This window comes from Nafulsella turpanensis ZLM-10 (assembly GCF_000346615.1).
Lineage (GTDB): Bacteria > Bacteroidota > Bacteroidia > Cytophagales > Cyclobacteriaceae > Nafulsella > Nafulsella turpanensis.
This window is the reverse complement of the sequence record NZ_ANNU01000045.1, coordinates 1-57,671: the sequence shown is the minus strand read 5'-3', so window position 1 is coordinate 57,671 and position 57,671 is coordinate 1. Positions and strand designations below refer to the sequence as shown.

The 57,671-nt window shown below is 45.1% G+C and carries 41 protein-coding genes and 1 tRNA gene (1 of these 42 running past the window's edge); 28 read left to right on the top strand and 14 right to left on the bottom strand.

From position 1 onward, the window contains the following. Both pfkA and F752_RS0117140 read left to right on the top strand, forming a co-directional pair. Positions 1-423, top strand: the final stretch of a protein-coding gene (gene pfkA, locus F752_RS0117145; protein WP_026135812.1) for a 6-phosphofructokinase. The gene continues 549 nt to the left of window position 1, outside the view; only the last 423 of its 972 coding nucleotides appear in the window; the start codon falls outside the window, past its left edge; the stop codon is at positions 421-423. 15 nt (positions 424-438) lie between these two features. Next, complete coding sequence (locus tag F752_RS0117140; protein ID WP_017732980.1) at positions 439-927, top strand: hypothetical protein; 489 nt, start codon at positions 439-441, stop codon at positions 925-927. On the opposite strand, the gene miaA is transcribed toward F752_RS0117140, so the two are convergent. Continuing rightward, on the bottom strand, positions 924-1,844 hold the full coding sequence (gene miaA / locus F752_RS0117135; protein WP_040664812.1) for a tRNA (adenosine(37)-N6)-dimethylallyltransferase MiaA: 921 nt from the start codon (positions 1,842-1,844) through the stop codon (positions 924-926). The genes F752_RS0117140 and miaA overlap by 4 nt on opposite strands. Before the next feature lie 146 nt (positions 1,845-1,990). Here miaA and F752_RS0117130 point away from each other — a divergent pair, with 146 nt between their 5' ends. From F752_RS0117130 to F752_RS0117110, 5 genes are all read left to right on the top strand, one after another. Next, positions 1,991-5,254: a PAS domain S-box protein gene (locus tag F752_RS0117130; protein WP_017732978.1), complete on the top strand. Its 3,264-nt coding sequence runs from the start codon at positions 1,991-1,993 to the stop codon at positions 5,252-5,254. Continuing rightward, the gene (locus F752_RS0117125; protein ID WP_017732977.1) at positions 5,251-5,619 is read left to right on the top strand and encodes a response regulator; all 369 of its coding nucleotides are present in this window, start codon (positions 5,251-5,253) and stop codon (positions 5,617-5,619) included. The genes F752_RS0117130 and F752_RS0117125 overlap by 4 nt, the downstream gene beginning before the upstream one ends. Beyond that, positions 5,619-5,885, top strand: coding sequence for a hypothetical protein (locus F752_RS0117120; protein ID WP_017732976.1), 267 nt, complete (start codon positions 5,619-5,621; stop codon positions 5,883-5,885). Before F752_RS0117125 ends, F752_RS0117120 begins: the two co-directional genes overlap by 1 nt. Positions 5,886-5,949: 64 nt before the next feature. Then, on the top strand, positions 5,950-6,711 hold the full coding sequence (locus F752_RS0117115) for an MBL fold metallo-hydrolase (RefSeq protein ID WP_017732975.1): 762 nt from the start codon (positions 5,950-5,952) through the stop codon (positions 6,709-6,711). Continuing rightward, positions 6,711-8,267, top strand: a complete 1,557-nt coding sequence (locus tag F752_RS0117110) for an NFACT RNA binding domain-containing protein (RefSeq protein WP_017732974.1) — start codon at positions 6,711-6,713, stop codon at positions 8,265-8,267. The genes F752_RS0117115 and F752_RS0117110 overlap by 1 nt, the downstream gene beginning before the upstream one ends. A 63-nt stretch (positions 8,268-8,330) precedes the next feature. Here the strand turns inward: F752_RS0117110 and pyk are convergent, their stop codons facing one another. Together pyk and F752_RS0117100 are read right to left on the bottom strand one after the other, a co-directional pair. Next, the gene (pyk, locus tag F752_RS0117105; RefSeq protein WP_017732973.1) at positions 8,331-9,767 is read right to left on the bottom strand and encodes a pyruvate kinase; all 1,437 of its coding nucleotides are present in this window, start codon (positions 9,765-9,767) and stop codon (positions 8,331-8,333) included. A 7-nt stretch (positions 9,768-9,774) separates the two neighbouring features. Continuing rightward, entirely contained in the window at positions 9,775-10,197 is a 423-nt protein-coding gene (locus tag F752_RS0117100; RefSeq protein ID WP_017732972.1) for an IPExxxVDY family protein, read from the bottom strand. A 252-nt stretch (positions 10,198-10,449) separates the two neighbouring features. Here F752_RS0117100 and F752_RS0117090 point away from each other — a divergent pair, with 252 nt between their 5' ends. The 7 genes from F752_RS0117090 to F752_RS0117060 all read left to right on the top strand — a co-directional run bounded on the left by F752_RS0117090 (position 10,450) and on the right by F752_RS0117060 (position 19,777). Then, positions 10,450-10,689 carry an acyl carrier protein gene (locus F752_RS0117090; RefSeq protein ID WP_017732970.1) on the top strand — a complete coding sequence of 80 codons (240 nt, stop codon included), beginning with the start codon at positions 10,450-10,452 and terminating at the stop codon, positions 10,687-10,689. A gap of 25 nt (positions 10,690-10,714) precedes the next feature. Then, the gene (gene fabF, locus F752_RS0117085; RefSeq protein WP_017732969.1) at positions 10,715-11,968 is read left to right on the top strand and encodes a beta-ketoacyl-ACP synthase II; all 1,254 of its coding nucleotides are present in this window, start codon (positions 10,715-10,717) and stop codon (positions 11,966-11,968) included. Continuing rightward, positions 11,968-12,726 (top strand): ribonuclease III, encoded by a 759-nt coding sequence (gene rnc, locus F752_RS0117080; protein WP_017732968.1) that lies wholly within the window; start codon positions 11,968-11,970, stop codon positions 12,724-12,726. The genes fabF and rnc overlap by 1 nt, the downstream gene beginning before the upstream one ends. A gap of 45 nt (positions 12,727-12,771) precedes the next feature. Further along, complete coding sequence (nadE, locus tag F752_RS0117075; protein WP_017732967.1) at positions 12,772-14,658, top strand: NAD(+) synthase; 1,887 nt, start codon at positions 12,772-12,774, stop codon at positions 14,656-14,658. Positions 14,659-14,708: 50 nt separating this feature from the next. Continuing rightward, positions 14,709-15,893 (top strand): prolipoprotein diacylglyceryl transferase, encoded by a 1,185-nt coding sequence (locus F752_RS0117070; protein WP_017732966.1) that lies wholly within the window; start codon positions 14,709-14,711, stop codon positions 15,891-15,893. A 197-nt stretch (positions 15,894-16,090) separates the two neighbouring features. Continuing rightward, entirely contained in the window at positions 16,091-17,479 is a 1,389-nt protein-coding gene (locus tag F752_RS0117065; RefSeq protein ID WP_017732965.1) for a BamA/TamA family outer membrane protein, read from the top strand. Between the two features lie 96 nt (positions 17,480-17,575). Then, the gene (locus F752_RS0117060; RefSeq protein WP_017732964.1) at positions 17,576-19,777 is read left to right on the top strand and encodes a S46 family peptidase; all 2,202 of its coding nucleotides are present in this window, start codon (positions 17,576-17,578) and stop codon (positions 19,775-19,777) included. Between the two features lie 96 nt (positions 19,778-19,873). On the opposite strand, the gene F752_RS0117055 is transcribed toward F752_RS0117060, so the two are convergent. Both F752_RS0117055 and F752_RS0117050 read right to left on the bottom strand, forming a co-directional pair. After that, complete coding sequence (locus F752_RS0117055; RefSeq protein ID WP_236614024.1) at positions 19,874-22,471, bottom strand: DUF5686 and carboxypeptidase regulatory-like domain-containing protein; 2,598 nt, start codon at positions 22,469-22,471, stop codon at positions 19,874-19,876. 207 nt (positions 22,472-22,678) lie between these two features. Next, on the bottom strand, positions 22,679-23,299 hold the full coding sequence (locus F752_RS0117050) for a toxin-antitoxin system YwqK family antitoxin (RefSeq protein WP_152425179.1): 621 nt from the start codon (positions 23,297-23,299) through the stop codon (positions 22,679-22,681). A 64-nt stretch (positions 23,300-23,363) separates the two neighbouring features. On the opposite strand from F752_RS0117050, the gene F752_RS0117045 reads away from it, so the two are divergent. From F752_RS0117045 to F752_RS0117030, 4 genes are all read left to right on the top strand, one after another. Beyond that, complete coding sequence (locus F752_RS0117045) at positions 23,364-24,119, top strand: PorV/PorQ family protein (RefSeq protein WP_017732961.1); 756 nt, start codon at positions 23,364-23,366, stop codon at positions 24,117-24,119. A 71-nt stretch (positions 24,120-24,190) separates the two neighbouring features. Beyond that, entirely contained in the window at positions 24,191-26,257 is a 2,067-nt protein-coding gene (locus F752_RS0117040; RefSeq protein ID WP_017732960.1) for a ComEA family DNA-binding protein, read from the top strand. Between the two features lie 118 nt (positions 26,258-26,375). Continuing rightward, positions 26,376-27,131: a guanitoxin biosynthesis heme-dependent pre-guanitoxin N-hydroxylase GntA gene (gene gntA, locus F752_RS0117035; RefSeq protein ID WP_017732959.1), complete on the top strand. Its 756-nt coding sequence runs from the start codon at positions 26,376-26,378 to the stop codon at positions 27,129-27,131. Between the two features lie 14 nt (positions 27,132-27,145). Continuing rightward, on the top strand, positions 27,146-27,751 hold the full coding sequence (locus tag F752_RS0117030; RefSeq protein WP_017732958.1) for a DUF1989 domain-containing protein: 606 nt from the start codon (positions 27,146-27,148) through the stop codon (positions 27,749-27,751). A gap of 82 nt (positions 27,752-27,833) precedes the next feature. On the opposite strand, the gene F752_RS24450 is transcribed toward F752_RS0117030, so the two are convergent. The 6 genes from F752_RS24450 to F752_RS0117000 form a co-directional block, all read right to left on the bottom strand. Then, a complete protein-coding gene (locus F752_RS24450; protein ID WP_017732957.1) occupies positions 27,834-30,959 on the bottom strand; it encodes a DUF4961 domain-containing protein in 3,126 nt (1,041 codons plus the stop codon). A 156-nt stretch (positions 30,960-31,115) separates the two neighbouring features. After that, positions 31,116-32,399 carry a metallophosphoesterase gene (locus F752_RS0117020; protein WP_017732956.1) on the bottom strand — a complete coding sequence of 428 codons (1,284 nt, stop codon included), beginning with the start codon at positions 32,397-32,399 and terminating at the stop codon, positions 31,116-31,118. Positions 32,400-32,469: 70 nt separating this feature from the next. Continuing rightward, positions 32,470-35,865, bottom strand: a complete 3,396-nt coding sequence (locus F752_RS0117015; protein WP_017732955.1) for an efflux RND transporter permease subunit — start codon at positions 35,863-35,865, stop codon at positions 32,470-32,472. Between the two features lie 24 nt (positions 35,866-35,889). Continuing rightward, positions 35,890-37,050 carry an efflux RND transporter periplasmic adaptor subunit gene (locus F752_RS0117010; RefSeq protein WP_026135810.1) on the bottom strand — a complete coding sequence of 387 codons (1,161 nt, stop codon included), beginning with the start codon at positions 37,048-37,050 and terminating at the stop codon, positions 35,890-35,892. 21 nt (positions 37,051-37,071) lie between these two features. Further along, positions 37,072-38,460: a TolC family protein gene (locus F752_RS0117005; protein ID WP_040664806.1), complete on the bottom strand. Its 1,389-nt coding sequence runs from the start codon at positions 38,458-38,460 to the stop codon at positions 37,072-37,074. A 10-nt stretch (positions 38,461-38,470) separates the two neighbouring features. Next, positions 38,471-39,100 carry a TetR/AcrR family transcriptional regulator gene (locus F752_RS0117000; protein WP_017732952.1) on the bottom strand — a complete coding sequence of 210 codons (630 nt, stop codon included), beginning with the start codon at positions 39,098-39,100 and terminating at the stop codon, positions 38,471-38,473. Between the two features lie 147 nt (positions 39,101-39,247). Between F752_RS0117000 and F752_RS0116995 the strand changes: the two genes are divergently transcribed. Both F752_RS0116995 and F752_RS0116990 read left to right on the top strand, forming a co-directional pair. After that, the gene (locus F752_RS0116995; RefSeq protein ID WP_017732951.1) at positions 39,248-40,051 is read left to right on the top strand and encodes an alpha/beta fold hydrolase; all 804 of its coding nucleotides are present in this window, start codon (positions 39,248-39,250) and stop codon (positions 40,049-40,051) included. 4 nt (positions 40,052-40,055) lie between these two features. After that, positions 40,056-41,183 (top strand): glycerate kinase family protein, encoded by a 1,128-nt coding sequence (locus tag F752_RS0116990; protein ID WP_017732950.1) that lies wholly within the window; start codon positions 40,056-40,058, stop codon positions 41,181-41,183. A 49-nt stretch (positions 41,184-41,232) separates the two neighbouring features. Here F752_RS0116990 and F752_RS26685 read toward each other — a convergent pair whose 3' ends face one another. After that, complete coding sequence (locus tag F752_RS26685; protein ID WP_236614023.1) at positions 41,233-41,877, bottom strand: YqaE/Pmp3 family membrane protein; 645 nt, start codon at positions 41,875-41,877, stop codon at positions 41,233-41,235. 178 nt (positions 41,878-42,055) lie between these two features. On the opposite strand from F752_RS26685, the gene purL reads away from it, so the two are divergent. The 6 genes from purL to F752_RS0116955 all read left to right on the top strand — a co-directional run bounded on the left by purL (position 42,056) and on the right by F752_RS0116955 (position 48,090). Next, positions 42,056-44,275, top strand: coding sequence for a phosphoribosylformylglycinamidine synthase subunit PurL (gene purL, locus F752_RS0116980; RefSeq protein ID WP_017732948.1), 2,220 nt, complete (start codon positions 42,056-42,058; stop codon positions 44,273-44,275). Between the two features lie 1,002 nt (positions 44,276-45,277). Continuing rightward, positions 45,278-45,350, top strand: a tRNA-Gln gene (locus F752_RS0116975). A 69-nt stretch (positions 45,351-45,419) separates the two neighbouring features. Further along, the gene (locus F752_RS0116970) at positions 45,420-46,346 is read left to right on the top strand and encodes a ribose-phosphate pyrophosphokinase (protein WP_017732947.1); all 927 of its coding nucleotides are present in this window, start codon (positions 45,420-45,422) and stop codon (positions 46,344-46,346) included. Between the two features lie 30 nt (positions 46,347-46,376). Continuing rightward, on the top strand, positions 46,377-46,952 hold the full coding sequence (locus F752_RS0116965; protein WP_026135808.1) for a 50S ribosomal protein L25/general stress protein Ctc: 576 nt from the start codon (positions 46,377-46,379) through the stop codon (positions 46,950-46,952). A gap of 80 nt (positions 46,953-47,032) precedes the next feature. Next, a complete protein-coding gene (gene pth, locus F752_RS0116960; RefSeq protein ID WP_017732945.1) occupies positions 47,033-47,593 on the top strand; it encodes an aminoacyl-tRNA hydrolase in 561 nt (186 codons plus the stop codon). Positions 47,594-47,760: 167 nt separating this feature from the next. Continuing rightward, positions 47,761-48,090: a PadR family transcriptional regulator gene (locus F752_RS0116955; protein ID WP_026135807.1), complete on the top strand. Its 330-nt coding sequence runs from the start codon at positions 47,761-47,763 to the stop codon at positions 48,088-48,090. Positions 48,091-48,456: 366 nt separating this feature from the next. On the opposite strand, the gene metG is transcribed toward F752_RS0116955, so the two are convergent. Continuing rightward, positions 48,457-50,505 carry a methionine--tRNA ligase gene (metG, locus tag F752_RS0116950; RefSeq protein ID WP_026135806.1) on the bottom strand — a complete coding sequence of 683 codons (2,049 nt, stop codon included), beginning with the start codon at positions 50,503-50,505 and terminating at the stop codon, positions 48,457-48,459. A gap of 100 nt (positions 50,506-50,605) precedes the next feature. Continuing rightward, positions 50,606-53,152, bottom strand: coding sequence for a tetratricopeptide repeat protein (locus F752_RS0116945; protein ID WP_017732942.1), 2,547 nt, complete (start codon positions 53,150-53,152; stop codon positions 50,606-50,608). Between the two features lie 259 nt (positions 53,153-53,411). On the opposite strand from F752_RS0116945, the gene typA reads away from it, so the two are divergent. Both typA and F752_RS24445 read left to right on the top strand, forming a co-directional pair. Beyond that, entirely contained in the window at positions 53,412-55,223 is a 1,812-nt protein-coding gene (typA, locus tag F752_RS0116940) for a translational GTPase TypA (RefSeq protein WP_017732941.1), read from the top strand. Between the two features lie 229 nt (positions 55,224-55,452). Then, complete coding sequence (locus tag F752_RS24445) at positions 55,453-57,528, top strand: site-specific recombinase (RefSeq protein ID WP_160164127.1); 2,076 nt, start codon at positions 55,453-55,455, stop codon at positions 57,526-57,528. Positions 57,529-57,671: the final 143 nt, after the last annotated feature.

Below are 57,671 nucleotides of genomic sequence, written 5' to 3'. Positions count from 1 at the left end.
GGCGGCGGCGCTGAAATTGTTATGGTGCCCGAAACCCTCACCTCTATCGACGATGTCATCGGTACTCTTAAACAAGGCTGGGACCGTGACAAAACCTCCTCCATTGTGGTAATTGCTGAAGGGGATGAAGAAGGTACGGCTCTGGAAGTAGCGGCTACTGTAAAAGAACAACTGAAAGGGAAGGACATTCGTGTTACCACCCTTGGCCATATTCAAAGGGGAGGACGACCTTCGGCAGCAGACCGAATCCTTGCCAGCAGGCTTGGTTTAGGAGCAGTAGAAGGATTAATTAACGGCCAGAAAAATGTTGCCGTGGGTATCGTTAACGATCAGTTGGTTTACACCCATTTCCGCGAAGCTATCTCTAAGGAAAAACCACTTAACCCGGACCTGATAAGGATGGTCAACATTTTAAGTATTTAATTACAAAGCACTTTTATGGGATGGTTGCCGATTGCCCTGGCAGTTTTAGGGTTTGCTTTTTTCATTGCCATTGTTAATTATAATAGCATACAGGCACGTAAAGAAGCAATTATGCTTGCCTTCTTTAACCTTTGCCAGACCGCCAGGGCGCGGAATACCCTCCTGAAGTCCCTTTCTGAAGAAGAATTACTAAACAACGATACTTTAGGCTGTGAGCAGGATATTATGTCCGATAATTTTACACTCAAACATTTCAGCAATTATGCCCAGTATATACGGCAGGAAAAAAAATCTATCGAAAATAGTCAGCTGCTGTTCAGGGCAAACAAGCCTGCCGACCGGGAAACCAGAAAGAAAATAAAATCATTGCAGGTACTCAACCACCGACAGCACATTCACCTGAAAGTCCTTGGCCGAAAAGTACGGGAGTATAACCAGTTAGTAACCTCTTTACCTACCAAAGTTGTAGCACAGTTGTTTGGGTATAAACCATTGCAATTCTAAAGCGCCTCTTTTATTTTTCTCTCAATGTAGTCAATGGCTTTTGGCAGCTCGCCAGGGTGTAGCCATAAAAATTCCGGATCCTTCCTAAACCAGGTCAACTGTCTCTTCGCATACCTTCTGGAGTTCCGCTTGAGCAGCCTTACGGCCTCTTCCCTGTCATAGAAGCCATCCATATAATCAAAAATCTCTCTATAGCCCACTGTTTGTAAGGCATTTAGGCTTTTCTTCGGATACAGGGAAGCAGCTTCCTCGAAAAGACCTTCCGCAATCATAGCATCCATCCGGGCACCAATCCGCTGGTATAGCTCCTCTCTTGGCCTTTCCAGTCCAATTTTTATAATTTTAAAAGGTCTTTTGGCTGTTTTTTGCTGCCTGAAAGAAGAAAAAGGCTGGCCGGTGTGGAGACAAATTTCCAGCGCCCTTACCACTCTTTGCGGATTTTGCCGGTCGACCTCCTCATAATAAAGAGGATCCAGCGCCTTCAGCTCAGCTACTAAGCCGGCTAAGCCTTCTTTTTCCAGTTTTTCATTCAGCTGATTCCGCAGGACCGTAGGCACCTCAGGCATCTGGTCAATCCCATTGCACAATGCCTGCACATACATTCCTGAACCTCCGGCTACTACAACTGCCTGGTGTTTCTTAAATAATTCATCGAGCAGCGCCAATGCATCTCGTTCAAAATGCCCGGCATTATAATCCTTTTCCGGAGGTAGAATATCAATAAAATGATGAGGTACAGCCGCCCGCTCTTCTTCAGTGGGTTTTGCTGTTCCAATAGTCATTTTCTGATACAGCTGCCGGCTGTCGGCCGAAATAATTTCGGTTCCAAAGTACTGCGCCAATTGAATGCTAAAGGCTGTTTTGCCCACAGCAGTAGGTCCGGCTACTACGACTAGAAACTTTTTTTCTTCTTTCAATTTTTCGATAATTGAAGCCTGTTGCAAAAATACAAATAAATAAAAGATTGGAGCGTTTATTAGGATAGCCTCTCTTTTTGTACCTTACAGTTACAATTTTACAGGCAGACCCAAAAAGACCAAAATAGTCTAAGTCCGGCAGCGGCATGAAAGAGTTAAAGCAATTATCCAGGGAAGCATTAATTCAATACATTGAAGATTTCAGGGAGAAGAACCTGATTATGACGGACCTATTTGATAAGTCAAGTGCTTTGATAATGGCTTTTTCTGCCGATGGAAAGATCATATGGACCAACAAAGCATGGCAGGATAAGCTAGGCTATTCCCCATCCGACTTATCTGGCATTCGATACAAAAACATTCTCCACTCAGAGGAGGTCGCCACCTTCCAAAAGAAACTCCGCCAGCTCAGTTCTTTACCAGAGATTTCCTTTGAGACTGTTTTTCAGGATAAGCGAGGCAATAAGATATTTGTTTCCGGCAGTATTAGCCGGGGAACCAGCGAAAAAAAAGGCTTCGACTACAGTGCCATTTTTTACGATATATCAGAGAAGGTAAAAGTAGAAAAAGCCCAAAACCTGTATAACAGTATATCGGGGCTAATGCTTAACAGCAACAGCTTAGAGAACCTGTACAGCAACATTCACCTGGAGCTGTCGAAAGTAATGGAGGCAAGCAACTTTTACATCGCCTTACACGAAGAAGACCGGAGCCTCATTAGGTTTTCTATTTTAATTGATGAACACTACCCCCATCCGGTTTACGATGCTACCCGAAAAGCTGGGCGCGGCATTACAGAATATTCGCTCCGGCAAAAAAAAGCCTTACTCTTACATAAAGAGGATATTCTCGGTCTGCTGAGCACCAGTACTATCGACATCATGGGCAATATACCGGAAGCCTGGCTGGCAGTCCCTTTTCAGCTCGACCAGCAGACTACCGGTCTCATTGCCGTTCAGTGTTACCACAACCGGCATGCTTATTCTGAAAAGGATCTTGAACTTCTCAGCTTTATTTCAGGTCAGGTGGCCCTTGCCATTAAAGGGAAAATTAATGAGGAAAAAATCAACCACCAGGCTGCCCGCCTGCAGGCTATTTTTCACAGCAGCACCCACCTCATCTGGACTATCAACAAGCAATACGAGCTATCCATTTTCAATAATCAGCACGAAAAAGCTATTCGTGAACATTTTAGCGTGCGTTTAAAAGATCGAACTTCACAGGGCACTCCTTTTGCCAATGATAACCGCTTAAGAGAAGACAATAAATTTTGGCTCGAGAAGTACAAGCATGCCTTCTCTGGAAGGTCTATGCACTTTGAAGTGCTGCTGAAAGACAAAAAAAATCGGGATATCTGGAAAGAGGTTTTTATTAATCCCATCTATGACCGGGACGGGAGAATCAATGAAATATCGGGCATTGCCACCGACATTACGAGCAAAAAGCAATCGGAACTCGATCTGCTGGAAAGTGAAGAAATGTTTCGGAACATTTTTAATTCCTTCCAGGATATTTACTTCCGCTGTAATGTTCAGGGTTTCCTTACAATGATTAGCCCATCAGTTTACGAACTCCTCGGGTATGAGCCTGAAAAAGTTCTGGATAAAGATATTACCGACTATTACCTCTACAACACCCGCATCAAAGACCTTATCCGGCAACTGGTAAAGCATAAAAGCGTCCGCAACTTTGAGGCTTCTGTCATTAAAGAGAATGGTCAGCTGCTGCAGTGTATCTGCAACATCCGCCTTATTTACGGTAAAGATGGCCGGCCAATGGAAATAGAAGGGGTGGCCCGCGATATCACTGAGTTGAAACGTACAAACCTGGAGCTACTACAGGCTAAAGAGGTGGCTGAAAAAAGCCTTAAAGTAAAAGAAAGATTCCTGGCTAATATGAGCCATGAAATCCGCACTCCTATGAATGGGGTAATAGGCATGGTTGACCTCTTAAGCAGTACCCAGCTGGATGATGAGCAGCAGCATTATGTGGAGATAATCAGTAAATCGAGCCGCACCCTGCTGAATATCCTGAACGACATACTCGACCTGAGTAAAATTGAGGCCGGAAAGATGGAATTGCGTAAAGCCCCTGTTAAGCTGCATTCCGTTGTCGATAAGCTCTATGCCCTTTTTTCTCAGCAGGCCATCAGTCATCGGATTAATTTCAATTACAACATAGACCAAAAGTTACCCGATTATATATTAGCCGATGAAACCCGTTTGTTACAAATCCTTTCCAACTTAACCTCCAATGCCTTAAAATTCACCGAGGAAGGAGGCAGTGTGGATGTTGAACTGAGCGGTGCAGAGTTCAGGAATGGCAAACAGTTAATTCTGGTGAAGGTAATCGACACCGGAATAGGCATAGAAGAAACCCAACTGGAAAAGCTTTTTAGTAGCTTCAGCCAGGTAGATAATTCACCGACCAAAGCCTATGGCGGCACAGGACTGGGCCTTGTCATCAGCAAAGAGCTTTGCCGACTCATGAATGGCGATATCGGAGTAGAAACGGAAGCAGGCGCTGGTAGTACCTTCTGGTTTACTTTTGAAGCAGAACCTGTGGAGGCCGGCTCCTTTATGAGCCAGGACAGGGAAGAGAGTTACCTGGCCGAAGGTGTGTATTTTCCTGATGAGCAGCCCAGCATACTGCTTGTGGACGACAATGAAATAAACCGGCAGGTGGCAATCACCATTCTGCTGAAGGCAGGTTGCCAGGTAGAGCTTGCAAAAGATGGTTTTGAGGCAATAGAAAAAGTAAAAAACAGAAGCTATCAGCTGGTTTTCATGGATATTCAAATGCCTGAAATGGATGGCATAACCGCTACCAAAAAAATTAAAAAGCTGCCACTAAAAAATATGCCTGTTATTATAGCGATGACCGCCTATAGCATGCAGGACGAAAAGAAAAACATTCTGGATGCAGGACTGGATGATTACCTGGCCAAGCCAATAAAGGCAAATCAGTTAATTAATAAGGTTCAGCAGTATATAAAGCCAAAGCGATCATTTATAAAAAAAGCATCCCAGGGCAGTCAGGCAAAACAGCAGGCAAGCAATGGCGTTATCATTGAGGAAGAAGCCATCGGGCAATTATTAAAATGGGGAGGCGAGGAATTGATGTATAGCGCCTTTTCTGAGTTTAATGAAGAAGCGCAGGGCCAATTGCAGGAATCGCTGGAGGCTTACCAGCAGCAACAGTTTTCTCTACTGGAGGCTCACCTGCATAGCCTTAAAGGAAGTGCCGGTACTCTTGGTGTAAAAAAAGTTGCCGCTACTGCAGCAGAACTTGAAAAGCAGATTAAAGAAAAAGATTATACCTTTGTAAAAGAAAAACTTTACAAACTCCTGAGAGAGTTTAATGAGTTTCAGGAATTTTTTCAGAAAAACTACAACCAACTTAACACATGAACAAAAAGGTACTAATTGCCGAAGATAGTTCAGTAATTCAGAATCTGGCTAAAAAGATTCTGCAGTTCCAGAACTACGAAATTACTGCTGTAAAAAATGGCAAACAGGTAATCGAAAAACTGGAGAAGGAAACTTTCGATGTAATAGTGATGGATATTAACATGCCGGTAATGGATGGTATGCAGTGCGCAGAGCAGATTCGCCAGAGAACGGATGAAAAGGCCAAAACTCCTATTATTGCTATTTCAGGGAATGCCAAAAACTATACCCGCGAGGATTTTGACCGCGTAGGTATAAACGAATACCTGCAAAAGCCATTAAATTTTGATGAGCTGGTCGATAAAGTAAACCATTACACCCGTTAATGGAGGTTAAGTATACCAAGCACTTTCTCAACAAACTGGAAGATGTATTTAGCGAGTCTGAATACATCTTACGGTATGAGAAAGGAAATTTCAAATCGGGCTATTGTATCCTTCAAAACAACAAGGTGGCGGTAGTAAATAAATATTACCCAACCGAAGGTAAAATTAACTGCCTCATTGAAATTCTGAAAAATATCCAGCCGGACCTTACTCAACTCAGCGAAAAAAATCAGAAGTTTTTAGCAGAGCTGCTGGTGTCCGCATAACCCGGCTTCGGCGGAATTGCTACCAAGCTTTCGTAGCCCCGCATGGCCTCTGAAAATAAAAACCGTGACAGTAACATTTTTAGGAACAGGTACCTCCCAGGGCGTACCTGTTATCGGCTGCCCATGCAAAGTATGTCATTCTCTTGATTTTCGCGATAAAAGGCTCCGTACTGCAGCACACATTGCTATAGAAGGTAAAAGCTTTGTAATCGATACAGGGCCGGATTTTCGTCAGCAAATGCTGCGGGAAAAAATCAGCACCCTGGATGCCATTCTTTTTACCCACGAACACAAAGACCACACTGCCGGACTCGACGATATCCGCCCCTTTAATTTCAGGCAGCGGCGCGATATGCCTGTCTATGGACGACGGCAGGTAATTGAGCAGTTAAAAACTGAATTTGCCTATGCTTTTAGTGAAAAGAAATACCCCGGCACCCCCGAAATTAAGACCCAAGTAATAGAAAATGCCCCCTTTGCTATCGATGGAATTACCATCCACCCCGTGGAGGTCCATCATTACAAGCTACCGGTCTTTGGCTATCGTATAAACGGCTTCTCCTATATTACCGATGCCAGCTCCATCAGCCCGGCTGAAAAAGAAAAAATTAAGCACAGTAAGGTATTGGTGTTAAATGCCCTGCAGAAAGAGGAGCATATCTCCCACTTTACCCTTTCAGAAGCACTGGCACTCATAGAAGAGCTCGAGCCTGAGCAGGCTTACCTTACCCATATCAGCCATCGCTTAGGCCTGCACGAAGAAATTCAGCAGGAGCTACCTGAAAGTGTTGCTTTAGCGTACGACGGACTTAAAATCACTCTTTAGTGCATAACAATTATTACTTTTTACGGCAGCTTACCACTCAAATAGGGTACCTCCTCCCGGGCCTTTCCTTTACCCACTGCTATTCTCAAAGTAAGAATGAGCTAAGCCTGCAGTTTTCTTCCGAAGAAAAATCCTTCAGCATTAAAGCTCACCTGCAGCCGGATTTTAGCTGCCTCTTTTTCCCGGATGATTTAAGCCGGGCCCGCCGGAATAGTGTAGATCTTTTCAATGAGGCCATAGGACAAAAGGTAATGGAAGTAATCCAATACCAGAACGAACGGAGCTTTCTTATAACCCTGGAACAGGAATGGAGCCTGTTGTTTAAAATGCACGGCAACAGGAGCAACATTCTCCTCCTGAAGAACAGCGAGCCTTTCGCCCTGTTTAAAAATAAGCTGGCAAAAGACTGGAATTTAAAACCTGCAGAGTTAAATCGTGCACTTCCTGTTAATGAGGAAGCTTTTACAAAGCTTGGCGGCAATTATAAAAAGCTACTCCCCACACTAGGGAAACTACCTGCAGCTTACCTCCAAGCACAAAATTATCCGGAGCAGCCACTCGAAAAGCAGTGGATACTTTTTAGCCAAATGCTCCACCTCCTGGAGAAGCCGGAAGGTTTTTACCTTATCGAACTGGATGGACTGCCTGCCCTCTCCCTCCTTCCCTTTGGCACCATCCTCCAGCAATTTAATGAACCGATAGAAGCCATTAACAGGTTTTTTATTGCCTATACAAAAGAATACACGCTGGAGTTAGAGAAGGGAGCCGCCTTACAGCGACTGAACAAGGAAATTAAAAGCAGCCAGAATTATCTGGAGAAGACCACAGCCAAGCTCGAAGAAATTATGGGCAGCAGCAAAAACCGGGAGATGGCAGATATTCTGATGGCCAACCTGCATGCTGTTCGGCCTGGAAGTACAGAAGTAGAGCTATACGATTTTTACCACGATCGCCCGGTTACCATCCCACTCAAAAAAGATCTTAGCCCTCAAAAAAATGCCGAAAACTTTTACAGAAAGGCAAAAAACCAGCAGGTGGAAGAAAAGTACCTTTTGGAAAATATCGAAAGCAAGGAAGAACGCCTTAAAACACTACAGGAGCAGGCAGGCAAAGTAGAAGAAACAAATGACCTGAAAGATCTCAGAAATTACCTGAAGAGCATTAGTCTGCCTGAGAATGCGGCTACTACCGAAACACTGCCCTATCGTTCTTTTACCTTTAAAGACTTTCAAATTTGGGTAGGCAAGGGCGCTATCCAAAATGATGATTTAATTCGCTACCACGCCCACAAAGATGATTTATGGCTGCATGCAAAAGATGTTAGCGGATCGCACGTCATTTTAAAAAGATGGCCGGGCAAAAATTTTCCTGTAGAGGTAAAGGAAAAGGCAGCCCAGCTTGCCGCCTGGTACTCGAAAAGAAAACAGGACAGCCTCTGCCCGGTAATTTGCACCCCCCGAAAGTGGGTCCGAAAGCAAAAGGGAGCAGCAGCCGGAGCGGTAATTGTGGAAAAAGAAGAGGAGGTACTTCTGGTACCTCCTGCTCCATTCAAATAGGAAAGGCCCCGGTGGGGCCTTTCCTTTACTCCAAAATCATCACCGGTAAAATGGTGGTTAAGTTTATTTAACCACCTGCAGTTTAATCGTGTTGGTTCTGTGTTTCTGCTGAATAGGCATACTCGCTGTATTGATGGTAACATCTCCTTCATGCAGAAAACCTTTATCTTTTAAGAATTCAGTAACATCCTCAAAGGTCTGGTCGGTAGAAACCATTTTATCGTAGAAAAAGGTGCGGACGCCCCACAGCAAATTCATGGTGGTAAGCATTGGTTTGTTATCGGTAAAGATAAAAACCTGTGCTTTTGGCCTGTGGCTCGAGATACGATAAGCCGTATATCCGGACTTTGTCATACCAATGACCGCATCGGCTTTCACCTTTTTAGCAAGGCGGCAGGCCTGCAGTACAATGCTATCGTTTAAAAAAGTGCGGGAGCTCTGCGATACGTTTTCATGCTTAAAGTAAATATGATCCATTTTTTCCTCCACAGAAATTATGGTTCGCACCATGCTTTTTATCACCTGCACAGGATATTCTCCGGCAGCTGTTTCGGCCGATAACATGAGGGCATCAGCACCATCCATAACAGCATTGGCCACATCGTTGGTTTCGGCACGGGTTGGCCGGGGGCTTGTAATCATGCTCTCCATCATTTGGGTAGCAATAATTACCGGCTTACCTATTTCATTACACTTCCTTACAATCATTTTCTGGGCCAGGGGCACTTCTTCCATCACAATTTCAACCCCCAGGTCGCCACGAGCCACCATAATACCATCGGATGCGGCAATAATTTCGTCGATATTCCGGAGCGCCTCGGGCTTCTCTATTTTAGCAATTACCTTACAGTTCCGGCAGGCTTTTTTAATTTTCTCTTTAAGAGAAAGGATATCTTCGGCCCTTCTTACAAAGGAAAGCGCAATCCATTCCACATCATTCTGCAGACCAAATTCCAGGTCACGCTCATCTTTTTCTGTAAGCGAAGGAGCCGAAACATTGGACATGGGAAGGTTTATGCCCTTCCTCGACTTTACTACTCCTCCGTAAATTACCTTTGTTTTTACCTCTCCAAGGTTGGTATCCTCTACCCTCAATTCAATTTTCCCGTCATCGATCAAAATCATATCGCCTACCTTAACATCGGCGGGTAACTCTTTATAACTGGTGCTGATACGCCGGGAATTGCCAATAAAGTCTTCAGTAGAAATAATTAATTCCTGGCCGGCCACAATTTCCACCCCGTTATTTTCCACCTCATTGGTCCTGATTTTCGGGCCCTGCAGGTCCTGCAATAAGCAAACGGTAGAACCCATTTCTTCATTGAGCTCCCGCACATACTGGATAACCTTCTGATGGTCCTGGTGAGATCCGTGAGAAAAATTAAGTCGGAATACATCTACCCCTGCTCTCATGAGCTCTGCCAGCTTTTCTTTGGTGTTACAGGCAGGCCCTACAGTGGCTACAATTTTGGTCTTATTGAAAACAACTTTGTTCTCCATCTTTCAATTAAAATATTAAATTTTCTTTCGATTTCAACTGGTTAATATCAATGTGGCTGAGGTATTGAATGGCCGGAATGGCTTTCAAAGCACTTTCTATATCAACGCCTTCAAAAAAATCGCCTGTTCCCTGGAGCATGGCCAGGTAATCGAAGCGGCTAAGTTCCGGAATCAGGAACGTATTACTTCCCTCCTGCACCGATTTATTCTTTAAAAGTCTAAAGGTAGTATGTTCAGTGGCAAATTTATAGTTTGAAACAATTAAATTTTGCTGATTCACAAAATCAAAACAAATATCCTGTGCCTTTACAAGCCGAATATGGAGTGCCTGGTTAATTTGCCATGCCAGCTTGTATTCTCTTGCATCTGATAAAATAGCAAACAGGCTAAAGTCATATTCGTAATCAATCAGGAGTTTGTTTTTCTTCATTATTTATTTTCGCAAAAAATCCTTCCGACCGGTCTACTTTGTTTATTTTCCCTTACCCCGAATAGCCAAAAGGTACAAATACTCTGTTTTGAAGCCAAACTTGTTACGCACCTTTCCGTAAAAAAAGTCACTTTTAACGCTCTTTTCCATCAATTAAAAGGGATTCTGATTAAGAATATCCAAATAGTTTGATTTTAATGGAAAAACTGTATTTATTTGCAGCGTTATTTATAAAACTTAAACCTATCAAAAATGTCTGAAATAGCACAAAAAGTAAAAGAAATCATTATTGATAAGTTAGGTGTTGAGGAATCAGAAGTAACTCCTGAGGCCAGCTTCACTAACGACCTTGGCGCAGATTCACTCGACACTGTTGAGCTTATCATGGAATTCGAAAAAGAATTTAATATTTCTATTCCAGACGACCAGGCTGAAAACATTTCAACTGTAGGTCAGGCTATTTCCTATTTGGAAAAGAACGTGAATAAATAAAAGCTTTTTTCACAAAAATCCTTTTATGAATTTAAGGAGAGTTGTAATTACCGGCTTAGGTGCTCTTACACCTTTAGGCAACAATGTTCAGGAATACTGGGAAGGCTTGTCTAAAGGTGTAAGCGGTGCTGCGCCTATTACAAAGTTCGATGCAGAAAAATTTAAAACTAAGTTTGCCTGCGAAGTAAAAAATTTCGATTCATCTGAATACATTGACCGTAAAGAGGCCCGTAAAATGGACCTTTTCACACAATATGGTATGGTGGTAGCCCAACAGGCTGTGGAGGATTCGGGCATGGACATGGAGAGGATAAACCCCGACCGTGTTGGGGTTATCTGGGGCTCAGGAATTGGCGGCTTAACCACTTTTCAGCATGAGGTAAGGGACTTTACCAAAGGCGATGGTACTCCTCGCTTTAATCCCTTCTTTATCCCTAAAATGATTGCCGATATCTGTCCGGGGCTTATTTCAATGAAATATAACCTGCGCGGACCTAATTTCACCACTGTTTCAGCCTGCGCCTCTTCTACCAATGCGCTTATCGACGCCTTTAACTATATCCGGCTTGGAAAAGCCGATATTATTGTTTCCGGCGGATCCGAGGCTGCGGTAACAGAAGCCGGAGTTGGCGGATTTAACGCCATGAAGGCTCTTTCTGAAAGAAATGAGAGCCCCGAAACGGCTTCTCGGCCATTCGACAAAAGCCGCGACGGCTTTGTTTTAGGTGAAGGCGCCGGGGCGCTCATACTTGAGGAGTATGAACATGCAAAAGCCAGAGGTGCTAAAATATATGCCGAAATAATTGGCGGAGGCATGACGGCCGATGCCTACCATATGACAGCACCGCACCCTGAAGGCACCGGCATTGTTAAGGTAATGGACATTGCCATTAAAGAAGCCGGTATTGCAAAAGAAGAAGTGGACTATATTAATGTTCACGGAACCTCTACCCCTTTAGGCGATGTAGGTGAGTCGCGTGCCATACAACAGGTATTTGGTGAGCATGCTTACAAGCTCAACATCAGCTCTACGAAAAGTATGACCGGCCACCTTTTAGGAGCTGCAGGTGCTGTAGAGGCGATTGCCTCCATTATGGCCATCCAGCATAGCCTGATTCCGCCGACTATTAACCATGAGTTTGCTGATGAAGACATAGATTCCCGTCTGAACCTGACGCTGAATAAAGCACAGGAGCGCGAGGTAAAGGTAGCTATCAGTAACACATTCGGCTTTGGCGGACACAATTGCTCAGTAATTTTCCGAAAACTGGAAGAGTAGTGCGTAGGCTGTATTGGGGAGTACGGAATTCTTTAAGAAAAAATACAGAAAAAGATAAAAGGCTTACCCTTGCAATTAAATTAATTGTAGGGAGTAAGCCTTTTAATTTGCATCTGTACCGCCTTGCCATGCAGCACAGTTCTGTAGCAAAGACAGGAGAGGCGGGCTTTAAAGAATCGAACGAGCGGCTGGAGTACCTGGGCGATGCCATTCTGGGGGCTGTGGTGGCGGATTACCTCTTCAAAAAATACCCTTTCAAAAATGAAGGCTTCCTTACCGAAATCCGTAGCCGAATGGTGAACAGGGAATCACTTAACCAGTTGGGCCGGAACCTGGGGCTCGACAAGCTGGTGGAGTTCGACAAAAGCCTGAGAAAAGAATCCTATCGTACCATTTATGGCAATGCACTGGAGGCATTAATTGGGGCCGTGTACCTGGACAAAGGCTTCGACTTCTGTAAAAAATTTATTGAAAAGCGACTACTCTCCCCCTATTTTCACCTGGATACCCTCATCCATAAGGTGCATAACCATAAGAGCCTGCTCATCGAGTGGGCCCAGAAGGAAAACCGGGTTCTAAATTTTGTTATTTTAGATACCGAAGAGCAGCAGAATAACAAAGAGTTTACGGCCGCTGTTACACTTGAGGGTGATATACTCAGCACCGGTAAAGGCAGTAGTAAAAAGAAAGCCGAAAAAGATGCTGCCCGCAAAGCCTGTATAAAGCTTCGGCTGGAAGAAGAACAGGAACATCAGTAGACATCATTTTTTTCCTCCTGCTGGTTCCCTAAACTTTTTTGATTGATGACAAAACTAAAAATCGGGGCAGCGGCCCTTAACCAGACTCCCCTCGACTGGGAAGGTAATCTCCGGAACATAAAAACTGCCATAGAACAGGCCCGTGCACAGGGAGTGGACATTCTGTGCCTGCCTGAAATGTGCGTAACCGGCTATGGCTGCGAAGATCTTTTTTTAAGCGAATGGCTTCCTACCAAGGCGCTGCAATTATTAGGCGAAATAAAGGAGTGGTGCAGTGATATCTCAGTAGCCGTTGGGGTTCCTTTCCGCTGTAAGGGAGATCTCTACAATACAGCCTGCCTCATCCACAACACCAAAATTGTAGGCATTACTGCCAAACAGTGGCTGGCAAATGACGGGGTCCATTACGAACCTCGCTGGTTTAATTCCTGGCCTGCCGGCAAAGTAGAGGAAGCAAGCCTTCATGGCGATACTTTCCCGCTTGGCGATGTGTTGTACAAGGTCCATGGCATCAATATGGCTTTTGAAATTTGCGAAGATGCCTGGCGCTCCACCAGCCGCCCGGCCATTCGCCACCACGAAAAGAACGTAGATCTGATTCTGAACCCCAGCGCAAGCCATTTCTCAATGGGTAAATCTAAACTACGCGAAGAATTGGTTTGCACCTCCTCTACCCTTTATGAATGCACTTATGTGTATGCAAACATGCTTGGAAATGAAGCGGGCAGGATGATATATGACGGAGAATTGCTCATTACCCACCACGGGAAAATGGTGCAGCGAAATCGCCGCCTTTCATTTAAAGATGTTAATCTAATTACCGCAGAAATCGATTTTGCCAACCGTACTTTCGAACCGCAGGAGGTAAACCAGGATCCTCAGGATAAAGAAACCGAGTTTGTGCAGGCCACTTCTCTTGCTCTTTTCGATTATATGCGCAAAAGCCATAGCAACGGTTTTGTACTGTCGCTGAGTGGAGGGGCAGATTCGAGTGCCTGTGCCGTTTTAGTGGCCGAGCTCATCCGCAGGGGCTGCAAAGAGTTGGGAGTAAAAGCTTTTTTAGAAAAGGCTGGTTACACGCAGCTGTACCAGGAGCTTAAAGCCTTTGAAAATGCCGAAAGCAGGGTATATAAAAAAATTGCGAGTCATCTTTTAGTATGTGCTTACCAGGGGACAAAAAATTCATCTGAAGCCACCTTTAATTCCGCTCGCCAGCTTGCCGAAGATGTGGGTGCAGTATTTTATCACTGGCTTATTGATGAGGAGGTAGAGAGTTATACGAATAAAATTGAAAAAGCCATCGGCCAGGAGCTAAGCTGGGAAACAGACGATATAACCCTGCAGAATATTCAGGCACGTGCTCGCTCTCCTATTATTTGGATGCTGGCCAACAAGCGTAACGGACTCCTGCTTACCACATCTAACCGAAGCGAAGGCGATGTAGGCTATGCCACCATGGATGGAGACACCAGTGGAGGCCTTGCTCCTATTGCCGGTATAGACAAACATTTTCTATTAAAATGGCTCCGCTGGGCCGAGGCTGAGCTGGGTTACAGCGGATTGCAGTACGTAAACAGGTTAAAACCAAGTGCAGAACTTAGACCAGGCGAAGAAGGACAAACCGATGAAGATGACCTGATGCCCTATTCTGTTATTGTCGCTATCGAACGCCTGGCTATTCGTGAGCGTTTTTCGCCGGTGCAGGTATTTTATATCTTAAGAAAAGAAGAAGTCGCTCCAGCGGCACACTTAAAGCAGTATCTTCTTAAATTCTACCGCCTGTGGTCCAGGAATCAATGGAAGCGCGAACGTTTAGCACCTGGCTTTCATCTCGATGATTTTAATATTGATCCCCGCAGCTGGTTCAGGTTTCCTATACTTTCTGGTGGTTTTGCACAGGAATTAGAAGAACTAAGGAAAATTGAGGTGTAAGCATTGCTTTTTTTGTATAATTGTGGTTTAGAACAGTTATACAACCGCATATGCTTTATCTGAATTATATCGTGTGGGATCCACAGCCCGAAATCTTCAACCTTGGTGGCTGGGAAATGCGCTGGTACGGCCTTTTATTTGCCCTCGGCTTTTTAATTAGCCAGCAAATTATGTTTTACATCTACCGGAAGGAAGGCAAACCTGAAAGAGATGTAGAAGCCCTTACCTTTTTTATGGTAATAGCCACCATATTAGGGGCCCGGCTGGGTCATGTACTGTTCTATGAACCTGATAAATACCTCTCCCGACCGCTGGAAATTCTAAAGATATGGGAAGGTGGCCTGGCCAGCCATGGCGCGGCAATCGGTATACTCCTTGCCATTTACCTGTATGTAAACTACCTGATTCGTATCGACTTTGGCACTTTTGAGGTAAAAAAAAGAAAGCGGCCAGGCCAGAATTACATGTGGGTAGTCGATCGCCTGGTAATTGTTGTCGCATTTACAGGTGCACTCATCCGGCTTGGTAATTTCATTAATTCCGAAATTGTGGGAGAAGAAACCAGTGCGGATTATGGGGTAGTATTTGCCCGCGATGCCGAAGCTGTTTTACAAATCTATGGACAGGGTGCCGTGGAAGATGTGGAAGCAAGAAAGATACCCGAGGCAGAGGGTTTGGACTACCCGATGGAACTGGAAGTTCAGTTCGCCAGGGGAATTTCAGAGGAAGTCGCCACTAAAATTATAGAAGAGAGCTTTGCCACTGCTTTCCTCCAAAGTGAAAGGTTACAGGCAGATGTTAGGCTTCCTGCTACTGCAGCTACCGGGGCACCGGAGGCCCCCTCTGCCTTAACCATACCGGAATACCGGCTCGAACAGGAAAGAGGAATTGTAACTGCCACTATTCTTGCAGAGGGTATTCCACGCCACCCGGCCCAGCTTTATGAGTCTATTAGCTCTTTTCTAATCTTCCTGCTCCTTTTCTTTATCTGGAACAGAAAAAAAGCCCAGACTCCACCGGGTCTCATCTTCGGCATTTTCCTGATTGTCCTTTTTGGTCTTCGCTTTGTATATGAGTTCTTTAAAGAAAACCAGGTAGCTTTTGAAGATCAGCTTCCGCTTAACATGGGCCAAATATTAAGTATTCCGCTGGTACTAGCCGGTATAATTATTCTCTTCCGCAGCTTTAAACAGAAAAAGGAGAAAGAAGAGCCTCTTACCACCAGTAAACCATAGTGCTGCCATTAGGAATTGCCTCCAAAATAAGTCCTGAAAAAGTATGCTGTAAAAAGTATTTTGCCCGTTAATCATCCGAACTCCATCGCCGAAACAGTACTAAATTGAGATTTCTCGTTTTGCTTCTTTCATTTCCCACACGATCGACAGTAATTGGATGTCTGGCTTTCCTGTTTCTAATCTTTTGCAATTTCCAGTTGGAAGCCCAGGTAGTAGTGGTGCCCTTTGGTGAGTCTTATGCGGAAGACACCCTTGTAAAACACCTGGTAAAAATTGATAAGATTCACATTAAAGGGAATAAAAAGACAAAGGACTTTATCATTACGAGGGAGCTAAGCCTTTCAGAAGGGGAATTTGTTGCCATAGAGGATCTCTATGATGTAATGATGCGTGACAGGCGAAAAATAATTAATACCCGCCTCTTTACAAAGGTGGAAATGACCGCTATTCCTTCTTCTGAACGTCTCTATGATGTACTCGTTGAAGTACAGGAAAGATGGTATATAGTGGCAGCTCCTATTTTTCAATTAGCAGATCGCAATTTCAACGACTGGTGGGTAAACCAGGAAAGAGATTTGAGCAGGGTTAATATAGGCGGAAAGTTTGTTCACTACAACTTCAGAGGAAGGAGTGAGAAGCTCTCCCTCATTGCACAATTTGGATATTCCCGCGACATTAGGCTAGGCTACTATGTTCCTTATATCGACCAAACCAGAAAAAATGGAATGGGAGTAAGTTTTGCTTATTCCGAAAATAGCAATGTACCCATCGAGACGGAGGGTCATAAAAGATTATTTTTTGGGCAGGATGAGCCCATTCGGGAAATTTATGCAGCAGGAGTAAATTTTGTAAGGCGGGCTTCCTTTTATAACACCCATACTGCTTTTCTTTCTTTTTATTCCAACAACCTTGCCGATACGGTATTGGAACTTAATCCCGATTATTTACTCACCGGGAAGAATACGATGCGCTACTTCGTGCTCAGCTATCTTTTCAGGCGCGATCTGCGTGATATCCGTAGCTATCCCCTCAGAGGATTTATGATTCAGGCAGAACTAAGCAAGAGAGGAATAGGCCTGTTTAACGACATCAATTCTTTTTCAATGGAGGCCAGTTACCACCATCACTTTCCCCTTGGCCATAAGTTCTTTTTTTCCAACAGTATAACCGGCCGCTTAACTGCCCCCGAAAAACTACCTTACAGCCTATTATCAGGTTTAGGATATGGGGGCAACTATATCAGGGGCTTTGAGTTGTACGTAATCGAAGGGCAGCATTTTGCCATCAATAAAAGCGAACTTAGGTTCCAGCTGGTAAAGGAAGAAATAAACCTTGGGAAGCTAATGCCCCTCGAACAGTTTCGCTATTTTCCGATTGCTGTATATCCTAAAATGTATTTTGATGTTGGATCCATACATATGCCCTTTTCTTACCCAAAAAATGAAGCCTTCTCCAATAAGTTAATTTGGGGAGCAGGCTTAGGGCTAGATATCGTTAGTTTTTACGACTTCGTTTTCAGAACGGAGTATACTTTTACGAGCGAAGGGGAAAGAGGCTTTTTCCTGAACTTTGCTTCAGGAATATAAGCCAGTCTTCAAGGCTAAACATTTGGGTTGGTTTAGTGGTCTGATTTTTAATATTTTTAAGCTGAAACTTTTATTATACCAAATAATATATTTCCTATGTTTAAAAAGATAACTGCCACTTTTTTGATGATGGCCCTGTCTCTGGGGGCATTTGCAGATGAGGGAATGTGGCTCCCACTCCTGATTGAAAGGCTAAACTACCAGGACATGCAGAAGTATGGTCTGAAGCTGACCGCCGAAGAGATTTATAGTGTAAATCAATCTTCTCTTAAAGATGCCATCGTTTCTTTTGGTGGGTTTTGCTCAGGCGAAATAATTTCAGATGAAGGCCTTTTACTAACGAACCACCACTGTGGCTATGGCGCCATACAGTCGCACAGTACAGTGGAAAATGATTATCTCAGCGAAGGCTTTTGGGCGATGAGCCGCGAAGAGGAACTTCCGAATGAAGATCTCTATGCCCGCTTCCTCATCAGGATGGAGGATGTAACAGAGGAGGTTCTTTCGCAGCTGAATCCTATGATGAGCGAAGAAGAACGTGCGGAGACCATTGCAAGGGTATCGAAAGAAATTGCCAAAGAAGCCAAAGGCGACACTCATTACGATGTGGTGGTAAAAGAATTCTTCGCTGGCAACGAATTTTATATGTTTGTGTACGAAACCTTTACCGATGTTCGCCTGGTAGGGGCTCCGCCGGAGTCTATCGGTAAATTTGGAGGAGACACCGATAACTGGATGTGGCCCCGCCATACCGGCGACTTTTCGCTTTTCCGCGTTTATACCGGTCCTGATGGTAAGCCTGCCGACTATTCGCCCGATAATATTCCGCTGGATCCCAGGCATTATCTTCCTATTTCTTTGCAGGGTGTACAGGAAGGTGACTTTGCCATGGTAATGGGCTACCCAGGCAGCACCGACCGTTACCTTACCTCCTTTGGAGTAAAACAGGCACTCGAGCAAACCAACCCTACCCGGGTAAAAATTCGCGATAAGCGCCTTGAAATACTGAAGGAGGATATGGAGGCAAATCCGGATGTCCGGATTAAATATGCTTCAAAATATGCCAGTGTCAGCAACTACTGGAAATATTTTATAGGCCAGAGCAAAGGGCTTAAAAACCTTAACGTATTAGCCATAAAGCAGGAACTGGAAGACAATTATATGATTTGGGCGGAAGCAAATGAAGAGGAAGCACCTGAATACCTCACCGCCCTCGACCTGATCAAAGAATCGTATGAGGCCAGCTACGATGCCAACCTGAGTTATCTGTACCTGGTTGAGGCGGCATTGGGCACCGAAATTATTCGCTTTGCCAACAGCTTCAGAGGACTGGAAACAGCACTGGCAGAAGGGCAGAAAGACCAGCAAAGAATTAATAACCTAATTGAGTCTCTAAAAGAGAATACCCTGGAGCATTTTAAAAATTACAATGCTCCAACAGATCAAAAGGTTATGGCCGCTTTGCTGAAAATGTATTATGAGGATGTGCCGGAGAAAGACCACCCGCCCGTATTCGATATTGTAAAAGAAAAATACAATGGTAATTTCGAAAAATGGGCAGAGGAGGTATTTGAAAAATCTATCTTCGACGATAAAGAGGCTGTTATGGGTTTCCTTCAAAACCCGAATGTAAAAAAGCTGAAGAAAGATCCTGCCTATATTGCAGCCACCTCTTTTATCGACAATTATTATAAAAACATCGCTCCTCAGCTGAAAGAAATTAACGCCAAACGCGATCGCGGAAACAGGGTTTTTGTAAGAGGCCTTCGCCAGATGCTTCCGGACAAGAAATTTTATCCTAATGCCAACTCAACTATGCGTTTGAGCTTTGGGCAGGTTTTGGGCTACGACCCTCGCGATGCTGTTTCGTACGACTTTTACACTACCCTTGATGGGGTAATGGAAAAGATGGATAATACCGACCCTGAATTTGTGGTTCCGGAGAAGCTGGTTGAACTGTATGAACAAAAGGACTATGGCCAATATGCCAATGAAGAAGGTGAACTGGTGGTGGCCTTTATTACAAACAATGACATTACCGGCGGTAATTCTGGTAGTCCGGTAATTGATGCAAATGGTTTCCTTATTGGCACAGCTTTCGACGGCAACTGGGAAGCGATGAGCGGCGACATTGCCTTTGAACCAGAGCTGCAGCGCTGTATCAATGTCGACATCCGCTATACCTTGTTTATCATCGATAAAATGGCTGGTGCCGGCCACCTCATTGAGGAAATGACCCTGGTAACGGAAGAAGATCCTGAACTTCCGGAAGAAGCCCAACTAGGAGAAGAATTATAATTGTTTTTATAATGCAAAAGCCGCTCTTTAGGAAAAGGGCGGCTTTTTTTTGGCTGTTACAAAAAGTTAACCCCTTTGTGACAGCATTTTCATCTTTTAATCTTCAGCCACTTCTATTCCAAGGCTGGTAGCAATTCCAATTCGCAGACCCAATTGCTGGTATCCCCCATCGGTAAAAGATACAGCAAAGTCTAACCTAAAAGCCTGAAAGATACGGTCCATGGAATAACCCACTTCGTAATAATGAGGAGAAACCTCTGTTTTCAGATAATTAAAAAAAACATTTTCTCTGAGACCGGAAAAGCGCAGCAAAGGAAGCTGGGTGAGCAGAAACTTCCGGAACTGGTAATGGATAAATGCGGATACGTATGGATTGTTGGTGCTATACCGGTAGTAGTCGAGCAAGCGGTAAGCTCCAACGGGCTGAAGGCTGCTTAAAATGGTTTGATTACCGGGAAAATGCTGATAATCCATAAAATACATTTCACTGTTATTCAGGAAGGTGCCCCCGCGTAATTCAATGGCTAGATTCCCCCGCACGCCAAAGCTGAAGCCATGGATTACTCCTGCTTCTAAATGGTCAAAGTTTACTTTACTTCCTAAAACTCCTTTTATTCCTTTCCGGTATTTCAGCAGGAATTCAGGCGACTTGTCCCGCAATGGAATTTTGCGGCCATTGTACAATCTATACCTCTGAAATGGTCTGTAGCTAACTTCCGCTTCTAATATCAAGGCCTTGTGCTCGGGGAAGAAGGTAGTGATTACCTCCTGGTTAAGAGGAGCATTAGGGCTAAAAGCCCGTTCATCTTTATAAAAAAAGCTGTAGTTGGTATGGTTGAAAAGAGGGCTGCGATGGGCCCATTCCAAATTACCATAGAGCTTTAGCCATGAGCTTGGCTGATAATTATAACCCAGTAAAGCATACTGTTTCTCGAATATCTTTATATAATTTTGGCGAAACAGTAAAGTGCTTAAGGTATTCACGTACGGGTGGATAGGCTCATCCTCATTATACTGCTCAATAAAGCTTCCTCCTTCAAGCGATATACTCCATTGCCTGTTTCCCTTTTTGTGGCGGTAAGAGAAACCGGCTTTTCCATACAATTTCTCACTTGAAAATCCGTACCGGGCAGAAGGTGTAAACTCAATTCTTCTCCGGAGGCTGTCATATGAATGCCTGATGCGCAGCCCGGCACCAATATTTACCCCTTCCACAGTATTAAAATTTACGTGGGCGAGGGTGGGCTTAATTTTTAAGCTGGTGCGTGGTGAGAGGTTGTAGCTCCCTCCCAGCAGTATATCCTGTACCTTAAAATGGTTCTTTGGAATAACTCCGGCAGAATCTATCCCCGTGAGGCGGGCACTTTCGACCATTGAAAGTGAATCGTCGCGCCTGTAACCTTCCTGCTCCTTTTTACTTAGCGGCACCGGTCGGATACTTTCCCAGTATGCTGCCCCACGTTTAGCCGCGAGACTATCAATATGATAATTGCGCTCACTTACTACTTCAGGTTCTTTTCGCTCAGCCAGGGCTTCCTTTTCATATTTTTTAATGATTTTACGAAATTGCCTGCGGGTCATTCTTTCTTCGCTGCTGAGGATTTCAGCTATTTCATCCTTCTCCTCTACCTTTTCTATCTTTATGCCTTCCGGTACCTCTTCAATCTTTTCATCAATAATTTCTGGTTGAGCCAGCAAATCCGGGTTTAATTTTACCTGAAAATTGCTGGAGGAGGCCAGGTACCGGTAATCTATTTCAAAACCTAACATTTTGCCTGAAATTAAATATTGGTGGGTAACAGGCATCCAGGTAGCCGGGGCTACTTCGGCATAATTCTGTTTTACATGTATTTTAAAGCCCATCCTGCTGGTTTGTAAATCGAGGCTGTGGATGGCCCATAGGTCCTCTATAATATAAATGTACCCCTCAAACACCTGCTCCCCCCTGGACCGAGGGATTACTTTTATTTTATTAATTTGCAGCCCATCCTCTTCTGAAGCTCCTTCGTACCTAAAGCGATAATACGAAAATGCCCGCTGCGAAAGCGGAGATACTACCTCAGCTACTTCGTTCTGGTAAAAGGGTTGGGTAATAAAAAGGCTCGGGCTCGGCGACCCTTCATTACTGCCTGTAGAACGGATAGAAATTACCCTTTCCTCTATTTTGTTGGGCTGCTCAAAGAGAATTTCACTAACGGATTCGCTGGTGTAGGCTTCGTTTAGTTGTACGCCCTCTTTTTCAATCTTATTTTTCAGAAAGAAAGGAACATCTTTTAACTCACTGGTTCCCTTCATATATACAGTCATTTTATAGCTATCGTACTGCAAAAGGTGGTACTTCCTTTTTGCTATAGCTTTCCGCATTATGGTATAGGCAGGGTCTTCATTACTGGCCTTTGCCTTAACCTCCACCTCCTCTAATACAAAAGCCTGCTCTTCCAGGGTAAAGTGATGCTCCAGCCATTCATCCTCCAGTTCAAGCTGTACCTGAATGGGCTTATATCCAATATACTGGGCTAAAATGGTATACTTGCCTTTGGGTAGTTTTATTTCGAAAGCTCCATTTATATTGGTGGAGGCTCCATCTTTCAGTTCAAGTACATACAAGGAAGCAAAAGGCAGAGGCTCCCCTGACTGGTCTTGGATAGTTCCTCTAATTCCCTGGGCAGGCAGTGAATTAATTAAAAAAAGCAAAGCGGAGGTAAGTAAAAATATAGGCCGGTAAACCTGCAGCAATTTTTTTTCCTTAATGAACATCATAGAGGAGGAGCAAAAATTAATAAAGTCTTAATCTTCATCTTTTTCTCCGGAGCTTCAACAAATATTTCATCAGAGGCCACAGTAAAGGTTAACCGGTAAATAAACTTTGGTTCTTCCTGGCTGCTGGCTTAAAATCCTCCATCAGTACTCCTCAAAGATTTTTCTTTTCCCTCTTTTATTGTAAATGTACCACGTCCCGACTCTTTCTCCCTTTTTCCAGTAACCACTGTATTCCAGCCGCCCTTTTTTATCGTAATACCTCCACTCTCCATTTTCCTTTCCCCCAATAAAGTGCCCATGCTGGTGGAGTTTTCCATTTTCATAATAAAAGAACCACTCGCCAGCCGGAAAGCCTTCTATATAATCCCCTTTCTGCACCAGAACTCCCATCTCATTATAAGAAACCCAGACTCCCTCGTACAGACCTTCCTCATAGCGCCCTTTCCGGTGGAGCTGACCATTTGAATGGTAGTAGAAGGAAGAGTCCTGCAATAAATCCTCCTTGTAGTGTTCCCTTGAGATAAGCTCCCCTTCAAAACCATAGCGCAGCACCTCCCCTTCCAGCTCTCCCTGTTGATTTTGCTCTACTCCACTAAGGGTTCCATCGGGGTAAAAAAACTTCCATTGGCCCTCCCTTTCCCCATTTACCATCTGCCCGAAAGCCTTCAACTCTCCTCCGGAATAATAAAGGGTATCGGCTTCCTGTGCGAAGGCGGAAAAGGAATGCAGACTGCAAAGCAGCAAATAGTACAACTTCTTCATATATCAAAAACAAATCATAAACTAACACTATTATATCATTATTTACATCAATAACTTTAAAGTTTTGCTCAGGAACTGCCTGTTTATTTTCAGCTTCTTTTTACTTGCTATTCCTTTCGCTCATGGCCAGGTATACCCTGCAATAAGTGGAGCACGCGCAGCCGCATTAGGCCATGCCAGTGTGGGCCTCAGCGACATCTGGGCAATCCTGAATAATATTGGATCGCTGGCAGATGTGGAAGCACCTGCCGTAGCTTTTGGCTACCAAACCCGGTTTCAGTTACAGGAGCTCAGCACACTGGGTGCATTAATCGCCTGGCCATTACCAACCGGTGTATTAGGTGGCTCTGTTAGCCGTTTCGGCACCGGAATTTATAGTGTCCATTCTGCTGGTATCGGCTACAGCCACAAAATTAACTACATCTCAGTTGGCATAAAACTAAATTACCTTCAACAAGCAATTGAAACAGTAGGCAGCCATGGCAATTTTGTAGCGGAACTGGGCGGAAAAGCAATGCTCCTCCCTAAGCTACATTTTGCAGCACATGTGTATAACATCAGCCAGAGTCATGTTTCGCGAAGAAGCGAAGAACGGCTCCCAACCCTCCTTACGGCAGGCCTTTCCTATTTACCCTCCGATAAGCTGCAGCTCTACGTCCAGACACGCAAAAATGTGGAATTTCCCGCCCGCTTTTCTGCCGGACTGGAATATGCCATTATTCCTGCCCTTACAGTCCGCACCGGAATCCGTACCCGACCTGTGGAAGGTTCTTTTGGCTTAGGCTTTCAGATAAGAAGGCTGCACTTTAACTATGCTTAACAGCATACTACTACCATAGGCGTGGCTCACCACCTGAGCCTCCAGTATTTGTTAAAGAAAATGGTAAAGCCATGAAGGTCTTTCTCCTCTGTACTTTGCTCTTACTCCTCTCCATCCAGGCAGCTTCCCAGGACAGGCCTTTAGGGGAATCGGAGGATGTTCAGCGGCTGATTGAGCAGCTTTTCCCTGTTCCGGCTAATGATCTGCCATATGAGGATATTTATGAAGTACTGTTACAGTATTACACCCAGCCCCTTGATTTAAATAAGGCCACAGTCGAAGAACTTCAGTCCCTCTTTGTTTTGTCAGATGAGCAGATTATTCAGCTCCAAAGGCACAAAGAGCGTAATGGTCTTCTTTTAAGTATTTATGAACTACAGGCTATCCCTGGCTGGGATTTAACAACAATTTACCGAATACTACCTTTTGTAACGGTAAGTGAGGAGCCTTTTTTACGCTCCCGAAAGCCGCTAGTCCGCCGCATTCTCCAGGATGGTCAAAAAATGTTTCTCCTCCGAACCGAAAGAGTATTGGAACAAAAAGCAGGTTTCCTTCCCTCAGCTGATACACTCCCTCCAGCTTATTTAGGCTCGGCAAACAAAGTATATGCCCGCTTTAGGCTTAACCGCCCTCACGATTTCAGCTTCGGCCTTACCCTGGAAAAGGATGCAGGCGAGCCGGTTGAGTGGAATCCCCGGTTAAAACAATATGGAGCTGATTTCTTTTCTTTCCACGCCATACTGTACCGACAGGGCAATTTCAGTAAAATAGTGGTAGGCGACTTTCAGCTGCAATACGGCCAGAGCCTCGTTTTTGGCTCTGGCTTTAGCATTGGTAAAGGTGCAGAAACCATTACAACTATCCGGCGAAACAATACCGGCCTCAGGCCTTACACTTCTGTACTGGAAACCGGCTTCTTCCGCGGAGCAGGATTTACCTATACCCTTACTCCTGCTCTTGAGCTTACCACCTTCTATTCTTCGAGCCGGCAAGATGCCATCCTCGAACAGGAGGTTGAAGATGCCTTTTTTGGTTCTCTTCAACAAACCGGCTTCCATCGAACAATAAGAGAGCGGGAAGCCAAGGACAATATACGGGAGCAATCTGCAGGCGGGGTTCTGCACTATAAAAGCAGGAACAGGCGGTTCCAGATAGGGGCCACTACTTTGTATACGCACTTCAGCAAACCATGGCAACGGAAGCCAAGGCTGTATAATTTCTTTGAATTTAACGGGCAACAGAACCTCACTGGCAGCCTCTTTACTGAATACAGCTGGCAAAATTTTAATTTATTTTCCGAAGTGGCCATTAGCCAGAGTGGCGGCAAAGGAATGGTCGCCGGTGTTTTAAGCTCCTTACTCCCAGTGCTCGACTTTTCATTTCTTTACAGGAAATACGAGAAGAATTTTCACAGCTTCTACAGAACTGCTTTTGGCGAAGGAAGCCGCCCCATTAATGAAGAAGGGCTCTACTGGGGCCTTAAATTCCAGCCGAAGAGCTACCTCTGGTTTAGTGGCTATTTCGATAGTTTCCGTTTTCCTTGGCTACGCTACAGGGTTAACGCCCCCTCCGGCGGTTATGAATATATGCTGCGGGCAAATTACCAACCTTCCAGACAGTTATTACTGTACGGCCAGTTCCGGGAGGAGGTAAAGGCAATAAACAGCTCCGGGGAAAGTACCCTAAGACAACCTTTGCCCGGGACAAGAAGAAACTACCTGCTCAGCTTAAGCTTTTCCCCTTACGATAAACTGGATCTCCATTCCCGGCTGCAGTGGAGCAGCTATGCTCTGGATGAAAACATCAGTAACGGCTATGTGCTGGTGCAGGATGCAAGCTGGAAGTGGGGCCAGGTTCAATTGAGCGGCCGGGTAGCATTGTTCCAGACAGACAATTACGAAACCCGGCAGTATGTGTATGAGAAGGATGTTTTATGGGCTTTTTCTATTCCTGCTTATTACGGGAAGGGAATAAGACAGTACCTGCTACTGAGATACAAGCTCCACCGCCAGCTTAGCATTTGGTTAAGATGGTCCAGAACCACTTACCTGGACCGGGAGCAGATTGGCAGTGGTACAGAAAAGATTGATGGCTCAATGTTTCAGCAGCTAAAAGCACAAATCCGCTGGATGTTTTAACCGCTCCTGACGATTTTGTTTAAGAAACCATAGTACCCCTTTCACGTATTGATCATAAGCTCCAAAATCGGAACTTTTAGTTTGAACGATAAGAGCATATGATGATACATTTTTTACTATGACTACTGGAAACCCTTTTAACAGCACCGCAGCAAAGGTGCATAGTAACTATATTAACCCCCATCTTTCATCACTAGGTAGTCCGCAAAGGTCTGTAAGTATCCAGGAAAGCCAGAAGGTAGAATCACAACTCCGGAACTTTATCCTTGACAGAAATTTTCCCTGTCTTGCAGCGAAAGCTTCCTTCAACACCAATAGTTATCGTGTAGGAGTGTATAGAACATTAGGTGGCAAAAATTCTTCTCTTGGCCTCTCCCATGACCTTTTGCACTTTATTCAGGAACAGGAAAGGCTGGAAAGTGATTATACCTCTTTCTTAGCGGCTTTTCTTTCCCCTATTCCAGATTCAGAAAAAGAATTTGAACAACTACTTTGGAATCAGCTACAGGAACTTCACCGGCAAAGCAGCCGGTATTTTGAATGGGACAGCAGCGTTAGCCAACATCCCGATGACCCGGAGTTTAGCTTTAGCTTTGGAGGAACTGCCTTTTACGTGGTAGGGATGCACCCTTCTTCTTCGCGTAAGGCCCGTAGCTTTCCTTACCCTCTCCTTGTTTTTAACCCGCACCGGCAGTTCGAAGAACTAAAGCAGAATGGCACCTACAGTACCATGAAAGCTAAAATACGGGAGCGTGACCAGCAGCTGCAAGGGAGTCTTAATCCAATGCTTCAGGATTTCGGCGAAGGCTCAGAAGCAAAGCAATATTCAGGGCGCAATGTAGCTGAAGGCTGGAAGTGCCCTTTCCATCCTTAACCCTCTACTTCCTTATGTTAAAAGAAAAAGTACAGAAAATTCCGCCGCAGAGCGGCACGGCATTTAAACTTAAAAAAGGACAGTTCCTTTGGGTTTCCGACCCTGAAGGAGAACAGGTAGCGGATTTGTTTTGCTTTAACCTGCACGATAAAAAAGAAAGCCTCTCCGGAGGGCGGACCATCGATTATGCCAGTTCTGTTTTAATCAAAAAAGGTGATTATTTGTACTCTAACCGTAGCAATCATATGCTGCAATTAATAGAGGACACCTGTGGAAGACATGATTTTCTCCTCACTCCCTGTAGCCAGGAAATGTTTGTAAAGCTGTACGAACATAAGGGACACCACCCCAGCTGTTTCGAGAATTTATATACAAACTTTGCCCCTTTCGAAATAAGCCCCGATGCCATAGGCACCACATTTAACATTTTTATGAATGTGCAGTTCTCTCCGGATGGACAGTTAAGTGTAGACCCACCATTAAGTAAAGCTGGTGACTTTGTAGCTTTCCGTGCAGAAATGGATCTTATCGTCGGCCTGACTGCCTGTTCTGCCGGCCAGTCGAATAACTTTCGCTATAAACCTATCCATTTTGCTGTTCTGGATGATTGGGAAGGTTAGCATTTCTCTTTTGAGATGAAGAAAAAAGAGGCTGCTTCCATGGACGGAAACAGCCTCTTTTTTATTTCAGGTTTCTCCTATTTTATTCAATTACCAGCTCTTCCGTTTCAACACCGTTTCTGCTCTTTAAAGTTACCACATAAGTACCCTGAGCCAGCTTTGCACCTCTGTCAGAAGTTCCTGCCCAATCTACAAAGTGGCGTCCGGCGGTTACCCGTGGAAGAGACTTAATAAAGACTATTCTGCCAGCCGCATCAGCCACCTCAAGAGTGTAAGAGCCCGGCTTGAAAATATCGTAGCCTAAGGTGATACCTGTTGGTCCGGCTGCCGGATTCCTGAATGGAACATGAAGGTTAAAGCCTTGTTCTTGTCCCGTTTCTGCTGCTTCATCGCCTTTTAATACCAGCTGCTCAATTTCTAACTGCACTGGTTCTTCCTCCCACACGAAGCTTACATAAAGTACATTATTGTCAGCATCAAAATAAGCACCCGCTTCTGTATTGACAGCTTCCAGTGAAGAAAGCATCCGAACGGCTTCACCATTAATGCTTAAACTGGCAGGAGCATTTTCTACCCGCATCACCTGAAGCTGAATGAAACGTTCCTCAGGAGCACCTTCATAATCATCTCCTTCTTTGGTAAAAGTAACCACCGTTTTTCCTTCTTGGAGATTACCTTTAAAGTGAAGCAATTGAAATTCTTCCGGATCCGGGGTTTCTCCATCGTCGATATACATGGTATAATCAGAAACAGGATTGCTTTCGTGTGGGAAATACCTTACCAGCAGGGTATCTGTTAGAAACTCTGTTGTGTTCTGCATAGGGGGTGCCATTGGGATAAAGCTGCCTGCCCTTGCAAATAAAGGCAGTCTTTCCAGAGGAGCTTCTACATTTACAGAAGTATTTCCGCGATACACTTCATTGGTCCAGAAATCAATCCAGTTCCCATCGGGAAATACCACTGCCCGCTCCCGCTGACCAAGGTTAATAATAGGAGCCACCAGCATTTCTTCTCCCCAGTAATACTGATCATTGATGTTGACCAGGACCGGATCTTCAGGATCGTAGAAGTTCATAGGCTTAGCCAGTGGCAGACCTTCTTCGGTAAACTTCCATGCCATGGTATAGATGTAAGGCATCATACTGTAACGCAGTTGAATGTAGTCGCGTACAATGCTTTTATAAGGGTCTTCATAAAAAACAGGCTCCGGTGGTATACCGCCTGCACCGTGGGCTCTCATAATGGGCACAAACGCTCCGAACTGCAGCCAGCGGGCATATAACTCCGGCTGCAATCCTCCACCCGTAAAACCTCCAAGGTCGGAGTGCATATAGGCGATCCCGCTCATACTCATGCCCAGCATAATTGGGATTTGAGTTTGCAGGCCGCTCCAGCTTCGCTGAATATCGCCCGACCAGGGGAAGGTGGCATAACGCTGCATACCTGCATAGCCTGAACGGATAAGGTTGAATACCCGCTGATCAGGGAAATCGCGGCGGTAGTTCTCGTAAATAAACTCTGCCCACAACATAGAAAAAATGTTGTGTACTTCGAATGGCTCCCCTAATGCATGGCGCATACCGGCAGGATGATTTTCAGGTTCTCCTAAATCGCTCCACCAGCCTGATACTCCTTCTTCAATGCGGTCTTTATAAAATTCCCACATCCATTCCCGCGCTTCGGGTTTGGTAAAATCTATCAGACCGGCAGATCCGGCCCAAAAATCCTCGATCACATAAGGTTCTCCGGCTTCGTTGGTGACCAGCAATCCTTTTTCGGCCAGCTCCTCAAAATTGCCGGACTCTTTGGTAAAATAAGGTTCGGCAATAACAATGGTCTTAACGCCTAATTCTTCCAGATCTTCCATCATCTCTTCCGGCTCTGTCCATTTGGTTCTGTCCCAGTCAAGGCGTCCCATATCTCCTTCCACTCCAAACCAGTAAAGGTCGAGCACCAGGGCATCAATGGGGAAATCATCTGCAATTAATTTGTCAACAATTTCGCGTGCTTCTTTTTCATCTTTATAACCATACTTTGACTGGATAAAGCCAAGCGACCACAAGGGAGGTAGAGGCTGCTTTCCGGTTAAATTAGTATAGCTATCAAGCAATTCAGCATAGGAATCTTCAGCCAGCACATAATAACTGGCAGCGCCACCGCGGAAACGAAAATCAAGTACATCCTTTTCCGTAGCTCCTGCATCCAGGTTCCCGGCATAGTGGTTGTCGAACAGGATGCCATAACCACCAGAAGATACCACAAAGGGTACCGCTACATTTAGCACCGGAGCCCCTTTCGTATAACCATAATGGGCTTCGTTATAAATTTTAAGTTCATGCCCCCGCCGGTCGAAAGGAAGAGCCCTGGAACCTGTTCCATATAGTGCCTCCCTGGGTTTTAAATCAAAGCGGGCGCCAATAACTTCTTTCTGCTCATAGAAGCCGGCTTCTTCCGCAACAAGAGTATCGCCATCGGCCAAGAACTTTAACTGGAAGGGAGCCTTTTGCACAAATACATCGAGATAAGGGGCATCGTAGAGGAGGTAATTTTCTTTTTCGACCAGCTGAACAGGCATCTCTTTAGGCTCCATAATTACACTATAGCTGTCTTCCGATGGCTGATGCTCAGCAGTCAATAAGCTTACTTTTGTAATACCCTTGTCGTAAGCTGTAATGAGGATGTCGCCCTGGTCGGTTTTAACCTTCAGGGTATTATTTTCCATGGCATGCGACAGGTAATTTTTATCTACCAGCACAATTTCCTCCTCCACTCTCTGGCTTACATCCAGGAACAGGTCGTTGCCCTCTGCATCCTTTCCTGCAATGGAACCATCGGCATTACGAAAAACGAAGGCCAGCTGCTGAGCGCTTTCATTTTCAGGAATTCCATAGAACTCACGCGGCACAAAAGTAAACTGGTACTGGTTGTTAGCCAGTTCCTTCATCTTGAGGCGGGGCTCTCGCTTACCCCACTCCCCCTGTACGTACTTCCAGTCTGTAGTACCAGCGCTTTTGTCTGTAATAACCCCGGTATGGAGATATACATCGCCCTGGTAATCTTCCAGGGCTTTATTCCCCAGGGAGGCATTATACACAATGGTTACTTCGTCGTCCAGCGTAAATTCTGCCGGAGCCGCCGTTAGTATCTGTGCCAGGAGGCTTCCCGGCAACAGGCATAAAAGGATAAAGGCGGTAAATAGTCTCTTCATAAGAAAAAAATAGTTTTAGGTTGTTGTTGTAAACAGCTAAAATAAAGTATCTGTTGGAGAAAGTTAAATTTAGCTGCTGTTTAAACAAAAAAAGCCGGTCTGCAGAGGGCAGACCGGCGGTAAGGATGCGTTAGCGAACGAAATATTTTAATTTTATCAGGCAGTCTTTAGCTCAATAATGGTTATCTCCGGAAGTATACCAATGCGACCAGGATAACCTAAATAGCCAAACCCGCGATTCACATACAGGTACTGCTTATCCTGCTCATACATTCCCGCCCATTGCGGGTAAAGATACTGTGCAGGACTCCATTTAAAATTACCAAATTCTATGCCAAACTGCATACCATGCGTATGACCTGCAAACATAAGGTCAATATCTTTATATTGGGGAAGAACTTCCATGCTCCAGTGACTGGGATCATGTGAGAGCAGTAATTTTACCGAAGCATCTTCAGTTCCTTTATTAGCCTCGGCCAACTTCCCGTATTTTGGAAAACGTCCTTTCCCATAATTCTCCACCCCCAGAATAGCAATCGAATCGCCTCCTTCTGTAAGAATCTTATTTTCATTCATCATCAGGTTCCAGCCCAGGGCTTTATGCGCTGCAAACATATCGATCAGGTTCTGGCGCTTTGCTGCGGCAGAGGCCCAGTCGTTATAATCGCCATAATCGTGATTTCCTAAAGTGGAATACACCCCCAGCGGAGCCTTTACCTTTTCAAATATGTCAATATAATCTTTTACTTCTTTGGTTTCATTATTCACCAAATCGCCGGTAAAGAATACCAGGTCGGGCTTTTCGCGAAGGAGCATTTCCACCCCCCCTTTAACCGCTGTTTTATTAAAGAAGCTCCCACTATGGATGTCTGACAACTGCCCTATTCTGAGCCCATCGAAGTTCTTTGGCAAATTTGGTAGCCTCAGCGTATGCCTGTGAACGCGGTAATCGTGTGCTCCTGTTAATATACCCACTCCCATTGTAATGACCGGAACAGCGGTAGCCACCAGGGCGGTTTTAGCAAGGAACTCCGAGCGGGTAATGATATCTGCATCCGGTTTCGCTGCTACCCCTGTGGTTTCAGGTACATGGATGGTAGCCCCATCTGCTATACCCATTTTTATGCCTGTCCAATGCAATAATCGCCAGCCATCATCCATTAGCAAAAATAAGCTGCCAAACATTTTTGATACCACATGGGCAAACAACCACACGAGGGCAAACTGCCTGAAGAACTGGCTGTTTTCTTTTAAATCCGTCAGGTTGTACAGAAAGAAAAGCAGCAGGCTCAGGCCAGCCAGTACCCAATATAAAGTATAGATTCCCTTACGTAACGAAGGAGCGCTTTCATCGAGCAGCACACGTACTGCCTGGAAAACATAAAGGTCTAACAAGAAAATTACCAACGCCACTATTCCCAGAAAGAATATTTTATTCATCAACCTTTATTTTTTTATGTAAAAAGCTCCTGCCATTTGGAGCAGGAGCTTTCTTCTAACCAAAACTAAACTAAACAATTTTACCAATTCTGTATTTGAGCTTATCAGTCAGCAAATACATTACCGGAACAATCACCAATGTCAAGAAAGTAGCAAAAACCAGACCAAAAATAACTGTCCAGGCCATCGGCCCCCAGAAAATTGCATTATCTCCTCCTACATAATATTGCGGATCAAAATCCGACAGAAGGGTAGCAAAATTTACGTTCAGCCCGATAGCCAAAGGAATTAATCCCAGTACAGTGGTAATGGCCGTCAGCAGCACCGGGCGTAAGCGGGTTTTTCCTCCTTCAATAATACTGTTCAAAATTTCTTCGTAAGGCAGTCTTTCATCCTCCTGGAGCCCTAACTCTAATCGCCTTCTGGCTCTTACCAGATTCGTATAATCTATCAGTACAATCGCATTATTTACAACCACTCCGGCAAGTGAAATAATTCCGATGCCGGTCATAATTACCACAAAATTCATATTAAAGATGACCAGCCCCAGGAAAACCCCGATGGTACTAAATAGTACAGAGCACATAATAATGAACGGAGTAACAATGGAGTTAAACTGGGCTACGATAATCAGGAAGATGGCGAATACCGCTATCATAAGTGCACGCCCCAGAAAAGCCATCGATTTAGCCTGTTCTTCCTGCTCTCCACCAATTTTCACTTCATAACCCTCCGGTATATCCATATCGGCTATTAGTACCCGAATGTCTTCGACAATTTCATTGGCATTGGCTCCTTCATTTACGTTGGAGTAGACACTAATGACCCTGTCCAGATCTTTTCTCCGGATGGAACCATAGGTGGAGGCATATTCGATATCGGCTACTGCAGATATGGGGATTTCGCGCCGCTGCCCCTGGCTAGTCCGGAAAATGATTTTCTCGTTCATGAGTGCTTCCAAATCATAGCGGAACCGATCGGCCAGCCGTAACTGAATAGGGTATTCATCTTCACCCTCCTTAAAGGTGCTCACTTCCCGTCCAAATAAAGCAGTCCGCAACACCTGTGCAATGGTAGAGGTGCTAAGGCCAAAACGACGGGCTTTTTCTCGGTCGATGTGTACCATTAACTCGGGTTTACCAATTTCAAGGTCGGTATTCAGCTCTTCATAGCCTGTAATGCTACTGTTCTCGATGGTTTCGATGACCCGATCGGCTAAAGCAATGAGCTTTTCGTAATTTTCGCCACTTACCTCCAGGGCAATAGGTTTACCAACAGGCGGACCGTTGCGGTTTTTTTCTACCGTAATGACCGCTCCGGGATATCCACTTACTTCGTCACGGATCATTTCCATCAGCTCAGCTGTGGACTGCCCGCGCCTGTTTTGGTAATCTTCGAAAGAAACGGTGATTCTTGCTTTGTGTGGCGTTACCCCTCCCTGCGGACCTGCTCCCGGGTCGCTGGTACCTGCACCTACCTGTGCAACCACCGATTCCACCATATAACCATAAGGCTCCATTAACCTCATAATTTTTTGTTCCAGGTCTTTGGTAAACTCATTAGTAGCTTCAATGTCCGTTCCTATTGGTTCCTCTATAAAAACGTTTACATAGTTAGGTTCATTTACAGGAAAGAAATCTACCTTAGGCTGCCTTGCAAAGTATATGCCTATGGAGGCGAACAGCAATAAGATGGTGCCTGCAAAAAAGAGGTATGGACTCCAGCCTGTCAGGGCAAAGCTTACCATACGGCTGTAGCCATTCTCGAGGATAACCAGGAAGCGGTTCTGGAACCACTCCGTTGCAGGGTCCAGAAAATAAAGGTTTACAGGGATAAGAATAGCCAGCAACATCAAAAGATTTCCGACAGCCACACTTCCGAACAGGTAAAATACAAGGGCGACTACGCCAAAAGCACCTGCCCAAATCAGGGACTTCCGCTTTTTACGTGCCTCATCTTCCGGCAGCTTCATCAGCATAGCGGTAAGCACAGGGTTAATGACAAGCGCTACAAAAAGAGAGGAGGTTAAAACAATGATGAGCGTAATGGGCAGAAATTTCATGAACTCGCCAATTACCCCTCCCCAAAATGCAAGAGGTAAAAAGGCAGCCAGGGTTGTAAGGGTGGAGGTAATAATAGGCCAGGCCACTTCTCCTACCCCCTCTTTAGAGGCACGGAAGTTACTGTACCCCTCCTGCTTCAAGCGGTAAATATTTTCTACTACCACTATACCATTATCTACCAGCATACCCAGCGCCAGTATCAGGCCAAAAAGCACCATCATATTAAGCGTAACTCCTGCCAGGTTTAGTATGATAAAGGCAAGGAACATGGACATAGGAATGGCTATTCCTACGAAAAGGGCATTTCTGAGGCCCATAAAGAACATCAGTACCAACACCACCAGGAGTACCCCAAAGATGATACTGTTCTCAAGGTTTTCGACCTGGCTGCGGGTTTCCTTCGACTGATCGTTATTGATTGTGACACGCAGGTCTTCAGGAAAACGGTTGCGCTTTGCGTCGGCTATTATTTCTTTTATCTGGTCAGCTGCCTCCAGCAGGTTTTCTCCACTACGCTTTACCACATCTACGGTTACAACAGGGTCTCCGCTTTCACGGGCATAAGATTCCCGTTCGGCATAGGTATCGGTTACAGTCGCCACATCGCGCAGGTAAACAATATCGCCCCCTTCATTCTTTACCACGATATCTTCCAGCTCACTTACTTTCTCAAACTCACCTCTAATACTTACCGATCGGCGGAAATCGCCCATGAGCAGATTACCTCCCGACATACTAAGGTTTTCGGCGGAAATGGCATTGGCAATATCATTGAAGGTAACGTTGTTGGCTTCGAGCCGGTAAGGATTGGCATCGATCCTAATTTCCCGTTCAAGGGCTCCCCGAATGTCCACACTGCTGATTTCAGGCAGCTTCTCAATCTCATCTTCCAGGTATTCGGCATAGCTTTTCAGCTCATCGATGCCATAATCGCCGGAAACATTGATGTACATGATAGGGAAGTTTGAAAGGTTTACGTCCCTTACTTCCGGTTCAGTATCCAGGTCATCGGGCAACTCTGGTTTAGCCCTGTCTACGGCATCCTTGGTATCCTGCAGGGCCTTACTTACCTCAACATCTGGGTTAAACTCCACTGTAATGACCGAAAAGTTCTCGATACTGGTAGATGTAATCTCCTTTATACCTTCCAGCGATTTAAGCTCCTTTTCAATTGGCCGAGTTATAAGGTTCTCGATATCTTCCGGAGAGTTACCCGGGTAAATGGTATTGATATAAGTGGTAGGCAGTACAATTTCCGGAAAACTTTCCTTTGGCATAATATTGTATGCCATTACACCCATTATGGCAATTAAAACGGTCAGGATAATGATGCTGGTACGATTGTTTACTGCACCAGAGCTGAGACCGAACTCGCGCTTTTTATTTATCTCTTCTTGCTCCATTTAGCTTGGCTTCTACTTTGGTCTTTAATTAGCGGCTACAGTTTTATTCACCACCTTTACATTTACTCCTTCACTTACTTCCCGGAAACCCTCATTAACCAATACATCTGTTGCTTCAAGGCCGCTGCGAACCAGGGTTTCATTATTGTAGCTCATGCCTGTTTCGATATGCTTCTTTTCTACCACCGGCACCCCGTCTTTTTCGGCGACTACATACACATATTCTCCTTTTCTATCGCGCTGAATAAGGTGTGTTGGAATAACAATACCACCTTCCTGCTCAAAGTCCTTTACTTTCAGCACAGCCAGTAAATTAGGCTTAAGCAGTTTTTTATCTTCCGGCAGGCGGGCTTCAATCGTAAAGGTGCGGTTATCCGGGTTGATGACCTGACCCACTGCTGTAATCGAAGTCTGGTAGTTTTTGTCTAAGGATGGAAAGTAAATCTCTACGTTGTCGCCTTCGCTGAACTGCCCGATATAGGCTTCCGATACATCGGCTCTAATATACATGTCTTCGAGGCTCACCAGCCGAACCAGTGGGGTGCCCGGGCTAACCGTTTCGCCTTCGCGCACCATTACCTCCTCTATTGTACCACTGAAAGGGGCCACCTGCTGCGCCTGGGCCAGCTGAGCCTTCAGCGAATTCAGGCGATTTTGCAGAGCTTCCATATCTGCCTTCGCCTTCAGGAACTGTACTTCAGTGCCGATTTTCTGGTCCCACAGGTTTTTCTGACGTTCGAAAACTGCTGTTGCCAAATCTAACTGAGTCTGCACTTCGCTTATATTATTGCGGATGATATCTGCATTGATTCTTACTAACAGCTCGCCTTTGCGAACCTGCTGTCCTTCTTCAGCTGCAATATCTTCCACAGTTCCCATCATTTCGGCTCCCAGCAGCACGTTTTTTTCTGACTGCACATCGCCGGCCACTTCCACAAAATGCCGGAAGGTTTCCAGCTCAACCGGTAAAGTCGATACCAGTTGTGCCTCTCTAACCTGTGCATTAAAGGAAGGATCAAGGACGGCAATCTCTGCTTCCAGCTCACTTACTTCTGCTTTCAGGGCCTGCAGTTCTTCCTTTTTCTCTGAAAGCAGCTGTTTTTTTTCGCTCAGCTCGTCTTTTTCGCCACAGGAAAAGAGCAGCAATGAGAGCGCAAATACGGATAAGGATATTCTTCTATTCATGGTAGTTACTTAATGCTGTTTTTAATTGGTAGGGAAAAGAGTTCCGGTGGCTTTTTTATAGGCTACACGGGCCACAAGAGCATCGTAGAGCGCCTGAAAGTAATTTGTTTCAGCGGTTTTAAGGGCATTTTCAGCCTCTATTACCTCCAAGTTACTGCCAACTCCTTCCTGGTACTTTATTTTTGTAACCCTGTACACCTCTTCGGCCAGCGCCCGGTTTTCCTGCTGGGCATCCAGGGTTTGCAGACTGTTTTTGAGCACGATTCGGGCCTGCTCTATTTCCATTTCAATGGCGCTTTCCAGGTTCCGGATCTGGTTGTCTACCTGCTCCGCAATTAATTTTTTCCGGCGGATGGTATTCGCCTTCAGCAGCCCATCGAAAATTGGAACATTCAGGCTGATACCTACTGCTGCAAAGCGGTTCCAGGTGTGCGCTTCCACTAACACATCCTGGTCATTTTCATCTTTAATGTAGAAGTCTGGTGTTGCTTCGAATAACTGGCCAAGTTCAGGCTTACCGGCGTTCCATCCTAAATTTGCAAAGGCCGAAAGTGTAGGAAGGTATTGAGACTGGGTGTTTTTAATATCAAGCCCTGCCAGTTCTCTGGTAACCCTTAGCTGCTGGTATTCAATTCGGTCCGCAAATTCCACTTCCTCCTCTACAAGTTGAGGCACCTCTTCAAAGCTTTTAATGTCCTGCGCCAGTTCAATTGGCAGGTCAAGAGGCAAACCCATTTGAAACTTCAGAGCATTCATATTAATTTCCAGGGCCCGCTGCACATTATTCAGCTCCGCTTCCAGGTTATTGAGGTTTACCTGTATTCGCTGTACATCAATGGCTTCGACAAAGCCCTGCTCATTCATGGCTTTGGTTTCGGTGTATAAAGACTCCAGCCGTCCAAGGTTCGCCTTTAGCAGTTCCAGCCGCTCCTGTGCCACCAAAACTCCATAATACGCCAGTGCAACCCCTTCCGCTACATCTGTTTTCGCTTTTACCACATCCTTCTCCGCCAGCTCTTTAAATACTTTAGAAGCTCGCAGTCCTACAAAATAAGACCCGCTGAAAATAAGCTGCGTAGCATTTATCGACGCACTTGACTGGTAAGGAATACCAAACTGTACAGGCCGGTAAGCTCCTTCAGGTGCTGTTGGGTCAAAGGCCCTGAGCGGCAAAAAGGAGGTAGCGATTTCTGCATTATAGGTCAGGTTCCCTGAGCCGGTTATTTGCGGAAGTCCCTGGGCAATCGTCTCCCCTATCTGAGCCCTGGCAATGCCTTCGTTCAGAACTTCATTTTTAACCGCCACATTATTTTCAATAGCATAGGCGACGCACTCTTCCAGTGTAAATACCTTTGGCGCTGCCTGCTGTGCTTTTAACGAAACTGCTATTCCAGTGAATAACAGCAGCATTAAAAGTGGTTTAAAGTGTCTTTTCATTATTGGTTTCAGTAGAGTTTTCATAATTTGTCAGCAATTCCCGCCCTTTATCGGTAATTATACCGGCTACAAAATGCCGGAGAAGCTGCATTTGCACTTCTGTAAAGTCAAAATGTTTGCGTGGAAACAGATTTTCATCAAACGACATCTGGATTTGTTCCATCCGCATAATGCCCAAAACTTCCGGATCAATATCTGCCCGGAAATAACCTTCGTCCATTCCCTTTTTCAATGTTTTGACCATGGACTTCAAAAAGACCTCCTGCTTATAATGCATAAATATTTTCCACCCCCTGGGAAAATACTTTTTCAAATCCTGCATCACACCAGGGTTTACCGCATCTATATGCTGGCGTAACTGCTTGCTCAGCTTCACCAGGTATTCAATTACGTTTTCAGCCCCTTCTTCCAGCTTTTGAATATCGTGGCATTCCCGCTTTAAATGTTGTTCTGTTACACAGCATACAATTTCATTTTTGTCTTTGAAGTACTGGTAGATAGTCTTTTTTGAAATAGCCATTTCCCTGGCTATATCGTCCATGGTTATTCGTTTAAAACCATAGCGCAAAAACAGTTTTTCGGCTGTATCAACAATATTTTCTTTAATTTCCACCCGTTATCTTTCTTTCGTTTTTCCGGGCGCAAAACTATGGAAACTATTTAGTTATACAAAGTTTCCATCATGAAGCTTTCATTAATTTTGATGAATTTTTCTTATTGAGGATAAGCGGTTAAATTTGATGAGTAGCGAACATTTTTTATGAACACCCGTCAGTTCCATTTTAAAGAAGCAGTTTTACATTTTGGGGTATATCCCGGAGGCAAAAAAGTCCTGCTGGCTTTCCATGGTTTCGGGCAGTCGCAGGGCCACTTTAGCAGCATGGCCGCTGCCCTGGCCAAAGAGTATACCCTTTACAGCTTTGACCTTTTTTACCATGGCAGGAGCCTTTGGCCTGATAGCCGGCAGCCCATCAGCAAGGATTTCTGGAAGGAAATGATGGAAGGCTTTCTAAAGCAGGAAGAAATAGAGCAGTTTTCACTCATTAGCTTTAGCCTGGGCGGAAAGTTTGCCCTTGCTACCTTCGAAGCCTTCCCCCAGAAGACGAAAGAGCTTTTCCTGATTGCACCGGATGGCATCAGCACTTCCTTCTGGTATAACATGGCCACTTATCCTTCCTGGGCACGAAATTATTTTCTTAAGGTAGTGGAGGAGCCGGAAAGCCTGTTTCGCCTCTTCAGGCTCTTTCGTAAATTCCAGCTGATCGACAAAGGCATCTTACGCTTTGCCGAATACCAGATGAGCAACCGGCACCAGCGCGAGAAGGTATATAACAGCTGGGTTATGAGCCGGGCATTACGCTTTGATATGACACAAATAGCATCCCTCATTAACCGGCATAAGGTAAAGGTAAAAATGTACCTCGGCCGCTATGATAGGCTGATGACAGAGCGGAATATGCAGAAGCTGCTACGCCACCTGCATGATTATGAGCTGGAAATACTCAATAAAGGTCATTACATGCTGATTGAGGATGTAGCGCGCTTCATCCGGAATAACCGCTAATTACATGCACTTCCTTATTGCCCCGGATAAATTTAAAGATGCACTCAGCGCCCGCCAGGCAGCGGAAGCACTGCAGGAAGGGATACTTGCCGCCTTCCCCTCCGCCACCATCACACTTCTCCCTCTTGCAGATGGAGGGGAAGGAACTGCTGCTATTCTTACTCACCTGCACAAGGGGAACTGGATGGAGACAGAGGTAAGAGGTCCATCCGGTAAAAAAATTACGGCCCGTTGGGGCTTTGCTCCGCAGCAGAAGGAAGCGTATCTTGAACTGGCCAGCGCCTCTGGTCTGCAGCTCCTTTCCTCCGAAAAACGGAATCCACTCTACACCTCTACCTACGGCACAGGGGAGCTAATAGCAGTTACCCTTGAAGCAGGAGCACAAAGCATTATCCTGGGGCTCGGCGGCAGTGCCACTAACGACGGTGGTGCAGGAATGGCAGCTGCTCTTGGCTTTCGCTTCCTGGACAGGAAAGGGCAACCAATCCAACACCCAAACGGAATGCGCCTGAAAGATATTCACCATATCGATAGCAGCCATACAAATCCACTGCTAAAGAGTTGCACAATAACTGCCGCATGCGATATCCAACATCCACTTTTAGGCCCTTCTGGTGCTACTTATACTTTCGCCAGCCAGAAAGGCGCTAAGGCCGAAGATCTGTTATTACTGGAGGCGGGCATGGAAAACCTGGCCAGTGTGGTGGAAAGAGATTTGGGGAAAAGTATTCGCAGCTTCGCAGGAGGTGGTGCTGCCGGAGGAACAGGCGCCGGTGCTTTTGCATTTCTGAATGCAGAGCTGGAAAGCGGCGCTGAATTGATTCTGCAGTCCAGTGGCTTTAAACAGCAGCTTCAGCAAACGGATTGGCTCATCACAGGCGAGGGACAATTTGATGATACCAGCCTTCAGGGAAAAATTACCGGCAGAGTATGTGAGCTCGCCAACTCCCGAAACATCCCTACCCTTGTCTTCTGCGGAAATAGCAGTATTCGGGAGAAAGAAAGTTATCCTTTAGGTGTAAAAGAAATAATAGTTATATCTGCACAGGAGAAGAGCCTTTCAGCCGCGCTTCTTCAGACTGAAAAGAATCTTAAGCAAGCGGCTTATAAATATTTTACTTCAAAAAAGTAAAGCTGCCGGAAAGCAGCTTTACCAAAATTTAGTCCAGGAGTTTTTACTTTTACAATTCTCCCAACACTACCAGCACCGAGTAAATAGCTCCTGGTAAGAAGAAGAGCAGGGTCAGCAATAAGCTAATCCAGAACTTTTTATTAATTTCTCCCTGGTGAAGAAAAACAGCCAGGGGAGGAATAAGAATGGCAAGTATAATCAGCAGCGCCATGTTTTCATCGATATCTGTCTGCTCAATTCCAAACTCCTCAGCCCGGTCATACAGATACTCCTTATCGGTCGAAAGCCTTAACTGCCGGATTTCGCGGCGCAAAGCCTTTTTTTCTTTTCGGCTCATATTTTCCAGCCGTTCATGTACCTGCCGCAAAACCTCCTGCTGCTGTGCTTTTGTATCCTCCACCTCCGGAAAATCTTTAATCCCCGACAAAGCCGTCAAAGCCCGGGCTGCCGGTAGAGCATCACTTTGCACATCTTCTGCGCCACTTTGCAGGCCCACCTCCTTTTCTAAAACAGTAAGAGGAGATTCCTGCTGAACAAGTGCATTTGATGGAGCTCTTGATTCTTGTTGGTGAGCGTAATTTGGCGGATTTGAAGCCTGAAAATGAGCTCCGTATTCCGGAGAACAGGCATTAAAAAAGGCACCCAGACAGAAGAAGCTGAGCAAGCGAAGAAAGTAATTTTTTGTCTTCATCATCAATAGGTTTAAAATATTAGAATTGCGGGTAAAAGAATTGCCTGTATAACCCATAGAAGCCATTAAAGTTAAATTCTTCTTTGCATTGGTACAACCAGAAAATTACGGAGGTTACCTTAACAGGATTTTAGGTAAATTCTCTTAGTTTTGCAGCAGCATTTACCAAACCTTCAAAACCGTGAGCGACCAAAGCACCCCACTCGAAACGGCCAAAAAACTTGGCCTCCTCGAAGAAGAGTATCAGAAAATAAAAGAAATTCTGGGCCGCGAACCCAACTTTACCGAACTGAGTATTTACTCAGTTATGTGGTCGGAGCACTGCTCTTATAAAAACTCCATTGTATGGCTAAAGCAATTACCTAAAGACTCACCGCGGATGCTGGCCAAAGCAGGCGAAGAAAATGCCGGGCTTGTAGACATCGGAGACGGCCTAGCCTGCAGTTTTAAAATAGAATCGCACAACCACCCTTCTGCCCTGGAGCCTTACCAGGGAGCTGCTACAGGCGTAGGCGGTATAAACCGCGATATTTTTACCATGGGCGCCCGCCCCATTGCCCAGCTCAACTCTTTACGCTTCGGTAATCTTAAACTTGATAAAACAAAATGGCTGGTAAAAGGAGTGGTAAAAGGCATTGGTGACTACGGCAACGCCTTTGGCATCCCTACTGTTGGAGGCGAAGTAATGTTCGACGAATCCTATAATGTGAATCCACTGGTAAATGCCTTTTCAGCTGGTATTGTCGAAACCGGAAAAACAGCTAAGGCAACGGCCTATGGCGAAGGAAACCCTGTGTTTATTGTAGGTTCTGCCACCGGAAAAGACGGGATACACGGAGCTGCCTTTGCTTCCAAAGACATTACGGAGGACTCAGCCAAAGACCTCCCGGCCGTACAGGTGGGAGACCCTTTCCAGGAAAAACTTTTACTGGAAGCCACGCTGGAAGTAATTGCCACCGGCGATGTAATTGGCATACAGGACATGGGCGCAGCCGGCATCATTTGCTCTACCAGCGAAATGAGTGCGAAGGAAGGTGCCGGCATGGACATATGGCTCGACAAAGTACCCACCCGGCAGGAGAATATGCTTCCATTCGAAATTCTGCTTTCTGAAAGCCAGGAACGGATGCTGGTAGTAATTAAAAAAGGAAAAGAAGCTGATATTAAGCGGATTTTTGACAAATGGGACCTCAACTGCGAACAGATTGGGGTGGTGAACAACAGCGGCATTTTACGCTTCCACCAGGGTGGCGAAATGGTGGCCGAAGTTCCGGCCGAATCGCTGGTGCTTGGTGGCGGCGCCCCGGTTTACCAGCGCGAATATAAAGAGCCTGCCTATTACCAGGAATTCAAAAAGTTTAACATTGAGCAGATTGAAGAGCCAGCAGATTTGAAAGCGGTAGCCAAACACCTGCTCACTCACCCAAATATTGCCTCTAAGCGCTGGATTTCTGAGCAGTACGACAGCATGGTAGGCACCAATACCACTACTACCAACGAGCCTTCCGATGCTGCCGTGGTAAGAATAAAAGGAACTGACAAGGCTATTGCTATTACGGTCGACTGTAACAGCCGCTATGTAAATGCCGACCCGGAGCAGGGCACTGCCATCGCGGTGGCAGAATCGGCCAGAAATATTGTTTGTGCCGGCGGAGAACCATTAGCCATTACCAACTGCCTGAACTTTGGCAACCCTTATGTACCGGAAGTTTACTGGCAGTTTGTTGGAGCTATTAAAGGGATGAAGAAAGCCTGCGAGAAGTTCCAAACACCTGTAACCGGTGGCAATGTTAGCTTCTACAACCAGTCGAGCGACGAAGGGCCTGTCTTCCCTACCCCAACTATTGGTATGCTGGGCCTGCTGGAAAAAGTCGACAGCAAAATGACCCTTGATTTTAAAACGGCCGGAGACCTGATTTACCTGATCGGTAATGCTAAAAACGATATCGCCAGCTCAGAATATCTATACAGCTATCATAAAGTGAAAGCCTCTCCTGCTCCTGCTTTCGATTTGGAAGAAGAGTATCAGTTGCAACAAAGCATCAGGCAGCTCATTCAGCAGCAGCTAATTCAATCGGCGCACGATGTGGCAGATGGAGGACTCTTTATCACACTGGCAGAATCTGCCTTCCCGCGAGGCTTAGGCTTTGAGGTAAAGACGGATAGCAGCTTCCGCAAGGATGCTTTTCTTTTTGGCGAGAGCCAGAGCCGGGTAGTGGTATCGGTAAAGCCGGAACAGCAAAAAGCTTTTGAAGAAAAGCTACAGCAAAGCGGCTCACCCTTTACCCTCCTGGGCAAGGTAACCGAAAATGATAACTTTGTCATTGATGGGGAAAGCTACTTTGGCTGCCGGGAAGCCCATAACCTTTCCGAAGGGGTACTTCCAGGCTTCCTGAGCTAAAAACCCTTTTATTACCTATAAACACCTGTCTTCTCCGGAAGGCAGGTGGTTTTCTATTGCCAACAGACAAATTCCTTCCAACCACCTGGCTTAGGAGCCGAAACCTTATGGAGGAAGACAGAAAAAGAAAGAATCCTTAGCGGAGCACTTTATGATGCTACTGACCCGCAGTTATCGACTGAAAGAAGACACTCCAAGACTTCTCCTAAAACTGTTAAAAGGTTCAGCCAACAATGAAACTGCTTTAAGAAAGTAACTTATCGGGCAACGCTTCGGAAAAGCCGGTAAAGACCTTTGGTTTGAGCCGCTGCTCTCCTGCGATTATGGAAGCACCATAAGCCTTGGCGATAAGGTTTGATTGCGTGGTACTGGGTGTAATGCCAGTGGAAATTGGCGACCATGTGCTAAGAACAAATCTATACCACCATCCATCCGCTCAACTGGAATGAAAAAAAAATGGCGAGGAATCGGGGAAGGCGATTTCCATCGGACCAGATCCATGAATTGGGGGCGGGTGCATTTTTTGTCCTGTCGTTACCACTGGAGTGCGCGCTGTAATTGGTGCAGGGAGTGCGGTTTCTAAGACATTGAACCGGACGTTTTTACCGTCTGGAGCCCCTGCCGGCCCATAAAGCCATTGCTCAGTTAAAAAGACTTGTTAATGGATTCCTCAAAATTTTTGAAACAACCCTCTACCATTACAAAAACATTTCCCTACTCTTCCACCACCAGAAGACATTCCAAAGGGAATGTAAAATTTTTCAGCAAAAGCCTCGCATCTTTTCAAACTAGTAATCAAGTGATTACAAACCACCTTCTTCTTTTTTTGCCGATTTTAGCAAAATAGCCTTTGCATAAAACAACAAAGCCTCTATATTTGCACTCACAAAGCCGGAAACGCCGCTTTAGTCAACTGAAAGATTGAAAAAATAAGCCTGAAAGTTTTGGCGATTCAAGTGATAATTCACTAGCTTTGCATCGCTAATTCGATAAAAGAATTACTGCCCGATGGTGTAACTGGCAACACGTCTGATTTTGGTTCAGAAGAGTCTAGGTTCGAGCCCTAGTCGGGCAACTTAAATCCCGGCCCCTGGTCGGGATTAGTTGTTTATAAGCATAAATTAGCCCCACACATTCCTCTTTTATGTCTACTGTAAAACTTTTCTCCGGTACAAGCTCCCGATATCTGGCCGAAAAAATCGCAGAAGCATACGGGCAGCCCCTAGGCGACCTATCCATCCAGAAGTTCAGCGATGGAGAAATGTCCCCAAGTTTTTCAGAGTCTGTGAGAGGCAGTGATGTATTCATCATCCAGTCAACCTTCCCTCCTGCCGATAATATTATGGAGCTGCTGCTTATCATCGATGCAGCAAAGCGGGCATCTGCCCAAAACGTTATCGTTGTTATTCCTTACTTCGGCTATGCCCGTCAGGACAGAAAAGACAAACCAAGGGTAGCTATTGGCGCTAAACTAAACGCTAATATACTAATGGCCGCCGGTGCGAACCGCATCATGACCTGCGACCTTCATGCAGGGCAGATACAGGGATTTTTCGATGTACCGGTAGACCACATGGATGGTTCAGCCATCTTTGTCCCTTACTTAAAGTCGCTGCAACTGGATAATATCCTGTTTGCCGCACCGGATGTAGGTGGTGTTGGAAGGGCCCGCGCATTTGCCAGCTATTTCCAGGCCGACATGGTCGTTTGCGATAAACACCGCAAGCGCGCAAATGAAGTGGCCTCCATGCAGGTAATTGGCGATGTGGAAGGAGCCGATGTTGTACTCGTAGATGATATGGTGGATACTGCCGGAACTATTTCTAAAGCAGCCGCTATCATTAAAGAAAAAGGAGCCAAGTCAGTAAGGGCAGTTTGTACCCACCCTATCCTCTCTGGCAATGCTTACGAAAATATTAATAATTCAGTACTGGAAGAGTTGGTTGTTACAGACACTATTCCACTGAAGAAGGAGAGCGATAAAATTAAAGTGTTAACCGTTGCCAATCTATTTGCAGGCGCTATTCAAAAACTGCAAAGCCACGGTTCCATCAGCTCTCTGTTTATATAGTTTTTATTTACAATTTAATATATCACAATTATGAAAAATGTAGAGATTATAGGGTTTAAAAGAGCAAATCTCGGCAAGAAAGAGTCTAAGGACTTACGTTTAGAAGGCAATGTTCCATGCGTTATGTATGGCGGCAAAGACCAAATCCACTTCTATGCGCCAATGATTCTTTTCCGCGACCTGGTATATACCGGCGACGCACACATGGTAGACTTGAACATCGAAGGCACTACATATAACTGTATTCTTCAGGACATCCAGTTCCACCCGGTAAGTGAAACCATCCTGCATGCTGACTTCCTTCAGTTATTTGAAAAGAGAGCAGTAAAAATGGATATTCCGGTTAAGTTCGAAGGAACAGCTCCAGGCGTAATTGCCGGTGGTAAAATGATTACCAAACTTCGCAAAATCACTGTAAAGGCACTTCCTGCCGATATGCCTGATTATATTACAGTAGACATTAGTAAATTAGCACTGGGTAAGTCAGTAAAAGTAGGCGAAATTACTCCTGGTAATTTCGAGATTCTGAATAACCCATCTACTTCCATCGCTACGGTAGAAATTCCAAGAGCGCTGCGCGGAAAAGGTGCTACTGCCGAAGAATAAAAGAATTAATCACAACTATAAAATCCTGCCGGAAAACACCCCGGCAGGATTTTTTTTGTTAAGCCCTAAAAAAGAAAGCTATGAAGTACCTGATTGCCGGCCTTGGCAATATAGGCCCCGAATATGAACTTACCCGCCACAATATAGGCTTCCTTACCCTCGATCGCCTGGCAGACCGGGAAGGCCTGGCATTTAGCACCGAGCGCTATGCCGGCAAAGCCGAAATGAAGTATAAGGGACGACAGCTACACCTCATCAAGCCTACAACCTATATGAATCTTAGCGGCAAAGCTATTAACTACTGGTTGCAGGAGCTGAGCATTCCAAAAGAAAACCTATTGGTAATAGTAGATGACCTTGCGCTCCCCTTCGGAAAGTTACGCCTGCGGGCCAAGGGTTCCTCTGCCGGCCACAACGGACTCAGGAATATCGAGGCCGTATGCGGAGGCCCTAATTATGCCCGCTTACGTTTTGGCATTGGAGATGATTTCCACAAAGGGCAGCAGGTCGATTATGTGCTCAGCAATTTCAGCAGAGAGGAAATGGACCAGCTTCCGGAGCATATGGACAAAGCTATTGAGATGATTCTCGGCTTTAGTACCATTGGTATTCAGCGTACTATGAGCCAGTACAACGACTAGAAGAGGCTATTTAACAGTACTGCAGGAAATCATCCAAAAGAAACATATCATTTCCTTTTCTGCTAAAGACTTCCCCTCCGGAAGTTTTTTTATTTTACCTCATTCTCCCTGCTAAAAAAATTTATATATTGGTTGCTTATGTATATATTTTTCTTTTATATTCAGGTATGAATAAGCAACTAATAAAAGGAAGCCTCAGTACGATTGTACTGAAACTCGTCGGGCGCGAAGGCAGGATGTATGGCTATGAAATTACCCAGCGGGTACGACAATTAACCGATGGCCAAATTCGCCTTACAGAAGGCGCCCTTTACCCTACCCTCCACAAGCTGGAAGCCGAAGGTTACCTTAACACGAAAACAGAAATAGTGGAAGGCCGCGCGCGCAAATATTACTACCTCACAGAAGAAGGCGAAGCAATTACAGCTCAAAAGGTAAGTGAGACGGCAGCCTTCATACAGCACCTCCAGAAACTCCTCAATCTTAATACCCTTTAGGATACGCTCCAAAGATCAAACAGAGCAGGTCCCGACCTTAATTAAAGGTGCTGCCTGAAAAAAAAGGTTTAAACAGAACTGGTGGACCACTTTAGTTCCCCGAATAAAGGAAGGCCGATTAATTTGAGAGGGAGTTACCTCTTAAACTGATTTTGTCATACCCTCCAGTAGTGGCAATTGTAATTATTTTTATCTTCTTTACCTGCTCGGCTTCATTCAAACATCCGGTAAAATAAAAACTGTCAGAGCTATCTATAAAAAAGGGTTGCCGGCATCCGACAACCCTGTTTGCTATACGTAATTATTTTTTTCCGTAGGCTTCTGTTCCTTACTCTCTTCAGGTGATAACAGCAGCATTCATTCTATTTAACTCACGCCTGAGCCATTAGCAACTGGCTTTCCTGGCTTCATAAAGGCGAGACTACCATCTTTGTCTTCGGCCATTAAAATCATGCCCTGGGACTCTATTCCCATAATTGGCCGGGGAGCCAGGTTTACCAGCACACTTACCTGCTGGCCAATAATGGCTTCAGGTTCGAAATACTGCGCGATTCCACTTAAAATGGTGCGCTGGTCAATGCCGGTGTCTACTTTCAGTTTTAGCAGCTTTTTCGATTTCTTCACCCTTTCCGCCTCCAGAATGGTGCCAATGCGAATATCCATTTTCATAAAATCATCGAATACTACCTCAGCCTTAGAAGGCGCTACAGGAGTATTGGCTGCTTCGTTTGCTGCTTTGGTTTCTTCCAGTTTTTTTACCTGATTTTCCACTACTTGATCTTCTATTTTTTCAAATAATAATTGCGCTGCCTCTAACTGATGGCCGGCTGCTAAGATATCGGTGCGTCCGGCTTCCTTCCAGTCAAGCTTTTCGAGCTGCAGCATATTCCGGAGTTTCTCCATAGAGAATGGAAGGAATGGCTCGGCCAGTATGCTTAAGTTAGCTGCCAGCTGTAAGCTAAGGTTCATAATGGTTTTAACCCGCTCAGGGTTTTCCTTTATCAGTTTCCATGGTTCCGTATCGGCCAGGTACTTATTTCCGGCTCTCGCCAGTTCCATCATGCTGTTGAGAGCTTCCCTAAACTTATACTGCTCAATGGATTCTGCCACCTGGTTCGGCAGCTTACGGAGCTTTTCCTTTACCTCCTCATCAATATCAAAGAACTCACCTGCAGCAGGTACCTTCCCTTCGTAATACTTATGCGTGAGCACTAAGGCACGGTTAACGAAGTTACCCAGGATGGCTACCAGTTCATTATTATTCTTTGCCTGGAAATCCTTCCAGGTAAAATCATTATCCTTGGTTTCAGGTGCATTGGCACAGAGGGCGTAGCGGAGCACATCCTGCTTTTCGGGAAACTCCGCCAGGTACTCATGCAGCCAGACTGCCCAGTTGCGGGAGGTGGAAATTTTATTTCCTTCAAGGTTTAAAAATTCATTAGCAGGTACATTTTCAGGCAAAATGAAATCGCCATGCGCCTTGAGCATTGCTGGGAAAATAATGCAATGGAATACGATATTATCCTTCCCAATAAAGTGCACCAGCTTGGTTTCTTCATCTTTCCAGTAAGGCTCCCAATTCTTACCTGTTTGCTCCGCCCAGTCTTTGGTGGCAGAGATATACCCGATGGGTGCATCGAACCATACATACAGCACCTTACCTTCCGCTTCAGGCAATGGAACAGGCACTCCCCAGTCCAGGTCACGGGTTACGGCTCTTGGCTGCAGCCCCTGCTCAATCCAGCTTTTGCACTGCCCATACACATTGCTCTTCCAGTCTTTATGCCCTTCAAGTATCCACTCCCGTAGCCATTTTTCGTACTGGTTTAGGGGCAAATACCAGTGGGTGGTATTACGTAGTACCGGCTTTGCTCCGCTAAGCATAGAGCGCGGATCAATTAAATCGGAAGGACTCAGTGAGGTGCCACAGCTTTCGCACTGGTCACCATACGCTTCTGTATACCCACAGTTCGGGCAGGTACCTTTAATATAGCGGTCGGCGAGGAATTGCCCGGCTTTTTCATCATAATACTGCTCCGACTCCTTTACTTCAAATACACCGTCTTTTTGCAGTTTAGTAAAAAAGTCGGAGGCTGTTTGATGGTGTACCGGTGCTGAAGTACGGGAATAAATATCGAAAGAAATGCCAAAATCGCGGAAGGAGTCGCGTATAATGGAATGATACTTATCGACCACCTGCTGAGGACTTACACCCTCCTTTTGGGCCCGGATAGTGATAGGAACTCCGTGTTCATCGGATCCACATACAAACGCCACTTCTCTTTGCCGGCTGCGAAGATAACGAACATAAATATCGGCTGGCACATATACCCCGGCCAGGTGGCCAATGTGTACAGGACCATTGGCATACGGCAAGGCTGCCGTAACAGTATATCTCTTTGTTGTTTTGGACATAGTTAAAAATTTCCTCAAAGGTAAAAAAATATCCTTTCTACAGGCAGCCATTTCTCGATAAAAGGCTGATGCTTCTCATTTTACAGGTAAGCAGCTCTTTTTACACCTTTACTAACTCTTCCTGCCTGGCTGCTTTAGCGGCCGGGAGGCTGATTTCAAAAACAGTTAAACCATTGACGCTATTAAGGCAAATATCTCCCCCCAGCTTTTTGGTTGCTTTACGGACCATATACAAACCTAAACCAGTACCTGTTGAGCGGGTAGAGCCCTGAAAGAACATATCGAATACTTTTTCACGAAACTGCTCAGGAATTCCCATTCCGTTATCTGATACGGTAACAATATATTTTCCGGAGGGCAGGTATACCGCGTCGAATTCTATATAAGGATTAAAATTATCGGAATACATGAGCCCGTTCTCCAGCAAATTTACCAGTATAATTTGGAGTAGCGTTCTATCTGCCACAATGGATAAATCTTCTGGTACTTTGTTTACAATTTGCACGCTATAAGGCTCCTGCTTTCTTTTCCGATGACTTGTTTCCAGGTTATCAATAAACTTGCGCAAGGGCAGCTCTTCCGCCCGATAATCATGCTGATTGATATTATGTACATTAAGTAAGCGCAGCAGCAGGTTATTCAGCTCATCTGTCACTTTATTCAGCATGTTAAAGTACAAATGGGCATTAGGGTCTTTTGTTTCCAGCAGGCCCAGGTTAATAATTCCCTGCATACGTGCAATGGGTCCCCTGAGGTCGTGAGAAGATTTGTACAGGAAAGTATCGAGCTCCTGATTGGCATTTTTCAACTCTCGGTAGGTTTGCTCCCGCTGGCTTACATCATTAGCAATAGAAAGAATAGATTCCAGCTCGCCCTCTTCATTCAAATTAACAGAGTAACTCCATTCCACAAATAGCTTATTCCCGAACCGGTCAGTGTTTAATTTAGTAAAATATGATTGCGAAGCATCTCCTTTACACAGCTGATCAATGGTTTCTACAATTTGGGAACTGTCTTCCGGAAGCAGGTAAGGCATCTCCTCCATTCGCAGGCCCAGCATTTCATCGGCCGTATAACCAAAAATGACTTCTGCCTGGAGAGGCCAGTGAATCAGCTCTCTATGCCTGTTCCATTCCAGCACAACGAGGGGTGTATTATAAATATGGAAAGATAACCGGCGATAAGTTTCCTCCAGTTCTTTTGTACGCTCTTTAACTTTTTCTTCCAGCCGTTCCTTACTGGCGATTAACTCTTCATTTACCTGTTCATTCAACTGCCGGGCCTTTTCAAGCTCCTTTCCCTTCTGCAGAATGATATCATGCTGATTTTTTAATTCCTCCTTTTGAGTCTCCACCTCTTTATTCCGGGCTGTAAGCAGGCGATTTATCCTGACCGATTTTCTGTATTTTAATACGAAGATGGCTCCGAAACTTAGGGTAAGCAGGGAAAGTAAAATCAGCAACCAAAGGGTATAATTTCTGTACCTCAGTTCAGTGGTTCGCTGATCTGCCTCCTCTTCTAGGTTTTGGATTTGATGTTCTTTTATATCCAGCTCATAGGCAGCCCTGGTAGAGGCAATATTTTCCACCAGTTCCTTATTGTATAAATCGCTTTTTACCCGCACATACTCCTTGTAAAATTTGGTTGCCTCATCATAATCCTGTTGCTGTTCAAAAAGCCGGGCTATGTTTAACAGAACCTGGCTCCTGTAAAAATCATTTCCAAGGGAATCGGCCTTTTCTAAAGCAAGTTTAAAGTGAATAAAGGCATGTTCAGGTTCCTGTAGGGCAGTATAGGCGCTACCTGCATTCTTATTGAACTGGTATAAATCTTCCAGGTTATGGTTTTTCAGGAACAACTTTTTGGCCAGTCGCAGGTATTCAATCGCAATCTCCGGATTATCCTGAGAGTAAATCAAGGCAATGCCGTTGAGCGCCTGTCCAATCCCCTTTTCACTATCCTCTTTCTCGTAAAGCTTCCGAGCCTGCCGGTAATAAGAGAGCGCTTCCTCCTTCTTCTGTAACTTTGCGTAAAGGGATCCTAAATTATTATATACCATTCCGAGGAGAAGGTCCACATCCTTTTCCTTCTGTAAAATGGCTAATGATTGCTGGTAAAAGGCAAGAGCCTCATCAAACTGTTCCAGGGCTTCATGAATCTGCCCGAGATGAGAAATAATAGTGGCCTTTTGGGGCAGACTGAGCAGCTCCTTTCCCAAGAGAAGAGAAAGAGAAAGCTTATCCAGGGCTTTATCAAATTTACCTGTGTTGTAATACAGCAAACCAAAGTTATTACTCACCCTTACAATAGAAAGGGTATCCTTTGCTTCTTCCGCAGCCGTAAGGGCTTCCCGCAACCAGTATAAAGACTGATTATATTCTCCCTGGTAGCGGTTTATATCTCCTTTTAGCTTATAAGCCTCAGACAGCCAGTATAAATTATCCGATTCCCGGGAACCTTTCGCAAGACTATCCGCACACAAAAGAGCTAAATCAGGATTAACAGAGTCATTCGCCAGCGCTTGTTCGGCAAAATAGGACAGGATGCTAAACTGTCCAGAAGTTGAGCCGGAAGGAGGTTCTCCAGCAACTGCTGCTCCTGAAAATAAAACACCTGAAGTTATGAAAGCCCAAAGAAATCTGTGCATGCTTACTAAACCGGTAAAAGAAATTAGCTTTCTATCTCTATATATGCTGACTCGCAAAAATACACAATCAGAATATTTTTTCTTCAAAAAAATATTTAAAATATAATAAAACCATACTTCCCCTTCTTTAAAGCTGATTTTACCTGTGCATACCCACCTTTTGGCTTAAATTTAAATGGCCTAAGGAATTAAAAAAGCTCCCCTTACGTATTATTGTAAATCAAATGCGTACCTTTGCGCCTTAAATTCAATACAGTATATGAAGAGCATTAGAAACGTTGCGATTATTGCACACGTTGACCACGGAAAAACGACGCTGGTGGATAAAATCATCCACGCATCTAAATTATTCCGCGAAAACCAGGAATCCGGAGAACTGATTCTGGACAATAATGACCTTGAACGGGAAAGAGGTATCACCATTCTTTCCAAGAACGTTTCGGTTACCTACAAAGACGTTAAAATCAATATTATAGATACCCCAGGTCACGCCGACTTTGGCGGTGAGGTTGAGCGGGTATTAAAAATGGCCGATGGAGTAATTCTGCTGGTCGATGCTTTTGAAGGACCTATGCCGCAAACACGCTTTGTGCTAGGCAAAGCGCTTGCTCTTGGCTTAAAACCAATTGTAGTAGTTAATAAAGTCGATAAGGAAAACTGTCGACCCGACGAAGTACATGAGCAGGTTTTTGACCTGATGTTTAACCTCGATGCAAACGAGCATCAGTTAGACTTCCGCACCCTTTATGGCTCAAGCAAGCAGGGCTGGATGGGTTATGACTGGAAAAATCCTACCGAAGGTATTACGCCACTGCTCGATACTATTATTGAAGATGTACCGGAGGCCCCTGTTAAGGAAGGTACCCTGCAAATGCAAATTACTTCACTCGATTATTCTGCCTTCGTTGGCCGAATTGCCATTGGTCGTGTTTACCAGGGCGAGTTGAAAGAAGGCGCTCAGCTGGGCCTCACCAAGAAAGATGGCTCAGTTAAAAAGGTAAAGGTAAAAGAACTACAGGTATTTGAAGGCCTGGGCAAAATGAAGGTGGACAAGGTAAGCAGCGGCGAAATTTGTGCTGTTACCGGCATTGAAGGCTTCGATATTGGCGATACGCTTACCAGCTTCGAAAATCCTGAGCCTCTCCCACGTATCTCCATTGATGAGCCTACCATGAGTATGCTCTTCACCATTAACAACTCCCCTTTCTTTGGTAAGGAAGGTAAGTTTGTTACCTCCCGTCACCTGCGCGATCGTCTTTTCAAGGAAATAGAAAAGAACCTGGCCCTTAGAATTCAGGAAACTTCTTCTGAAGACAAATTCCTGGTATATGGTCGGGGAATTCTTCACTTGTCTGTACTGATTGAAACTATGCGCCGCGAAGGTTATGAGTTCCAGGTTGGACAGCCACAGGTACTGTTTAAAGAAATTGACGGTGTTAAGCACGAGCCTATTGAGCACCTGGTGGTAGATGTACCGCAGGAAACCTCCGGAAAGGTAATTGAACTGGTTACCCAGCGGAAAGGTGAGCTTAAAATAATGGAGCCAAAAGGCGACCTGCAACACCTGGAATTTGATATTCCTGCCCGTGGCCTTATTGGGCTTCGGAATAACATTTTAACTTCCACTGCGGGTGAAGCCATTATGACACACCGCTTCCAGAATTACCAGCCATTTAAAGGAACCATTCCAGGTCGTATTAATGGCTCCCTGATTTCAATGGAAACCGGACCAGGCACTGCTTACTCTATCGATAAACTTCAGGATCGTGGTATTTTCTTCGTTGATCCGGGAGAGGATGTGTATATGGGCCAGGTAATTGGAGAACACAGCCGCGATAATGATCTGGTGGTAAATATCCAGAAGGGCAAAAAATTAACGAACATGAGAGCTTCCGGCTCCGACAATAACGTTAAAATTGCCCCTGCCAAGCGTTTCTCTCTGGAAGAAACTCTGGAGTATATCCAGAAGGATGAATACGTGGAAGTAACTCCTAAGTCTATCCGTATGCGCAAAATCTATCTTGATGAAACAGAGCGCAAGCGAATGGCGAATAAAGAAGCCGCAGTTTAAGATTTACTTAATAACATTAAAAAACGCAGCTGTTAACAGCTGCGTTTTTTATTTTCGGAGAGCCCAAACTTTGACCAACCATGAGCCTCTGTTTTCGTACAATTGCCAGTAAATACCAGCTGATAAAAGCAGTACCTTTTTCTTTCTCTGCTTGCTTCAATTCATTTCCCAAAAATCATAAACAAAAGCATAACAGCAGGCATTCATTTTTATGCCTCAGGTGTATGATATGAAAATTATTCTCGATACCCTCCATGCTGAGAAGTCCCGGAACCCTCGTTTTCTGGTTGAGCTGATTGCAGAAATCAGACCCAGGAAAAGCAGCAATTTTGAAGAGGCACAGGACAACTTCCGCTTTTTGATTCGACTGTTACGTGAAAATCCTGAATATGTACCCGCCCTGAGAGCGTATTTGGAAGAGGTAGTTGCCCGCAAAAAGCAAATTCGCCTCTACACTGAGCTGGGTATCTCTTCCAATGACGGATTCTTTTCAGAAGCCTTTAATAAAATTTCTCACGAGCTACTTCCTCCTGTAATGGAAGGAAAAGAGTTAATGGTGATAGTAGATCTTGCCTTTACCAGGAGTGATGACTACAAATGGTTCCGGAGCATACCTTATGAAGACTGGTGTACATTATTTGAGCTGCTAAAGCTTCGCCCCCTTTCTTTGGTAAATATAGAAAATGATATCCTCCAGCAGGTACTCAATTCCATACTGGTAGTATCGCAAAGGATCACTGCTATTGGGCTGGAGCGGGAAATAATCGAAAAGCTACCGGAGCTGGAAGAGTTTGAATCTCCCTTTTTAGCACAGAATAAAGAGGTGCGTGATTTTCTGGAATGCTTTCAGGAAGAAGGTTTCGACAGGAGCGCCGATAACCCGGACTATAAGCACATCCTGGTCATGCTCCAGCAGTGCCTTACCTACACCAACGAAATCCGTCGGAATAAAAACAGATTTGGGGCGAGTTTAAAGCTCACCAACCTCATGATAAGGCTGAACCAGAACATTGCCCGCATTCAGCGGCTCCTGCGCCTGGTTATTCAGCAGGAAAATAAAACCCCTTTTGAGGAGGAGGTAAACCTGCTTCGCGAGCTGGTGAGGGCCGAAAATAAAAAGCACAGCTTAAGGGAGTTTTTCCAGGAGAACATTAGCCTGCTGGCTTTCCAGGTAACCGAGAATGCAGGCAATACAGGAGAGCATTATATTACCACCACCAGAAAGGAATACTGGAAAATGCTTTTATCAGCCTCTGGAGGTGGTGTTATCGTAGGCTTTCTCACCATTTTTAAGGTTTTGCTATACTACCTGAGAGTGGCTCCGTTCGGGCAGGCTTTTCTGTATAGTCTTAATTACTCTACCGGCTTTATTCTTATTCATCTCACCCACAGTACCCTGGCAACCAAGCAGCCAGCTATGACGGCCACCAGTATTGCCCGTTCGCTGGAAGTAGAAGATTCCGAGGAGAGTGTTCAGAACCTGGCCAGCCTAATTGTTAAAGTGATCCGCACCCAGTTTATCGCTTTCATAGGCAACGTGCTCGTAGCTTTTCCGGTCGCTTATCTACTTGCTGCTGCTTATTATGCTGCCACCGGTGAGCCTATTGCCGGAGAAGAAAAGGCCCTCCACATGGTTCACGAGCTCCACCCATGGCACAGCCTTGCCCTTTTTCACGCTGCCATTACGGGAGTTTACCTGTTTTTAGCAGGGGTAATCTCAGGTTATTACGATAACAAGAGCGTATACAACCATGTACCTGACCGCCTCAAAAAGCACCCTTTGCTGCGAAAAATACTTCCTTCGCGGATACTGCTAAGGCTATCCAATTACATTCGCTTTAACCTTGGCAGCCTTGCAGGAAACTTCTTCTTTGGCTTCTTCTTAGGTTTTACTGCCCTTGCAGGCTTTCTCCTGGGACTGCCGCTCGACATCCGGCACATCACCTTTTCGAGTGGTAATTTTGGTATTGCTCTTTTTACCCTCGGCGATGCCCTTAGTACCGAAATAATTCTCGCCAGTTGCCTCGGTATAGCTGGTATTGGTTTTATGAACTTCATCGTCAGCTTTGGGCTTGCAATGGCGGTGGCTATAAAATCGCGACAGGTGCATTTCTCCAATACCCGCGGACTTATCAGAAAGCTCTGGAAACTGTTTTTAACACATCCCCATGATTTCTTTTTCCCTCCCAAAGTGCCCCGGCAAGCGGAAACTCAAATGAATGAGCCTGGTAACACAGCAGGAGCAAAAGGACAGGCGCAACTAAAGACCAGCCGGCAAAGAGAGCCTGCTAACAGCAAAACCTGATAACCGAAATTCAATAAAAGAGAAATGAAGGACGCTCTTAAATGGTAAAAAGAGCTTACGCTAAAATTTAAAAGAGGCTAGCCTTAACAGCATGAGTGGTCGGAAGAAATTCCGGCCACTTTTTTTATGTTTTGAAGAGTCTG

Excerpts from the sequence above, each read along its gene's own strand:
- F752_RS0117140 (WP_017732980.1), top strand. The coding sequence starts at position 439 with ATGGGATGGTTGCCGATTGCCCTGGCAGTTTTAGGGTTTGCTTTTTTC.
- F752_RS0117130 (WP_017732978.1), top strand. The coding sequence starts at position 1,991 with ATGAAAGAGTTAAAGCAATTATCCAGGGAAGCATTAATTCAATACATT.
- F752_RS0117125 (WP_017732977.1), top strand. The coding sequence starts at position 5,251 with ATGAACAAAAAGGTACTAATTGCCGAAGATAGTTCAGTAATTCAGAAT.
- F752_RS0117120 (WP_017732976.1), top strand. The coding sequence starts at position 5,619 with ATGGAGGTTAAGTATACCAAGCACTTTCTCAACAAACTGGAAGATGTA.
- pyk (WP_017732973.1), bottom strand. The coding sequence starts at position 9,767 with ATGGAGAACAAAGTTGTTTTCAATAAGACCAAAATTGTAGCCACTGTA.
- F752_RS0117100 (WP_017732972.1), bottom strand. The coding sequence starts at position 10,197 with ATGAAGAAAAACAAACTCCTGATTGATTACGAATATGACTTTAGCCTG.
- F752_RS0117090 (WP_017732970.1), top strand. The coding sequence starts at position 10,450 with ATGTCTGAAATAGCACAAAAAGTAAAAGAAATCATTATTGATAAGTTA.
- fabF (WP_017732969.1), top strand. The coding sequence starts at position 10,715 with ATGAATTTAAGGAGAGTTGTAATTACCGGCTTAGGTGCTCTTACACCT.
- nadE (WP_017732967.1), top strand. The coding sequence starts at position 12,772 with ATGACAAAACTAAAAATCGGGGCAGCGGCCCTTAACCAGACTCCCCTC.
- F752_RS0117070 (WP_017732966.1), top strand. The coding sequence starts at position 14,709 with ATGCTTTATCTGAATTATATCGTGTGGGATCCACAGCCCGAAATCTTC.
- F752_RS0117060 (WP_017732964.1), top strand. The coding sequence starts at position 17,576 with ATGTTTAAAAAGATAACTGCCACTTTTTTGATGATGGCCCTGTCTCTG.
- F752_RS0117050 (WP_152425179.1), bottom strand. The coding sequence starts at position 23,299 with ATGAAGAAGTTGTACTATTTGCTGCTTTGCAGTCTGCATTCCTTTTCC.
- F752_RS0117040 (WP_017732960.1), top strand. The coding sequence starts at position 24,191 with ATGAAGGTCTTTCTCCTCTGTACTTTGCTCTTACTCCTCTCCATCCAG.
- gntA (WP_017732959.1), top strand. The coding sequence starts at position 26,376 with ATGACTACTGGAAACCCTTTTAACAGCACCGCAGCAAAGGTGCATAGT.
- F752_RS0117030 (WP_017732958.1), top strand. The coding sequence starts at position 27,146 with ATGTTAAAAGAAAAAGTACAGAAAATTCCGCCGCAGAGCGGCACGGCA.
- F752_RS24450 (WP_017732957.1), bottom strand. The coding sequence starts at position 30,959 with ATGAAGAGACTATTTACCGCCTTTATCCTTTTATGCCTGTTGCCGGGA.
- F752_RS0117020 (WP_017732956.1), bottom strand. The coding sequence starts at position 32,399 with ATGAATAAAATATTCTTTCTGGGAATAGTGGCGTTGGTAATTTTCTTG.
- F752_RS0117015 (WP_017732955.1), bottom strand. The coding sequence starts at position 35,865 with ATGGAGCAAGAAGAGATAAATAAAAAGCGCGAGTTCGGTCTCAGCTCT.
- F752_RS0117010 (WP_026135810.1), bottom strand. The coding sequence starts at position 37,050 with ATGAATAGAAGAATATCCTTATCCGTATTTGCGCTCTCATTGCTGCTC.
- F752_RS0117005 (WP_040664806.1), bottom strand. The coding sequence starts at position 38,460 with ATGCTGCTGTTATTCACTGGAATAGCAGTTTCGTTAAAAGCACAGCAG.
- F752_RS0116995 (WP_017732951.1), top strand. The coding sequence starts at position 39,248 with ATGAACACCCGTCAGTTCCATTTTAAAGAAGCAGTTTTACATTTTGGG.
- F752_RS0116990 (WP_017732950.1), top strand. The coding sequence starts at position 40,056 with ATGCACTTCCTTATTGCCCCGGATAAATTTAAAGATGCACTCAGCGCC.
- F752_RS26685 (WP_236614023.1), bottom strand. The coding sequence starts at position 41,877 with ATGATGAAGACAAAAAATTACTTTCTTCGCTTGCTCAGCTTCTTCTGT.
- F752_RS0116970 (WP_017732947.1), top strand. The coding sequence starts at position 45,420 with ATGTCTACTGTAAAACTTTTCTCCGGTACAAGCTCCCGATATCTGGCC.
- F752_RS0116965 (WP_026135808.1), top strand. The coding sequence starts at position 46,377 with ATGAAAAATGTAGAGATTATAGGGTTTAAAAGAGCAAATCTCGGCAAG.
- pth (WP_017732945.1), top strand. The coding sequence starts at position 47,033 with ATGAAGTACCTGATTGCCGGCCTTGGCAATATAGGCCCCGAATATGAA.
- F752_RS0116955 (WP_026135807.1), top strand. The coding sequence starts at position 47,761 with ATGAATAAGCAACTAATAAAAGGAAGCCTCAGTACGATTGTACTGAAA.
- metG (WP_026135806.1), bottom strand. The coding sequence starts at position 50,505 with ATGTCCAAAACAACAAAGAGATATACTGTTACGGCAGCCTTGCCGTAT.
- F752_RS0116945 (WP_017732942.1), bottom strand. The coding sequence starts at position 53,152 with ATGCACAGATTTCTTTGGGCTTTCATAACTTCAGGTGTTTTATTTTCA.
- typA (WP_017732941.1), top strand. The coding sequence starts at position 53,412 with ATGAAGAGCATTAGAAACGTTGCGATTATTGCACACGTTGACCACGGA.
- F752_RS24445 (WP_160164127.1), top strand. The coding sequence starts at position 55,453 with ATGAAAATTATTCTCGATACCCTCCATGCTGAGAAGTCCCGGAACCCT.